We start from the raw sequence: 57,671 nt of genomic DNA on the forward strand, positions 1-57,671 counted from the left end.
CTCGAAGTTGACCTCGCCCGCGTACAGGACGGCGTTGCGGCCCTTGCCGATGTCGACGAAGGCGGCCTCCATGGACGGCAGGACGTTCTGCACCTTGCCCAGGTAGACGTTGCCGACGTAGCTGGTGGCCTGCTCCTTGTTGACGTAGTGCTCGACGAGCACGTTGTCCTCGAGGACGCCGATCTGGGTGCGCTCGCCGCTCTGGCGGACGACCATCACGCGCTCGACGGCCTCGCGGCGCGCCAGGAACTCCGCCTCGGTGATGATCGGCACCCTGCGGCGGCCCTGCTCGCGGCCCTCGCGACGACGCTGCTTCTTGGCCTCCAGACGGGTCGAGCCCTTGATGGACTGGACCTCGTCGCTCGGCTCCTCCTTCTTGCGGGGCTCACGGACCTTGACCACCGTACGGACGCCGTCCTCGTCGGCGGCCTCCGGCTCGCCGGCCGCGTCACCGCTGCGACGGCGACGGCGGCGACGACGACGGCTGCTGCTGGTCCCAGCGGCGGACGGCGTGCCGGCCTCGTCCTCCTCCTCGTCCTCCTCCGCTTCCTCAGCGGCGGCCCCGGCCTCCTCGGCCTCCTCCTCCGCGGACTCCTCCACGTCGGCGGCCTCACCACGGCGACGGCGACGGCCCCCGCGGCGGCGACGGCGCGACGGCCGGTCCTCGTACTCGTCGGCCTCCTCGCCCTGCACGGCCTCGGCCTGCTCGGGCTCGGCCTCCTCCTCGGCCGGGACGGCCTCGGCGGCGGGGGCCTCGACCGGCTCCGCGGGCTCGCCGCGGCGACGGCGGCGACGGCGACCGACGGGCTGCTCCGGGGCAGCGGCCTCGGGCGCTGCGGTCTCGGTGACCGCCTCGGCGTACTCCTCGTCCTCCTCCGGCTCCGGGGCGCTCGCGGCGGCGGCAGCGGCGGCCGCGGCGGTCTCCGGGGTCTGGAACATCGGCTCGGCGAAGACCGGGGCCTGGAAGGTGGGCACAGCCGGCCGCGCACGGCGGCCGCGCACGGGCGCCTCGGCCTCCCCGGCCGGTGCGGCGGCCCGCGGCTGCGGGGTGGTGAACTCGGGCGACACGGCACGCCGGCGCGTGCGGCCACGGCCGGCGGCCTTCTCCGCGGCGGCGACCCCCGCCTCGTCGGCGGCGATCTGCTCGACAGCGCTCTCGGGAAGGCTCTCGCCCGCCTCGACGGCCTGCTCGTCGGCCTCGGCCGCGGCCGGGGCACCGGCGGGCGCGGTGGCCTTACGAGTGGCGCGGCGCGTACGCGGGGCCGGCTCCTCCGTCTCGGCAGGGACCTCTTCGGCGGCCGTCGCCTTCGGGGCGCCCGCCGGGGCGGACGCACGACGGCGGCGGCGCGGCGCGGCCACCTCGGCGGCCTCGGGCTCAGCGGCCCCGGCCTCAGCAGCCTCCTCCGAGGGGACAACGGCAGCGGTGACGGCCTCGGCGGCTTCCGGGGCACCGGCCGGAGCGGTCGCCTTGCGCGTCGCACGGCGGCGGGTACGCGGGGCGGGGGCCTCCGCCTCGGTGTCGACGGCCGCGGCGGCGACCTCCGGAGCCTTCACCGGCTCCGTCTCCTCGACCTGCGGCGCACCGGCCGCAGCCGTCGCCTTGCGCACCGCACGCCGACGGGTACGCGGCGCGGGCGTCTCCTCCGACTCGGCGCTCTCGCCCACCACGGCGGAGACCGCCGCGACAGCGGGCACGACGGCCTGCGCGGCCTCCGCCTGCGTGGGCTGGTCGTCCTGCGCCTCGGCGGCCTTGGGTGCCCCGGCCGGGGCGGACGCCCGGCGCCGCGTACGGCGGGGGGCGGCCTCGGCGGTGACGACCGGCTCGGCGGCCTCCTCGGCCTCAAGGGTCTCGACGGCCTCCTCGGCCTCGGCCGGAACGGCCTCCGCCTGCGCCGGGGCGGCAGCAGGCGCGGTGGCCTTCCGGGTCGCGCGGCGGCGCGTCCGCGGCGCGGGCGCCTCCTCGGACTCGACGGCGGCCGGCTCCGGGACCTCGGCCGGCTCCACGGCGGCGGGCGAACCCGCCGGAGCGGTCGCCTTGCGCGTGGCGCGGCGGCGCGTCCGCGGCGCCGCCGCCTCTGCCGCCTCTGCGGCATCGGCGGTCGGGGCAGCGGCGGCCTCGGCTGCAACGGTCTCGGTGCTCTCCGCCGCAACGGCGGCTTCCGGCGCGGCGGCCTCGCTCTGCGCGGCGGTGTCCGCCGCGCTCGGCGGACCCGCGGGACGCGACGCGGCGCGGCGCCTGCGGCGCGGCGGCAGCGTGTCGCTGGGTGTGACGTGTTCCTGGTTGTTGTCTCCGGCAGCGCCGGATCCGATCGGCTCGAGCATGCGGGCGTTTCTCCCGTCGCGCTCCCGGGCGCCGCGCCTGGTCCGGTCCGGCCGCGGCCCGCGTGATGTCCGCGGTGCCGCCGTCCGGGGCGCGGGCGCCGCACGGGAGCTGATGTCTGGCTCGCCGGTTCCCTACGCGATGTACGCACGGCCTGGCGAAAGTCTCCTGTGTCAATGCGCGGCCCGGCTCAGGTGGCTCCCGAGTGTCCAGAGCCGCGCTACGACGACCGTCCTTACGCGGCGGGACCTTCCGGCGCCGTCGCAGAGGCTGTCCCGGCGGCCGTGGGTGGAGCGGCCGGGGCTGCCTCGCGGTCGGGCGCGAGCGGGTCGGTCACCGTGCCGGACTCCTCGTCGAAGAGCCCCTGCGCCAGCCTGGTCACCGCTGCGGGGACCGGCGGCGCCAGGTCGGCCACAGCTCGGAGACCGGACAGGACGTCGTCGGGTCGTACGGCAGGTGTCACGTGCCGAACAACCAGCCGCAGTATCGCACAGGGCCCCTCTCCCGGCCTATCAGGCTGGGGACGACCCGCCTGCAGGCCGGCGACGGCACCCCGCGCGTCGAAGGTCCGCATGCCGTTCTTCGTCTTCCGCTGGACCTCGACCGTCTCCGCGGCGAGGAACGCGGTCACGGCATTGTCTGCGGCCTCCGGCTCGACGCCGTCCAGCCGCAGCTCCCACACGGACGCGGTGAGCCGGTCGGCCAGACCCGAGGTGCGGGCCTCGACGGCGTCGGTGATGTCGAGTCCGTCCGGCAGCGACTCGTCGAGCAGCTCGCGCAGCTTGTCGGGGTCGCGGGGCTCGGTGAGGGCGATCTCCAGGTACTCGGCCTCGCTGCCCGTGCCGGTGGGTGCGGCATTGGCGTACGACACCTTCGGGTGCGGTGTGAAGCCCGCCGAGTACGCCATGGGCACCTCGGCGCGCCGCAGCGCACGCTCGAAGGCGCGCTGGAAGTCACGGTGGCTGGTGAACCGGAGGCGGCCGCGCTTGGTGTAGCGCAGTCGGATGCGCTGCACCGCAGGTGCGGGCGGCGGGCCTTCGGGCTGTCGCTTGCCCAGTGGTTCTTCTCCTCGGTGCGGAGCGGGCGCGGGTGGCGCGCCGCCCTCGGACGTGCGGGGGGTTCCCTGGGGGCCGGCCGGCTCACCCCCGCTCGCGCGAGGAGATCTCGGTCTCGGCCGCCACGCCGGGAACGGTCAGTGGTTGTTGCGTATCACCCAGGTTACGCGCCCGGCGCGCGGCGCCCGTCACGGGCGTCGCTGCCCGACGTGTACGCGGTCCCGCCGCCCAGGGCGCGCCATGCGTCGCGGCGCGCACGGCGCAGGGTCAGGCGCGCCGAGGCGAACGCGGCGCGCACGGTCCGTCCGGCCTCGACGGCGGCCCGCGCGGCCGGGCGCCAGACGGCGTCGCGCACGAAGTGCCCGACAGGAGTGCACACGGCGCGGTGGAACCAGCGCGACGGACGGACCACGAGGTGCCACCCGAGCCACTTCAGTCCCCGGCCGACGGCACGCGACACGTACCCGGCGAACTGCCACGCGAGCCGGAGGGAGGCGACGGTCTCCCTGCCGACCGGCGCGAGGACGTGGCGGTACACCCAGGCCGCCGGCGCCACCACCAGGTGGACAAGGAGCCAGACGAAGCCGCGCCCGACTGGGGTGAGCACGTGCCGGTGGAGCCACACGGCGGGCAGGACCAGCCCGTACCGGCAGATCCACACGACCGGGACGACGAGCCCGTACGCCACCACCGGCACGACCACGTACCGCCACAGCGCCACCCACGGCCACACGAACAGCGCCCTGCCCAGCCAGGCCATGACGGCCGCGATGCCGCGCCCGAGCGGGGCCAGCACGTTCCGGTGGAGCCACACGAGCGGTGCGACCAGCAGGTTGGCCACGATCCACACCACCGGCGCCACCAGCAGATTGGCCCACGCCCACGCGATGCCGCGGCCGAGCGGGGCCAGCGCGTGCCGGTACAGCCACACGGCCGGAACCACCAGCCCGTACGCCACCACCGGCACGACCACGTACCGCCACAGCGCCACCCACGGCCACACGAACAGCGCCTTGCCGACCGGGACCAGCACATGGCGCAGGACGGCGCGGCCGAGCCGGGCGAGCGCGCGGCCGGCCGGTCGCAGCAGGGCACGGTGCAGGGCCCGCCCGCAGACGACGAGGACGTCCCAGACCATGCGCACCGGGACGACCAGGAGCACGACGAGGATCCGCAGCGGAATCCGGATGACCTGCGCGAGGCAGCCGTCCCCGGCCTCGTACTCCGAGACCGTGCCGTACCGCTGCCGCTGCCGCTCAGCCGCCGCCGGCGGCTTGTCGTAGTCCATGCCGGACAGGACGCATCCCGGCCCCGTCCGGATCCGGCCCCCGGCCACTTCCCACCGGGAACGGACGAGGGCCCGGCCACAGGGTCTCCCCCGCGGCCGGGCCCTCCCCCGAGCCGGGGGAACGCAGCGCTACTTGACGACGGTCAGCGGCAGGAGCTTCTTGCCCGTGGGACCGATCTGGATGTGCGTGTCCATCTGCGGACACACACCGCAGTCGAAGCACGGCGTCCAGCGGCAGTCCTCGACCTCGGTCTCGTCGAGCGCGTCCTGCCAGTCCTCCCAGAGCCAGTCCTTGTCGAGACCGGAGTCCAGGTGGTCCCAGGGCAGGACCTCCTCGTACGTGCGCTCACGCGTCGTGTACCAGTCGACGTCGACGCCGAACTCCGGCAGCGTCTTCTCGGCGCAGGCCATCCAGCGGTCGTACGAGAAGTGCTCGCGCCAGCCGTCGAAGCGGCCGCCGTCCTCGTAGACGGCGCGGATGACGGCGCCGACGCGGCGGTCACCGCGGGAGAGCAGGCCCTCGACGATGCCCGGCTTGCCGTCGTGGTAGCGGAAGCCGATCGAGCGGCCGTACTTCTTGTCGCCGCGGATCTTGTCGCGCAGCTTCTCCAGCCGCGCGTCCGTCTCCTCGGCGGACAGCTGCGGCGCCCACTGGAAGGGGGTGTGCGGCTTGGGCACGAAGCCGCCGATCGACACCGTGCAGCGGATGTCGTTGGACTTCGAGACCTCGCGGCCCTTGGCGATGACGTTCGCCGCCATGTCGGCGATCTGGAGCACGTCGTCGTCGGTCTCGGTCGGCAGGCCGCACATGAAGTACAGCTTCACCTGACGCCAGCCGTTGCCGTACGCCGTGGCGACGGTGCGGATCAGGTCCTCCTCCGAGACCATCTTGTTGATGACCTTGCGCATGCGCTCGGAGCCGCCCTCGGGGGCGAAGGTGAGACCGGACCGGCGGCCGTTGCGCGTCAGCTCGTTGGCCAGGTCCACGTTGAACGCGTCGACACGGGTCGAGGGCAGGGACAGGCCGATCTTGTCGTCCTCGTACCGGTCGGCGAGGCCCTTGGCGATGTCGCCGATCTCGCTGTGGTCCGCGGAGGACAGGGAGAGCAGGCCGACCTCCTCGAAGCCCGTCGCCTTGAGGCCCTTGTCCACCATCTCGCCGATGCCGGTGATGCTTCGCTCCCGCACGGGGCGCGTGATCATGCCGGCCTGGCAGAAGCGGCAGCCGCGGGTGCAGCCGCGGAAGATCTCGACGGACATCCGCTCGTGGACGGTCTCGGCGAGCGGGACCAGCGGCTGCTTGGGGTAGGGCCACTCGTCGAGGTCCATGACGGTGTGCTTGGACACGCGCCACGGCACGCCCGACCTGTTCGGCACGACGCGGCCGATGCGGCCGTCGGGCAGGTACTCGACGTCGTAGAACGCGGGGATGTAGACGCTGCCCGTCTTCGCGAGGCGGAGCAGGACCTCCTCGCGGCCGCCGGGCCGGCCCTCCGCCTTCCAGGCGCGGATGATCTCGGTCATGTCGAGCACGGCCTGCTCGCCGTCGCCGACGATCGCCGCGTCGATGAAGTCCGCGATGGGCTCGGGGTTGAACGCGGCGTGTCCGCCGGCGAGCACGATCGGGTCGTCGACCGTGCGGTCCTTCGACTCCAGCGGGATGCCCGCGAGGTCGAGCGCCGTGAGCATGTTGGTGTAGCCGAGCTCGGTGGAGAAGCTGAGCCCGAAGACGTCGAACGCCTTGACGGGGCGGTGGCTGTCCACGGTGAACTGCGGGACCCGGTGCTCGCGCATGAGCTCCTCGAGGTCCGGCCACACGCTGTAGGTGCGCTCCGCGAGCACGCCCTCGCGCTCGTTCAGTACCTCGTAGAGGATCATGACGCCCTGGTTGGGGAGTCCGACCTCGTACGCGTCGGGGTACATGAGCGCCCAGCGGACGTCGCAGGCGTCCCAGTCCTTGACGGTGGAGTTGAGTTCTCCGCCGACGTACTGGATCGGCTTCTGGACATGCGGGAGAAGCGCTTCCAGGCGTGGGAAGACCGACTCGACAGGCATCGTGGTGTCTCTCGTGAGCGGACAGGGGGTGACCATCAAGCGTACCCCGACGCTCAGCCGGTCAGATCCGCCCGCAGTCCGGAGGCCGTCGCCCGCTCCCACACCTCGGGCAGCTCGGCCTCGCGCTCCGTGGCGCGGGCCGACTCCTGGCCGTACAGCAGGCCCCAGGTGAACGACGACTCACCCGCCGCGTTCGCCGCGACCGCCAGGTCGCGCAGCGCTGCGCGGGCGACGACGCTGTCCTGGTGGTCGCCGAGGACCTTCTGCACGGCCTTCATCCGCTTGGCGAACCGCCGCGCCGGACGGCCCAGGGCCCGCGTCGCCGCCTCGGCGGCGTACCGGGCGCGCTTGGCGGCCTTGCGGGCGTCGTGCAGGGCCACGTCCCTGCCCTGGCCGGCGGGGAGGGCGAGGGCGTGCTCGACGCGGCGGGACAGCCGGTCGTACTCCTTGAGCACCGCGTCCGGCAGCGCTGCGTCGGCCGCCTTGCCGGCGGCCTTCAGCAGCGGTGGGCTCGCGAGCAGGGCGTCGAGGGAGGAGAGGAGGGCCAGATAGCGCGCGCTGTCGAGAGCGGCGACCGCCGTGCCGCGGGCGTCGGCCTCCCCGGCGACCGACCATGCCTTCAGACGCGCGGCGACCGGTCCGAGCACCAGGGTGTCGGGCAGGGAGCCGACGCGGGAGCGGAGCCGCTCGGCGAGGACCTCCTGGTCGCGGGCGACGCCGAGTTCCCCGGCGAGCCACGTGAGCTCGTCGATCAGGGGCTGGGTGGCATCGCGGTCGAGGATCTTCCGGTACGTGCGCAGGGCGCTGCGCAGCCGCCGGGTGGAGACGCGCATCTGGTGCACGGCGTCGGGCACGTCCCGGCGGACCCCGGGGTCGTGGGTGACGAGCGCGTCCCTCTGTTCCCGCAGGTAGCGCAGGATGTGGTCGCCGGCGGTGCGCGGGGTGGGCCCATCGGGGCGGGGCGCCGGGGCAACGCCGGTGGCGGCGAGGGCCCTGGCGAGCTTGGACGGCGCCGTGGACCTGCGCAGTCCGGCTTTGCGGAGCTTCTTGTCGACGGCGTCGAGGAACGCGGGGTCGCCGCCGTCGGCGAGTTCGACCTCGATCTCGTCCCAGCGGACGACGCCGTCGCCGCCCGGCGGCCGTTCGGCGTGCACCTCGTCCCTGCTGAGCTCGGCGAGGAGGGCGCCGTCGGCGTCGAGCAGATGGCGCACGGCGCGGACGGAGCGCAGGCGGACGACCGGATCGAGGGCGGCCTCGCGCGTGTACGCGCGGACGAGCGCGGCGAGTTCGGCCGGAACGTCGTCGGACAGGGGCGCGCTGATCTCGTCGCGGATGCCGGGGGCGACGGGCAGTTTGAGGTGCCAGCCGGCGTCGGCTCCGCCGGTCCTGCGCCGCAGGGTGACGGAGGCGGCGGCGAGCCGCAGGTCACCGGTGTCGTAGTAGACGGCGTCGAGCTCGTCGACGCCTCGGTCCCGGACGCCGGCGACTCCGGCGACCTGTGCCAGATCCGGCAGCCGGGTGTCGGGGCTGGCGTCGTACTTCCGCTCGATCTCGCGCTTGGTGTCCGCCATGCCCCGAATCTAGTCGCCGGCGCCGGGTGGCGGGAGACCGCCGGCCGCCCGGCGCCCTGCTCGAGGGGCTACGCGCTTATCGGGCGCTGGACCCGGATCGACTGGAGCAGGCCCACCGCGATCCAGACCGCGAACATGGAGGTGCCTCCGTACGACACGAACGGCAGCGGCAGGCCGGCCACCGGCATGATGCCCATCGCCATGCCGATGTTCTCGAAGGACTGGAAGGCGAACCAGGCGATGATCCCGGCCGCGACGATCGTGCCGTACAGCTCGGTGGTCTCCCGCGCGATGCGGCAGGCACGCCACATCACGACGCCGAGCAGCGCGAGGATCAGGCCCGCGCCGAGGAAGCCCAGTTCCTCGCCGGCGACCGTGAAGATGAAGTCGGTCTGCTGCTCGGGCACGAACTGTCCCGTGGTCTGGTGGCCGTTGAAGAGCCCGGCTCCGTAGAGCCCGCCGGAACCGATGGCGATCCGCGCCTGGTTGGTGTTGTAGCCGACGCCGGCGGGGTCGAGTTCGGGGTTGGCGAAGGCGGCGAAGCGGTTGATCTGGTACTCGTCGAGCAGTCCCAGCGCGGCCACCAGGGCCGCGCCCGCGGCGCCCGCGCCGATGAGGCCGAGGATCCAGCGGTTGGAGGCGCCCGAGGCGAGCAGGACGCCGAGCACGATCACGACCATGACCATCACGGAGCCGAGGTCCGGCATCAGCATGGTGATCGCCATGGGCACGACCGCGAGGCCGAGGGACTTGGCGACCGTGCGGTGGTCGGGATGGACCTGGTCGCCCGCGTCCACACGGGCGGCGAGCATCATCGCCATCACGAGGATGATCGTGATCTTCACGAACTCGGACGGCTGGAGCGAGAGGCCGCCGATGACGAGCCAGGCGTGGGCGCCGTTGATCGTCGCACCGAGCGGGGTCAGCACCAGCAGCACGAGCAGCACGGACAGCCCGTAGAGCACGGGCACCGCGCCGCGCAGCATGCGGTGGCCCAGCCAGATCGTGCCCACCATCAGCGCGAATCCGATGCCGATGTTCAGGCTGTGCCGGACCAGGAAGTGGTACGGGTCGCCGTGGTTGAGCTCGGTGCGCCCGCGGGTCGCCGACCACACCAGCAGGGTGCCGATGACGGACAGGGCGATCGCCGAGAACATCAACGGCCAGTCGAGCCTGCGCGCGACGGAGTCCCGCGCGCTCAGCCGGGACCACAGACCACCGCGCTCGGGGCCGTAGCCGGAGACGGAGAAGCCGCCTGCGCCTGCCATCTGTCAGTCCCTCCGTGCGGGCGGGCCCGCGAGCGCTGGTTCGGGGTCCTTCGGCTTCGGAGGAACGTAGGGCCTGATCTCCGGGGCGTCGATCGAGCCGTCCGGGAAGATCTTGGGCAGGCCCTTCTGCGGCTCGGGAAGCAGGGCCCTCTTCAGGTCCTGGTTGCCCTCCTTGTCCAGGCCGTACATCGCGTCGTAGATGTTGCGCACCGCGGGGCCCGACGCGCCGGAGCCCGTACCGCCCTGGGAGATCGTCATGACGATCGTGTAGTCGTCGGTGTAGGTCGCGAACCACGAGGTGGTCTGCTTGCCGTAGACCTGGGCGGTGCCGGTCTTGGCCCGCATCGGGATCTTGTCCTGCGGCCAGCCGCCGAACCGCCAGGCGGCGGTGCCGCCGGGCTCGACGACGGAGCGCAGGCCCTTGTCGAGGTCGCTGATGGTCTCGGCGTCCACCGGCAGCCTGCCGTGGGGCTTGGGCCTGATCTCCTCGACCCTCTTGCCGTCGGGGCTGACGACGGCCTTGCCGATGGTGGGGTTGAAGAGGGTGCCGCCGTTGCTGATGGCGGCGTAGGCGGTGGCCAGCTGGATGGGCGTGATGAGGACGTCGCCCTGGCCGATGGCGAAGTTGATGCTGTCGAAGGCCTTCAGCTGGTTGCCTTCGAGGCAGCTCTCGTAGGCGATCTGCTGGACGTAGGTGCCGCCCTTCTTGCCCTGCTTGCACCAGGCGTCCTTGTTGGCTTCCCAGAAGCTCTTCTTCCACTGCCGGTCCGGGATGCGGCCGACGACCTCGTTCGGCAGGTCGATGCCGGTCTCGGCGCCGAACCCGAAGTCATGGGCGGTCCGGTAGAACCAGTCGTGGGCGTTCTTCTTGGGCTTGAGGCCGCCGTCGCGCTGCCACTCCTGGTGGCCGAGACGGTAGAAGACGGTGTTGCAGGAGAACTTGAGGGCGTCCCCGAGGGTGATGGGGCCGTGCCCCTTGGACTCGAAGTTGGCGAAGCTCCGGTTGCCCATGCTGTAGGAGCTGGTGCAGTTGTAACGGTCGTCGAACGGGTAGCCCGCCCGCACGGCCGCGCTCGCGGAGACCACCTTGAAGACGGAGCCGGCGGGTGACTGGCCCTGGATGGCCCGGTTGAGCAGAGGGTAGTTGGAGTTCTTGCCGGTGAGCTTGGCGTAGTCCTTGGCGGAGATGCCGCCGACCCAGGCGTTGGGGTCGTAGTCGGGCTGGGAGGCCATCGCGATGACGCGGCCGGTCTTGGACTCCATGACGACCACGGCGCCCGCGTCCGCCTCGTACCTGCGGCCGGTGACCTTGTCGGTCTCCTGCCGGACGGTCTTCATCGCCTGGTGCAGCTCGTGCTCGGCGACGGCCTGGACCCGGGCGTCGATGCTGGTGATCACGTTGGAGCCGGGTACGCCGGGGTCGGACTCCGTCTGGCCCATGACCCGGCCCAGCTTGTCGACTTCGTACGACGTGACGCCCGCCTTGCCGCGCAACTGCTTGTCGTAGGTGCGCTCCAGGCCCGAGCGGCCGACCTGGTCGGAGCGCAGGTGCGGCGAGTCGGTGTCCTTGGCCTTCTGGATCTCCTCGTCGGTGACCGGCGAGAGGTAGCCGAGCACCTGCGAGGTGCGGGCCTTGCCGGGTGCGGGGTACCGGCGTACGGCGGTGGGTTCGGCGGTGATGCCGGGGAAGTCCTCGGAACTCTCCCGGATCCGCAGCGCCTGCTGCGTGGTCGCCTCGTCGGTGACCGGGATCGGCTGGTACGGGGAGCCGTTCCAGCAGGGCTGGGGCGTCTTGGAGTCGCACAGCCTGACCTTGTCCATGACCTCCTTCGGCTTCATGCCGAGGACACCGGCGAGCCGGGTCAGGACGGCCTTCCCGTCGTCCTTCATCTTCATCAGCTCGGTGCGCGACGCGGAGACCACGAGGCGAGTCTCGTTGTCGGCGAGCGGAACGCCGCGGGCGTCGAGGATCGAGCCGCGTACGGCCGGTGAGACGACCCGCTGCACGTGGTTGCCGCTGGCCTCGTCGGCGTACTCGTCGCCGTTGCGGATCTGGAGGTACCAGAGCCGGCCGCCGAGGGTGAGCAGGAGGGAGAAGACGAGTACCTGGATGATGACGAGCCGGATCTGGACCCGGGGGGTCCGCCCGGTCTCCGGAATGTTGCTCACGCCGCTGCCCCCTCGCTCACAGTCGCTTCACGCCCTTGATGCGTCCGGCTCGTGCCGCACGCGTCCTCGCCGCCCTGATCCGCAGTCCGCTGCGCTGGGAGCCGATCCGCAGGCCGGTGCTCGACGTCAGCCAGCCGGAGGCGACATCGGTGCCGTTGCTGCTCTGGCTCTCGGCGAGCGGATCGTTGTCGCTGCGTCTGGCGAGCCACATGATCAGCGGCACGGTGAAGGGCGCGAGGATCAGGTCGTAGACGGCGGCGGTGAACAGCAGGCTGCCGAGGCCGACATGGCGGGCCGCGGTGTCGCCGACGAGGGCGCCGACTCCCGCGTACAGCAGGGTGGATCCGATCGCGGCGGCGACGACCACGACCATCGGGCCGGTGGCGGAGCGCAGCTGCTGCCCGTTGTCGGGCCGGATGAGGCCGGCGAGGTAGCCGATGACGCACAGGACGAGCGCGTAGCGGCCCGCCGCGTGGTCGGCCGGTGGCGCGATGTCGGCGAGGAGGCCGGCGCCGAAGCCGATGAAGGCGCCCGCGACATGGCCGTAGACCATGGCGAGCCCGAGGACGGTCAGCAGCATCAGGTCAGGGACCGCGCCGGGCAGCTGGAGGCGGGCGAGGACGGTGACCTGGATGACGAGGGCGACCACGACCAGGGTCGTGGAGAGCAGCATCCGGTTGAAGCGCATGGCGGATCAGCTCCTGTTACTCGTCGTCCGGGACGTCGGCGGCGTTGTCGCCCGGTGGATCCTGTCCGGTGTCCTGCGCCTGCGCGTCGTCCCGCGTCTGCTCGTCCGGGGCCTGGCCGTCCTGCGCCTCGCCGTCCTGCTCCTCGCCGTCGACGCCGGGAGAGGCACCGGGCGTGACGGTCACCGTGACGGTGGGCGTCGGCTTGGGCTTCGCGGGCCTCGGCGGCAGCACCATGTCGCGCGGGTCGCTGCTCGGCGCCTGGACGACGACGCCGACGATGTCGAGCCTGCTGAAGGCGGCGTACGGGCGGACGTAGATGTTGCGGGTGAGGTCGCCGCCCGACGGGTCGACGCGGATGACCTCACCGACCGGGACGCCCGGCACGAACGGCTTGTTGCCCTGCGAGCCGAAGGTGACCAGCCGGTCGCCCTTCTTCACCTTGGACTTGCCGTTGAGCAGCTGGACGAGGAGCGGACGGTCGCCCTGACCGGTCGCGAAGCCCAGCTCGCTGGTCTTCTCCATACGCGTACCGACGGTGAAGTCGGGGTCGTTGGCCAGCAGGACCGTGGAGGTGCTGGGGCCGACGGTGGTCACGCGGCCGACGAGGCCGTCGCTGTTGACGACGGTCATGTCGCGCCTGATGCCGTCCTGCGCGCCGATGTCGATCGTGACGGTCCAGGAGAAGCCCTGGGCCGCTCCTATGGCGATGACCTCGGCGCCCTTGATCCCGTACTGTCCGGCCGCGGCGGTCCTGATCAGACCGTCGAGCTCGCGCAGCCGGCTGCGGTTGCGGTCGTCGCTGCCGAGCCGCTGTTTGAGTTCGGCGTTCTCCCGCTCCAGCTCGCTGATCCGGTCGTGACGCTCGCCGGAGTCGCGTACGGCGCCGATGGCGTTGCCGATCGGGGCGACCGCCGCCGCGACACCGCTCTCGACCGGGCCGAAGACGGTGGCCGCGGCCTGCCGGGCTCCGTCGACCGGTGACTCCTCACCGCCGCGGATGTCCACCGTGATCAAGGCGAACGCGATGGCGATCAGCAGCACCAGGAGCAGCCGGCTCTCTCGTGTGTCCCTCACGTGCGGCGGCCGTGCCTTCCTCGTCGGAATGGTGTGTCGGTGGAGCAACGGTCCTTCGCCGGAGGCGGCGGCGGAAGGACCCCCTCGTGGGGGCCTCTTGGGCCCCCGAACGGCGGATGCGGCCCGGCCGCTGCCGGGTCCGCCTCCCGGGTCAACGACGCGGCTGCGCGTCCAGTACCTGCTGGAGCGCCTCGAACTCCTCGACGCACTTGCCGGATCCGAGCGCCACCGAGTCCAGCGGGTCCTCGGCGATGTGGATCGGCATGCCCGTCTCGTGGCGCAGCCGCTCGTCGAGGCCGCGCAGCAGTGCGCCACCGCCGGTGAGGACGATGCCGCGGTCCATGACGTCGCCGGACAGCTCCGGCGGGCACTTGTCGAGCGTCGTCTTGACGGCGTCGACGATCGCGTTGACCGGTTCCTCGATGGCCTTGCGGACCTCGGCGGCGGAGATGACGACGGTCTTGGGCAGACCGGAGACGAGGTCGCGGCCGCGGATCTCGGTGTGCTCGTCCTCGTCCATGTCGTACGCGGAGCCAATGGTGATCTTGATGCTCTCGGCCGTGCGCTCACCGAGCAGGAGCGAGTACTCCTTCTTGATGTGCTGGATGATCGCGTTGTCCAGCTCGTCGCCGGCGACGCGGATGGACTGGGCCGTGACGATTCCGCCGAGCGAGATCACGGCGACCTCGGTGGTGCCGCCACCGATGTCGACGACCATGTTGCCGGTGGCCTCGTGGACGGGGAGTCCGGAGCCGATGGCCGCGGCCATCGGCTCCTCGATGATGTGCACCTGGCGGGCGCCGGCCTGCGTCGACGCCTCGATGACCGCACGGCGCTCGACACCCGTGATACCGGAGGGGACACAGACGACGACACGCGGGCGGGCGAGGTACCGGCGCTTGTGGATCTTCAGGATGAAGTAGCGGAGCATCCGCTCGGTGATCTCGAAGTCGGCGATGACGCCGTCCTTCAGCGGCCGGACGGCCACGATGTTGCCCGGCGTCCGGCCGATCATCTTCTTCGCCTCGGCGCCGACCGCGAGAATGCCGCCCGTGTTGGTGTTGATCGCGACGACGGACGGCTCGTTGAGAACGATCCCCCGGCCTCTGACGTACACCAGCGTGTTGGCGGTCCCGAGGTCGACAGCCATGTCACGGCCGATGAACGACATGTTGTTCCCCATGAGGATTCGTCTGGCCTTCCCAAATCGAGCATTGATGGCTTTTCAGGACGGCGAGGTGGGTGCTGTGGCGTGAGGCTTACATCGTAGTGCCGGTCACACCGACACCGCGCGCTGGTCCACCTCTGTTTATCGTGACGATGTGTCGCAGCGATGCGTTCCCGCTGTGGCCCGGCCTATGCCAAGGGGCGACCGAATTCCTTCGGTCGCCCCAGGTCATGAGCGCTGTTCGACTGACGCCGCGTCAGGAAAGGCCGGGAAAGAAAATTTTCAGCTCCCGAATGGCGGACTCCTCGGAGTCCGAGGCGTGGATGAGATTCTCCCGGACGATGGTGCCGAAGTCGCCACGAATGGAGCCCGGAGCCGCCGCGATCGGGTCGGTCGGTCCCGCCAGCTGGCGTACACCCTCGATGACGCGCTCACCCTCGACGACGAGCGCGACGACCGGGCCGGAGGACATGAAGGCGACCAGCGGCTCGTAGAACGGCTTGCCCTTGTGCTCGCCGTAGTGCTGCTCCAGGGTGTCCTGGTCCAGCGTGCGCAGCTCCAGCGCGCTGATGGTCCAGCCCGCCTTGGCCTCGATGCGGCCGATGATCTCGCCGATCAGGCCGCGTCGTACGGCGTCGGGCTTGAGCAGGACGAGCGTGCGCTGACTCACGGTACGGGCTCCTTCAGGTGCGGATTCAGGGCCTGCCGCGTCCCAACCGGGCAGCAGGCACTGATGAGGCTACAGGGCGACAGCCGCCCGCGATTACGCAGCGTCAGGCCCTGCCGAGGCCTGCGCCTCCCACCGGGCCTTCGCCTCGTCGATCCTGCGGCCGTAGAACACCGACGCCCACCACAGGCCGGCGAACAGCGCGCCGAGGAAGAACATCGTCGGCACGACGAAACCGCTCGCGATCAGCGCGATCTGGAGCGCCCAGCCCAGCTGGATCCCACCGGGCCGGGTGATCATGCCGCACAGCAGCACCGAGAGCAGCATCGCGATCCCGCAGACCGTCCACACCGCGGCCATCGACGCGCCGTCCGACTTCATGGCGACGAGACCGGCGAAGCCGATCACGAAGAACTCACCGATGAGTGTGGATGCACAGAGCGTACGCATCGGGTGTCAGCCCCTCCCCAGGAGCAGCCGGGCCTCGCCGACCGTGATCACGGAACCGGTCACCAGCACGCCCGCGCCGGCGAACTCCGACTCCTCCTCCGCCAGGGTGATCGCCGCCTCCAGCGCGTCGTCCAGACGCGGCTCCACGACCACCCTCTCGTCGCCGAAGACCTCCACGGCGATCGCCGCGAGCGCGTCCGCGTCCATGGCACGGTGGCTGGAGTTCTGCGTGACGACGATCTCGGCGAAGATCGGCTCGAACGCCTCCAGCAGGCCCCGCACGTCCTTGTCGTCGCTCGTGCCGACCACGCCGATGAGGCGGGAGAAGCCGAACGACTCCGTGATGCCTGCGGCGGTCGCCTGCGCGCCCGCGGGATTGTGGGCGGCGTCCAGCACGACGGTGGGGCTGCGGCGCACGACCTCCAGACGGCCCGGGGAGGAGACCGAGGCGAACGCCTTGCGGATGGTGTCCATGTCCAGCGCACGCGCCTGCTCGGCGCCCACGCCGAAGAAGGCCTCGACCGCGGCGAGCGCGACCGCCGCGTTGTGCGCCTGGTGGGCTCCGTAGAGCGGGAGGAAGATCTGGTCGTACTCGCCGCCGAGTCCGCGCAGCGTCAGGAGCTGGCCGCCGACCGCGATCTCCCGGGAGACCACACCGAACTCCATGCCCTCCCGGGCGACCGTCGCGTCGGCCTCCACGGCCTTCTTCAGCATCACCTGGGCGGCGTCCACCGGCTGCTGCGCCAGGATGACCGTCGCGCCCTGCTTGATGATCCCGGCCTTCTCGCCGGCGATCTCGGCGGGCGTGGCGCCGAGCCGGTCGGTGTGGTCCAGGCTGATCGGCGTGACCACGGCGACCGAGCCGTCGATCACGTTCGTCGCGTCCCAGCTGCCGCCCATGCCGACCTCGACGACGGCGACGTCCACCGGCGCGTCGGCGAACGCCGCGTACGCCATGCCGGTGAGCACCTCGAAGAAGGAGAGCCGGTACTCCTGGCTCGCGTCGACCATCTCCACGTACGGCTTGATGTCGCGGTAGGTGTCGACGAAGCGCTCGGCGTCGATGGGGGCGCCGTCCAGGCTGATCCGCTCGGTGATCGACTGCACGTGGGGCGAGGTGTACCGCCCGGTGCGCAGCTCGAAGGCGCCGAGCAGCGCCTCGATCATGCGGGCCGTGGACGTCTTGCCGTTGGTCCCGGTGATGTGGATCGAGGGGTACGCCCGCTGGGGCTCGCCCAGCACGTCCATCAGGGCGGAGATCCGGGAGACCGAGGGCTCCAGCTTGGTCTCGCCCCAGCGCGTCGCCAGGTCGGCCTCGACCTCGCGCAGCGCCTTGTCCACCTCCGGGTCCGCGGGCCGGGCGGGCGCGGCGTCGCTCTGCGGCGCCCCGGCCTGCGCGCGCAGCGTGCGGCTGCCGGCCTCGATCACCGCCAGGTCGGGGTCACGGTCGGTCTCGGCATCGACGATCTCGTCGAACGGGTCGGGGTGCTCACTCACGGGTCCAGTCTACGGAGCGGAACCGACAGGTACGGGTGAGGCCCCGGTGGATCCCCGGGGCCTCACCCGTACCTGGACGTGCGCCGTCAGCCCTGCGGCAGGTTCTCCAGCTGGGTCGTGATGCGGGCGATGTCCTCGTCCGCCGTGGCCAGACGCCTACGGATCTTGTCGACCACGTTGTCCGGCGCCTTCGCCAGGAACGCCTCGTTGCCGAGCTTGGCCGTGGCCTGCGCCTTCTCCTTCTCGGCCGCCGCCAGGTCCTTCGTCAGACGCTTGCGCTCCGCCTCGACGTCGATCGTGCCCGACAGGTCCAGCGCGACCTTGGCGCCCGCGACCGGCAGCGACGCGGTGGCGTGGAAGCCCTCGCCCTCCGGCTGCAGACGCAGCAGCTGACGGATCGCCGCCTCGTGCGGCACGAGGGCCGTGCCGTCCAGGGTGAGCCTGGCCGGGACCTTCTGGCCGGGCTGCAGACCCTGGTCGCTGCGGAACCGGCGAACCTCGGTGACGACCCGCTGGACCAGCTCGATCTCCCGCTCGGCCGCCTCGTCACGGAAGCCGCTGTCGGCGGGCCAGTCGGCGACGACCAGGGACTCGCCGCCGGTCAGCGTCGTCCACAGGGTGTCGGTGACGAACGGGACGACCGGGTGCAGCAGGCGCAGCATCACGTCCAGGACCTCACCGAGGACCCGGCCGGACACCCTCGCCTGCTCGCCGCCCGCGAAGAACGTCGTCTTCGACAGCTCGACGTACCAGTCGAAGACCTCGTCCCAGGCGAAGTGGAAGAGGGACTCGGAGAGCTTCGCGAACTGGTAGTCCTCGTAGTACGCGTCGACCTCGGCGACCGTCTTGTTCAGCCGCGACAGGATCCACCGGTCGGTGGAGGACATCCGCTCGGGCGCGGGCAGCGGCCCCTCGACCGTCGCGCCGTTCATCAGCGCGAAGCGGGTCGCGTTCCAGATCTTGTTGGCGAAGTTGCGCGAGCCCTGGACCCAGTCCTCGCCGATCGGCACGTCGACGCCGGGGTTGGCACCGCGGGCGAGCGTGAAACGCAGCGCGTCGGAGCCGTACTTGTCCATCCAGTCCAGCGGGTTGACCGCGTTCCCGAAGGACTTGGACATCTTCTTGCCGAACTGGTCGCGGACCATGCCGTGCAGGGCGATGGTGTGGAACGGCGGGGTGCCGTCCATCGCGTAGATGCCGAACATCATCATCCGGGCGACCCAGAAGAAGAGGATGTCGTAGCCGGTGACCAGGACCGAGTTCGGATAGAACTTCGCGAGGCTCTCGGTCTGCTCGGGCCAGCCGAGCGTGGAGAACGGCCACAGGCCGGAGGAGAACCAGGTGTCCAGGACATCGGTCTCCTGGTGCCAGCCCTCGCCGCTCGGCGGCTCCTCGTCCGGGCCGACGCAGACGGTCTCGCCGTTCGGCCCGTACCAGACCGGGATGCGGTGGCCCCACCACAGCTGGCGCGAGATGCACCAGTCGTGGAGGTTGTCGACCCAGTCGAAGTACCGCTTCTCCATCTCCTGCGGATGGATCTTGACCTTGCCGTCGCGCACGGCGTCGCCGGCCGCCTTCGCCAGCGGGCCGACCTTGACCCACCACTGCATGGACAGGCGCGGCTCGATGGTGGTCTTGCACCGCGAGCAGTGGCCGACGGAGTGGACGTAGGGGCGCTTCTCGGCGACGATCCGCCCCTCGGCGCGCAGCGCGGCGACGATGGCGGAACGGGCCTCCAGGCGGTCCAGGCCCTGGAAGGGGCCGTGCGCGGTGATGACCGCGCGCTCGTCCATGACGGCGAGCGACGGCAGGTTGTGCCGCTGGCCGATCTCGAAGTCGTTCGGGTCATGGGCCGGCGTCACCTTGACGGCACCGGTGCCGAACTCCGGGTCGACATGCTCGTCGGCGACGACGGGGATCGAACGGTCCGTCAGCGGCAGCTTGATCTGCTTGCCGACCAGGTGCTTGTAGCGCTCGTCGTCTGGGTGGACGGCGACGGCGGTGTCACCGAGCATCGTCTCGGCGCGAGTTGTGGCGACGACGATGGTCTCGTCACCGTCTCCGTACTTCATGGAGACGAGTTCACCGTCGTCGTCCTGGTACTCGACCTCGATGTCCGAGATGGCCGTCAGACAGCGCGGGCACCAGTTGATGATGCGCTCGGCGCGGTAGATGAGCTCGTCGTCGTACAGCTTCTTGAAGATGGTCTGAACGGCCTGCGACAGCCCTTCGTCCATCGTGAACCGCTCGCGGGACCAGGCGACGCCGTCGCCCAGGCGGCGCATCTGCCCGGAGATCTGGCCTCCGGACTCGCTCTTCCACTGCCAGACGCGCTCGATGAAGGCCTCGCGACCGAGGTCGTGACGGGACTTGCCCTCCTTGGCGAGCTCACGCTCGACCACGTTCTGCGTGGCGATGCCGGCATGGTCCATACCGGGCTGCCACAGCGTCTCGTAGCCCTGCATCCGCTTGCGGCGGGTCACGGCGTCGATCAGCGTGTGCTCGAAAGCATGGCCGAGGTGCAGGCTGCCCGTGACGTTCGGCGGCGGGATGACGACGGTGAAGGGCTGCTTCTCGCTCTTCGCGTCCGCCTCGAAGTACCCGCGCTCTACCCAGCGCTCGTACAGCGCCCCCTCTACGTCGGCCGGCGCGTACTGGGTCGGCAGGTCGGGGGTGCTGGCTGGCTGATGCTGAGTGTTCTCGGTCACGGGGTCAGTTTAGGGGTGTCACGGCGCGGTCCTGAAACGCGATTGTTCCGTAACGGTGTGCCCCCCGCCGCCCCGGGGGGAGGCCGCTTGCGCCAGGATGTCGGGAACACATAAACATCACGAGGGGAACACCCGTAATGAGCTACAACCAGCCGGGTCCGTACGGCGGCCAGCCGCAGCAGCCGGGCCCGTACGGCCAGCCGGGCCCCTACGGCCAGCCGCAGGGGCAGCCGGGCCCCTACGGCCAGCAGCCGCAGGCCCCGCAACCCGGCTACGGGTATCCGCAGCAGGCCCCGCAGGGCGTGCCTCCGCAGCAGCAGCCCGGCCAGTGGGGTCAGCCGCAGCAGCCGGGCCCCTACGGCCAGCAGCCGCAGTACGGCCAGCAGCCTCCGTACGGCGCGGGCCCGGGCGCCTACCCGCCGCCCCCGCCGGCACAGGGCGGCGGCAAGAAGACGGGTCTGATCATCGGCGCGGTGGCCGTTGTGGCGGCGCTGGGTGTGGGCGCGTACTTCCTCTTCGGCGGCAGCGGCGGCAACGGCGCGGTCGCGGACGACACCAAGGGCTACAAGGTCGCGCCTGCCGCGTCGATCGACGACTACAAGAAGCAGGGTGCCGACAAGACGGCCCCGATGGACGACGAGCAGAAGAAGAAGGCCACCGCGATGGGGATCACCAACCCCAGCATGATCGCGGCCGAGTACAAGTCCGGTGACAGCAGCGACCCGCTCAAGGCCAAGAACATGAGCCTCAACGGCATGTGGGGCGAAGTCGCGGACCCGGAGAAGGCGATCGACACCGCCTTCGCCAACTACAAGGACGACGAGAGCAACGACCTGGGCCCCGACATGGAGATCGAGCCCGTCGGCGACCCGGTCGAGAAGGCTCCGTCGGGCTTCGAGGGCGCTCTGATGAAGTGCCAGGAGATCAAGTTCATCAACTCCAAGGGCGACGGCACCGCGAAGAACGGTCCGAAGGAGTTCATGATCCCGACCTGCATCTGGGCCGACTACAGCACCGTCGGTGTCGTCAACGCGATGGACCTGGCCGCGATCATGACGGGCAAGGGCTACTCGCTCGACGAGGTCGCCGAGCTCACCGCCAAGCACTACAAGGCGTCGCGCGCGAAGCTGTGACCACTGCCGATCCGAGCCCCGTCTGCCTCATCCGGCCGGCGGGGCGTCCCCCTTTCCTGGGCCGTGACCCCGCTGGGTCCAGCCGACTGCCACGTGTGCGCACATCGCGCCGATCCACCAGGCGATGACGGCTCGGACGTTCGCGGTTCCCCGCGGACGCGCCGCAGCACGAGGGGCCTCGGCACCAGCCGGTCGGCGGGCAAAAGGGCGCCCGGCCGGTTCCTCAACCGGCCGGGCGCCCTTCGCCGTTCACGCGCTGCGCGCGCCTACGCGCTCTTCTCGTGGCGGCCGTTGCCCTCGTCCTTCACGATCCTCGGCACCAGCGTCGGGTTCACGTTGTTGTGGACCACGTCCTCCGTGATCACCACGCGGGCCACGTCCTTGCGGGACGGGACCTCGTACATCACCGACATCAGGACCTCCTCCATGATGGCCCGCAGGCCACGCGCACCCGTGCCGCGCAGGATCGCCTGGTCGGCGATGGCCTCCAGGGCCGGGAGGTCGAAGTCCAGTTCCACGCCGTCGAGTTCGAACAGGCGCTGGTACTGCTTGACCAGCGCGTTGCGCGGCTCGACCAGGATCTTGAGCAGCGCCTCGCGGTCGAGGTTGTGGACCGAGGTGATGACGGGGAGGCGGCCGATGAACTCCGGGATCATGCCGAACTTGACCAGGTCCTCCGGCATGACCTCCTGGAACTGGTCGCTCGCCTCGATCTCCCGCTTCGAGCGGATCGTGGCACCGAAGCCGATGCCCTTCGCCCCCGCACGCGACTCGATGATCTTCTCGAGGCCGGCGAACGCGCCGCCCACGATGAAGAGCACGTTCGTCGTGTCGATCTGGATGAACTCCTGGTGCGGGTGCTTGCGGCCGCCCTGCGGGGGGACCGAGGCGGTGGTCCCCTCCAGGATCTTGAGGAGTGCCTGCTGTACACCCTCACCCGAGACGTCCCGGGTGATCGACGGGTTTTCGCTCTTACGGGCGACCTTGTCGATCTCGTCGATGTAAATGATCCCGGTCTCGGCCTTCTTGACGTCGTAGTCGGCCGCCTGGATCAGCTTGAGCAGGATGTTCTCGACGTCCTCACCGACATAGCCGGCCTCCGTCAGCGCGGTCGCGTCGGCGATCGCGAACGGCACGTTCAGCATGCGGGCCAGCGTCTGCGCGAGCAGAGTCTTGCCCGAACCCGTGGGCCCGAGCAGCAGGATGTTGGACTTGGCGAGTTCGATCGCGTCGTCCCGCCCCTGCGCGCCGCCGTTCTCGCCGGCCTGGACGCGCTTGTAGTGGTTGTACACCGCGACGGAGAGCGCCTTCTTGGCCGGCTCCTGGCCGACCACGTAGCTCTCCAGGAACTCGTAGATCTCGCGCGGCTTGGGAAGCTCCTCCCAGCGCACCTCGCTCGTCTCGGCGAGCTCCTCCTCGATGATCTCGTTGCAGAGGTCGATGCACTCGTCGCAGATGTACACCCCGGGGCCTGCGATGAGCTTCTTCACCTGCTTCTGGCTCTTTCCGCAGAACGAGCACTTGAGCAGGTCGCCGCCATCACCGATGCGTGCCACGAGGTGCTTCCCCTTCGCCTGGGAGCGGCTTGGTTCAGCCGGCTCCTGGTGCCTCATATCCGACGGTACCTTGCCTGGCCCCCCGTTCGGGCCCCCCTTGGCGCGGTTCACTTTGTCGTGTACCGCACCAAGGGTGCTGCCGGATCCGTCAGGCGGCCGCTGCGGCCGTGCTCTTACGGGTCGAGACGATCTGGTCGACGAGGCCGTACGCCAGCGCGTCCTCGGCGGTCAGGATCTTGTCGCGCTCGATGTCGTCGCGGACCTTCTCGATCGGCGTGGTGGAGTGCTTGGCGAGCATCTCCTCCAGCTGCTCGCGCATGCGCAGGATCTCGTTGGCCGCGATCTCCAGGTCGGACAGCTGCTCCCGGCCGGTCTGCGAGGACGGCTGGTGGATCAGCACGCGCGCGTGCGGCAGGGCCATCCGCTTGCCGGGGGTGCCGGCGGCCAGCAGCACGGCCGCGGCGGACGCCGCCTGGCCCATGCAGACCGTCTGGATGTCCGGCTTCACGAACTGCATCGTGTCGTAGATGGCGGTCAGCGCGGTGAAGGAGCCACCGGGGCTGTTGATGTAGATCGAGATGTCGCGGTCCGGGTCCATCGACTCGAGGCACAGCAGCTGCGCCATCACGTCGTTGGCGGAGGCGTCGTCGATCTGCACCCCGAGGAAGATCACGCGCTCCTCGAAGAGCTTCGCGTACGGGTCGTACTCGCGCACGCCCTGCGAGGTGCGCTCGACGAAGCGCGGGACGACATAGCGGTTGTCCGGCTGGGGGCCGGTGTAGAGGCCGCTCGCGGAGAAGTTGCTCATGTGGGTGTTCACCATCCTGGTGGCGTTCTGCGGGCTCGGGTGGGGGCTCTGCGGCTCAGGCGCCGGTGCCGCCGCCGCCCGGGACGCCCGATGCGGCGGAGATGATCTCGTCGATGAGGCCGTAGTCCTTGGCCTCCTCCGCGGTGAACCAGCGGTCCCGGTCACCGTCACGGATGATCGTCTCGACGGTCTGACCGGAGTGCTGGGCGGTGATCTCCGCCATGCGCTTCTTGGTGCGGAGCAGGTACTCGGCCTGGATCTTGATGTCCGAGGCGGTACCGCCGAGACCGGCCGAACCCTGGTGCATGAGGATGTCGGTGTTCGGCAGGGCGAAGCGCTTGCCCGGGGCGCCGCCCGTCAGCAGGAACTGGCCCATGGACGCCGCCATGCCCATGCCGATCGTCACGACGTCGTTCGGGATGTACTGCATGGTGTCGTAGACCGCCATGCCGGCCGTCACCGAGCCACCGGGGCTGTTGATGTAGAGGTAGATGTCCTTGTCGGGGTCGGCGGCCAGGAGCAGCATCTGCGCCGTGATCTTGTTGGCGATGTCGTCGTCGACCTGCTGGCCGAGGAAGATGATGCGCTCGCCGAGCAGCCGGCTGTAGACCTGGTCGCCGAGGCCACCACCGATGGACGGCTCACCGGCGGCGTAAGGCATCAGATTCGTCACGTGTCCACCTGCTCGTCTCTGACGGCTTCGGCCGTCTCAGCGTCTTGGTACTGGGGCGGGGACTCCCCTGCCCTCGTATTCATGGACCCTAACGCGCAGGTCGGACATAGCCATCCCGGTTCCCGAACTGTTCGCTCGGAGCGCAAGGTAGTTGGGCCCCGGCGGTGCCCGGCGTCCCGGCCGTCCACGCCGACGGGCCCCGGACGCCCTGCGGCGTCCGGGGCCCGTCCATGAGTGGGCGCGAGGCTCAGGCCTCGGACTTCTCGTCGCCCTCGGCGTCACCCTCGACGACGGCCTCGACCGTCTCGGCGGCGGCCTCGGTCTCGTCCTCGTCCTCCAGGTCGACGACCTCACCGTTGGTGTCGGTGACCGTGGCGGCCTCGACGACGACGGCCAGCGCCTTGCCGCGGGCGACCTCGCCGACGAGCATCGGCACCTGGCCGCCCTCGACGACGGCCTGGGCGAACTGGTCGGGGCTCATGCCGGAGGAGGCGGCGCGCCGCATGAGGTGCTCGGTGAGCTCCTCCTGGTTGACGTTCAGCTTCTCCTTGTTGACCAGCTCGTCGAGGACGAACTGGGTCTTGATGCCCTTGACCGCCTGCTCCTTGGTCTCGGCGTCGAACTCCTCGGCGGTCTTGCCCTGGATCTCCAGGTACTTGTCGAGGGTCAGACCCATCTGACCGAGCTGGTGGTGCTCGAGGTTGTGCTTACGGGTGTTGATCTCGTCCTCGAGCAGCTTCTCGGGGACCGGGACCTCGACCAGCTCGAGCAGCTTCTCCAGGACGCGCTCCTGGGCCTGCGTGGCCTGGTCGTACTGCTTCATGTTCTCGAGGCGCTTGCGGCTGTCCGCCTTCAGCTCCTCGAGGGTGTCGAACTCACTCGCCATCTGCGCGAAGTCGTCGTCGAGCTCGGGGAGCTCACGGGCGGCGACGGCGGTGACCTTGACGGTGACCTCGGCGTCCTTGCCCTCGGCGGAGCCGCCCTTCAGCTGCGAGGTGAAGGTGGCCTCGCCGCCGGCCTCCAGGCCGGTGACGGCCTCGTCGATGCCGTCGAGGAGCTCGCCGGAACCGATGGTGTACGACACGCCGTTCGCGACACCGTCGGGCAGGACCTCGCCGTCGACCTTGGCCTCCAGGTCGATCGTGACGACGTCGCCCTCGGCGGCGGCGCGCTCGACCGGGTTGGTGGAGGCGAAGCGCTCGCGCAGCTGCTCGACGGACTTCTCGACGTCCTCGTCGGTGACCTCGACGGCGTCGACGGTGACCTCGATGCCGGAGTAGTCCGGGATCTCGATGGTCGGGCGGACGTCCACCTCGGCGGTGAAGTTCAGCGTCTCGCCGTCCTTCAGCTCCGTGATGTCGACCTCGGGCTGGCCGAGCGGGTTGATCTCGGCCTCGTTGACCGCCTCGGTGTAGAACTTCGGGAGGGCGTCGTTGACGGCCTCCTCCAGCACCGCACCACGGCCGAACCGCTGGTCGATGACCCTGGCCGGGATCTTGCCCTTGCGGAAGCCCTTGACCGTGACCTGCTGGTTGATCTTCTTGTACGCCGCGTCGAGGCTGGCCTTGAGCTCCTCGAAGGGCACCTCGACAGTGAGCCGAACCCGGGTCGGGTTCAGGGTCTCCACGGCGCTCTTCACGGTTCGGTCTCCTTGGTGGCTGACTTCTTGGGGTTCGCTGACGCTGCGATTCAGCGGTTCAGCGCATCGGGCCCGGTACATCAGACACACGGGCACGCAGCTTGCATAGTAACGGCAAGCAGGAGGAGCCTCACAACGTGATCTTGCTGGTCGGGGTGGCCGGATTCGAACCGACGACCTTCCGCTCCCAAAGCGGACGCGCTACCAAGCTGCGCCACACCCCGTCGGTGCGAACCGTAGGGTACATGCCCCGGGGCCGGTGGGCCGGTCCGTTTCGGGGGCGTCTTCGGCGGTGCGCGGAATGGGTGTGCGCCCGGCGGCGGGGACCCGCTACGATGCTCTTCGTGCCGCACGGTCGTGACCTGCGGCGCGGTCCGTGCGGGCGTAGCTCAATGGTAGAGCCCTAGTCTTCCAAACTAGCTACGCGGGTTCGATTCCCGTCGCCCGCTCTGCAGCACTTCGGGCCCTGCCCGGTGGATTCCCACCGGGCAGGGCCCGAAGTCGTTTCCGCGCCTGTCGGCGCGTGCGCGGAAGGGTCAGAAGCTGATCTGATTGATCGTCTCCGCTATCGAGTTCATGAATCTGTTGATCGACGGGGCCATGCCCGTCGACGCGAGGAAGAACCCGAACAGCGCCGCCACGATGGCCGGCCCCGGCTTGATGGAGCCGCTGCGGATCAGCACCACGAGGACGATCGCCAACAGCAGCACAACAGACAGTGAAATGGCCACAACTGATCACACCCTCGGTCGGTCCGCCTTGCCGGCCCGGGGACGTGCGGCCCAGCACACCCCCGCCCGCACCATCGTGCCACCAAGCTGCTTGCCCCTGCTGCGGGGTGACGAATCGTCGCCGTCAAGATCACGCCAAGCCGAACCGCCCCGGCCCGGTCCGGCAGGGCGGCGCGGCGGGTCCCGTAGCCCGGCGGAGTGAAATAGGAGAAGGAATACGACGTGATCGTTTCCATGCCCCCACATGTTGGTCACACCAAATTCGAAGGCCTCCGCAGACGTAATTCACATCACCTTCCCAGTGCCGCGATATGCCCTGTTTAAGGGGGATTAATTGGGGCATAGAGGGCGGTTGGTGGCGGTTTCAGATTCGAATGGTCCGCGTCACCGGGTGTTTTACGAAATCGAATGCGCGCGGCTAAGGTGCCTTGAATGTTCCACGCTGCGCACGGATATCAGAGGGCTCCGCTCCCCGAGGCTCCGGAGTCAGGACCCACCCCTGCCACGCGGGCGGCGACCGCTGCCGCCCCCGTGACGACCGGCCGGAAGTCCGCCCCCGGACCGGCCCCGGAGCCCAAGAAGTCCGCCGGTCGCGACGCGTACTTCGACAACGCGAAGTACCTGGCGATCGTGCTGGTGGCCGTGGCGCACGCCTGGGAGCCGGTGATGGACGGCAGCCGGGCCGCCCGGGCGCTGTACATGATCATCTACACGTTCCACATGCCGGCGTTCATCATCATCTCCGGCTACTTCTCGCGCAGCTACCAGGGCAAGCCCCACCAGCTGCGGAGGCTGCTGACCGGGATCGCGCTGCCGTACGTCGTCTTCGAGGTGGCGTACTCCCTGTTCGCCCGGTACGCGGACGACGACCCGGGGCAACCGGTCAGCCTGCTCGACCCCTTCTACCTGACCTGGTTCCTGGCCGCGCTGTTGGTCTGGCGGCTGACCACGCCGCTGTGGCGGATCGTGCGCCGGCCGCTGCCGATCGCGCTGGGGATCGCCACGCTCGCGGCACTCACCCCGAACATCGGGGCGGACCTCAACCTCCAGCGCGTGCTGCAGTTCCTGCCCTTCTTCGTGCTCGGCCTGTGCCTGCGCCCGGAGCACTTCCAGCTGGTCCGGCGGCGCGAGGTGCGCCTGCTGACGCTGCCGCTGCTCGCGGGCACGGCGCTGTTCGCGTACTGGGCCGCGCCGCGGCTGAGGCTCAACTGGTTCTACCGGTCCAGCAGCGTGCAGGAGCTCGGCGCGCCGTGGTGGTCGGGAGTCGTGGTCTTCCTCGGCCTGCTCGTGTGCGCGCTGGTCCTGTCGGCCGCCTTCCTCGCCTGGGTGCCCGGCCGCAACAGCTGGATGACGGCGCTGGGCGCCGGGACCATCTGCGGCTATCTGCTGCACGGCTTCCTGGTCAAGGGCGGCGACTACTTCGGCGTGTTCGAGGAGAACCCCTGGCTCGCCAGCCCGCTCGGCCTGGTCTTCGTCTCGCTCTTCGCGGCGGGTGCCGTCACGCTGCTGTGCACGCCGCCGGTCCGGCGTGCCCTGCGGCCCGTCACCGAGCCCGACATGCCATGGGCGTTCCGCGGGGACGCCACCGAGCTCGGCGCGCGCCGCTGACGTGATCTAGGCGCCGGCGTCGTCGAGGCCCAGCAGGCGCCGCGTCCTCGCGTACTTCTCGGTCAGCTTGTCGCGCGTCTCCTCGTCCAGCAGGGCGAGGCGCCCGGGGTCGGAGTTGTGCGCCAGGTCGGCCTCCTTGATCAGAAGCGCGCCGGGCGTGTCGAGGATGCGCCGGGTGTAGGACTCCAGGTCCTCGCCCTCGCCCTTGGTGAGGGCGAGGACCATGTCCTTCACGGGCTGTGGCAGCGCCGCGCCCTCCAGCCACTCGCGGCTCAGGACGTCGTCCTCGACCGCGTCGTGCAGCCAGCCCGCGGCGACCTGCTCGTCGCTCCCGCCCCGGGCGCGTACGCCCTCCGCCACGGCGGCGATGTGCTCGGTGTACGGGATCCCGGCCTTGTCGGTCTGACCGGCGTGGGCCTCGCGGGCGAGGGCCTCGATCTCGGCCAGGCTCAGGTTCTGCTGCGGCATGGCTCGACTCTACGGCTCCCGGGACCCTCGCACCCGGGTATGCGTACCTCTCGCCGCCTCTGACGCTCGCGACGACGGCGCGGCGCCCGCGGGTCCGGTGCTCATGGCCGGCGGCACAGCAGGAGCAGCGCCCGGTCGTCGTTGACGTCCTTGGCGACCGCCTCGATCAGGTGCCAGGCCGCGCCCTCGAAACCGGGGACGACATAGCGGTCGGCCTCGCCGGTCAGGCGGTCGATGCCCTCGCTGATGTCGCGTCCCGACGCCTCCACCAGGCCGTCGGTGAACAGCATCAGGACGTCGCCGGGGCGCAGGGTGCCCTTGACCGGGTCGAACTGCGCCCCGTCGTAGACCCCGAGGAGCGGGCCCTCGGCGGCCTTCTCCTCCCAGCGGCCGGTGCCCGCGTTCAGCTGGAGCGCGGGCAGGTGGCCCGCGGACAGCAGCTCGTAGTCGCCGGAGTCCAGGTCGAGGACCAGATGGATCGAGGTGGCGAAGCCCTCGTCCCAGTCCTGGCGCAGCAGGTAGCCGTTGGCCGCGGGCAGGAAGCCGTGCGGCGGCAGCGAGCCGAGCAGTCCGCCGAACGCACCGGACAGCAGCAGCGCCCTGGACGCGGCGTCCATGCCCTTGCCGGAGACGTCGGTCAGGACGACCTCCAGCGTGCGGCCGCCGTTCGTGCGGGCCGCGACCACGAAGTCGCCGGAGAACGACTGGCCCCCGGCCGGGCGCAGGGCCATCTCGCGGTGCCAGCCCTGCGGCAGCCGCGGCAGGGCGCTCTGGACCCGGATGCGTTCGCGCAGGTCGAAGAGCATCGTGCCGCCGCGCCGCCACGGCACGCCGACCCGGGCCCGGAACTGCGCGATGAGCAGCCCGAAGGAGCCGCACGCCGCCACGACCAGGACGGTGCCGGGGGTGACCCTCGCCGGACCCTCGGTGTACGGCCCGAGCGCTATGGACTCCACTATCAGCGCGGCCGCCGCCACCGCGTACAGGCCCAGCAGGCTGGCGGGTCGCAGCACGAGGCCGCCGGCGACGATCGGCAGCACCAGGGCGACCGGCGAGAACCACACCGGGGAGACGATCGTGCCCCAGGTGATGGCCGGGATCGTCAGCAGCAGGCCGGCGAGCGCGAGCCGGTCGGAGCCGCCGCCGCGGAAGTAGTCGACGGCGGACCGGCGCATGGCGGTACGGACCCGGTACACGGCTTTCCGCTGCCGGGCCGTGAACGAGTCTGCTGCTGCGCCGCGGGCCATTGCGCAGGACCCTATCCATCCGCCCGCCGGGCGTGCAGGGGGACCCCGCGACATTGCGTTCGAAATCGGGTCGCGACGGGCCGCTCGCGGCTGGTAGGCATGGCATATGACGACTCAACTGCGGGTGTTGCAGCGGTCCGAGTGGGACCAGTGGTACGGGAAGCTGGAGCGTGCCTTCGGCGGTGTCCCCGACTCCCGGCAGGAGCGCAAGCTGTTCGAGTCGCTGACCGAGACCGAGCGGTCGCTCGCCGCCTGGGACGGCGACGAGTGCGTCGGCACGGCGGGCGCGTTCACGTTCCAGGTCTCGGTCCCGGGCGGCGCGATGGTGCCCGCGGCGGGCGTGACGATGGTGAGCGTCGCGGCGACGCACCGGCGGCGCGGCATCCTCAGCTCGATGATGCGCCGTCAACTGGACGACGTCCGGGCCCTGGGCGAGCCGCTCGCCGTCCTCACCGCCTCCGAGCCCGCCATCTACGGACGCTTCGGGTACGGCACGGCGACCCACCAGATGTCCGTGGAGGTCGACTCCTCCCGGGTGCGGATCGCCGTGCCGCCGGGCGCGGAGGACGTACGCCTGCGCTTCGTGACGGTCGAGGAGGGCGCGGAGTCCTGCGAACGCGTCTATGTGCGCACCATCGGTTCACGGCCGGGCATGCTCGCCCGCACCCCGGGCTGGGAGGGCCTGGCGCTGCTCGATCCGCCCGGCGAGCGCGAGGGGGCGTCGGCGATGCAGTGCGTCCTCGCCGAGCGGGACGGCGAGGTCGTGGGGTACGTCCGCTTCCACAACAAGCCGCAGTGGTCCCCGGCGGGACCGGAGGGCGCGGTCTGCGTGCGCCACATCGACGCGCTGGACCCGGCGGCGTACGCGGCGCTGTGGCGGTTCCTGTGCGAGATCGACCTGACCTCGACCGTGCAGGCCCGCAACCGGCCGGTGGACGACCCGCTGCTGCACCTGGTCTCGGACATCCGGCGGTGCAACGTGCGGCTGCGGGACTCGCTGCACGTGCGGCTGGTGGACGTGGGCGCGGCGCTGGAGGCGCGCACGTACGCGGCGCCGGTCGATGTGGTGCTCGACGTCGAGGACGCCTTCTGCCCGTGGAACAGCGGCCGTTGGCGGCTGTCGGGCGACGCGAAGGGCGCGTCCTGCGAGCGGACCGAGGATGCCGCTGAACTGACGGTGTCGGTACGCGATTTGGGCGCGGCGTACCTGGGCGGCGTGTCGCTGTCGTCGCTCGCGGGAGCGGGGCGGGTGCGGGAGCTGCGGGAAGGGGCGCTGGCACAGACGTCGTCGGCGTTCGGCTCCGACGTCGCGCCGTGGCTGCCGCACGGGTTCTAGCGGACGCGAGCGCGGGCAGCGGGGGCCCGCCAAGGGCTCCCGCACCTCACACGCCTGCGGGACCGGGCTGGCAGGCCGGGCACCAGAAGAGGTTGCGGGCGGCGAGACCGGCGGTGCGGATCTCGCCGCCACAGATGTGGCACGGCAGGTTCGCCCGGCGGTACACGTAGACCTCGCCGCCGTGGTCGTCGACGCGCGGCGGGCGGCCCATCGCCTCGGGGGTGTGCTCGGGACGGACCGTGTCGATGCGGTTGTTGCGCACGCCCTCACGCATCAGGGCCACCAGGTCGTCCCAGATCGCGTCCCACTCGCGCCGGGTGAGGTCCTTGCCCGCGCGGTACGGGTCGATGCCGTGGCGGAACAGGACCTCGGCGCGGTAGACGTTCCCGACACCCGCGACGATCTTCTGGTCCATGAGCAGGGCGGCGATCGTCGTCCGCGAGCGGGATATCCGGGCCCAGGCCCTGCCGGGCCCGTCGTCCGGGCGCAGCGGATCGGGTCCGAGGCGGTCGTGGATCGCCTGCTTCTCCGCGTCGGTGAGCAGCGCGCAGGCCGTCGGGCCGCGCAGGTCGACGTACGAGTCCGGGTTCGCGAGGCGCAGCCGCACCGTGTCGGTGGGCGGCGGCCCGGGGGCGTCACCGAAGTTCACCTTGCCGAACAGGCCGAGGTGGATGTGGACCCAGCCGAGCGGACCGAAACCGAGGAAGAGGTGCTTGCCGTGGGCCTCGGTGGTCTCGAGGACCTGGCCGTCCACCAGGGCGGCCGAGTCGGAGAACTTGCCCTGGGGACTGGTGGCGCGCACGGACCGGCCGCCGAACCTTTCGAAGTGGTCGGCGGCCAGTCGGTGGATGGTGTGCCCTTCGGGCATCAGGCGGTCGGCTCCTGCGGGTGGTGCGCCGGGATCGGGGGGAGCTCGCCGGTGGTCTCGTACGCGGAGAGCATGTCGATGCGGCGCGTGTGACGCTCCTCACCCGAGTACGGGGTGCTGAGGAAGATCTCGACGAACTTCGTCGACTCCTCCAGGGAGTGCATGCGGCCGCCGATGGCGACGACGTTGGCGTTGTTGTGCTCGCGGCCGAGCGCGGCGGTCTGCTCGCTCCAGGCGAGGGCCGCACGGACGCCCCTGACCTTGTTGGCGGCGATCTGCTCGCCGTTGCCGGAGCCGCCGATCACGATGCCGAGGCTGCCCTCGTCCGCCGCCGTCCTCTCGGCGGCACGCAGGCAGAACGGCGGGTAGTCGTCCTGGGCGTCGTAGATGTGGGGCCCGCAGTCCACGGGCTCGTGGCCGTGGGCCTTGAGCCACTCGACGAGGTGGTTCTTGAGTTCGAAGCCGGCATGGTCGGAGCCGAGGTACACGCGCATGGTCCGAGTGTGGCATGCGGGGCGGGCGCCCACCGGCCCGGGGCCCGGCTCGGGTTTCGCTCACGTGACGAAGGCAACGAATCGGAGTCGGCCCTTCCGTACCGCGGGGTACTGAGTTTCAATTCCCAGGTTCGTAACCCGAGCGGCACCAAGACATAAGGATTCGTCCATGACGTCGCAGACGACCCTCACAAAGGAAGGCGGCCAGTCCCTCACCCCGGGGCAGCAGCCTTCCTCCGACGGTCTCAAGGCCGGTCTCAAGAACCGCCACCTGTCCATGATCGCCATCGGTGGCGTCATCGGAGCCGGCCTGTTCGTCGGCTCCGGTTCCGGTATCGCGGCCGCGGGGCCCGCCATCCTCGTGTCGTACGCGCTCGTCGGCCTGCTGGTCGTCTTCGTGATGCGGATGCTGGGCGAGATGGCCGCCGCCAGCCCGAACTCCGGATCCTTCTCGGCGTACGCCGACCGCGCGTTCGGCCGCTGGGCCGGATTCTCCATCGGCTGGCTGTACTGGTTCTTCTGGGTCGTGGTCCTCGCCGTGGAGGCCACGGCGGGCGCCGTGATCCTGGAGGGCTGGATACCGGCCGTTCCCCAGTGGGCCTGGGCGCTGATCGTGATGGTCGTGCTGACCGCCACCAACCTCGTCTCCGTGGGCTCCTACGGCGAGTTCGAGTTCTGGTTCGCCGGCATCAAGGTCGTCGCCATCGGCGCCTTCGTCGTCATCGGCCTGCTGGCCGTCTTCGGCCTGCTGCCGGGCTCCGACAACCCCGGCGCGGGGTTCGCGCACCTGACCGATGCCGGCGGCTTCCTGCCCAACGGCGCGGGCGCCATCCTCACGGGCGTGCTGATGGTGGTCTTCTCCTTCATGGGCAGCGAGATCGTCACCCTGGCCGCCGGCGAGTCGGAGGACCCCCGGCGCGCGGTCACCAAGGCCACCAACAGCGTGATCTGGCGCATCGCGGTCTTCTACCTGGGCTCGATCTTCGTCGTCCTGACGCTGCTGCCGTGGAACGACAAGTCGATCACGGAGAAGGGCTCGTACGTCGCCGCGCTGGACTCGATCGGCATCCCGGCCGCGGGCCAGATCATGAACGTCATCGTCCTGACGGCCGTGCTGTCCTGTCTCAACTCGGGCCTCTACACCGCCTCCCGCATGGCCTTCTCGCTGGGCGAGCGCGGTGACGCGCCGAAGTCCTTCGCCAAGGTCAACGCGAAGGGTGTGCCGACCGCCGCGATCCTCGGTTCCGTCGTCTTCGGATTCGTCGCCGTCTTCTTCAACTACATGTGGAAGGACACGGTCTTCCTCTTCCTGCTCAACTCCTCCGGCGCCGTGGCCCTGTTCGTCTGGCTGGTCATCTGCTTCACGCAGCTGCGCATGCGCGGGATCCTGCTGCGCGAGGCGCCCGAGAAGGTGACGGTGAGGATGTGGCTCTTCCCGTACCTGACCTGGGCGACCGCCGCGATGATCGTGTTCGTGCTGGGCTACATGCTCTACGACGACGCCAACCGTGAGGTCGCGCTCCTGTCGGTGCTCGTCGCCGCGGTCGTCGTGTCCATCGGTGTGGCGCTCGACGTCGTGCGCAAGCGCAAGGCAGCCGCCGCCGTCTCCGGCTGACACGCCGAACGCCGCAGCCCCGGTCCGCTTCCGAGCGGGCCGGGGCTGCGGCGTTCGTACGGGCGGTCTCAGCCCCGGCGGCCGATCAGCTTCCAGGCGGTGGGCAGCGCGCCCATCGCCAGCGCCGCCTTCAGCGCGTCGCCGATGAGGAACGGGACCAGGCCCGCCGCGACCGCCTCGCCGAGGGACATGCCGGTGGCCAGCGCCAGGTACGGGACGCCGACCGCGTAGATGATCGCGGAGCCGGCGGCCATCGCGCCCGCCGTGCGCAGCACGGTCCGGTCGGCGCCGCGGCGCGCGAGGCCGCCCACGACGGTGGCGGCCAGCAGCATGCCGAGGATGTAGCCGAAGGACGGCATCGCGTAGCCGGAGGCGCCCTGCGCGAACCACGGCATGCCGGCCACGCCGGCCACCGCGTAGAGGCCGAGGGAGAGGAAGCCGCGCCGGGCTCCGAGTGCCGTGCCGACGAGCAGGGCGGCGAAGGTCTGGCCGGAGACCGGGACCGGGGAGCCGGGGACCGGGACGGAGATCTGGGCCGCGAGGCCGGTGAGCGCGGCGCCGCCGGCGACGAGGGCGATGTCGCGGACACGGGACGCCGGCAGCAGGTCGGCCAGTACGGCTCCGGGTCGGACAGGGGCGACGGCAGTGCTCATCGGGGCTCCACGGGGGTGAGGGCAGCGGGGGACACGGTGACGGTAGCCCAGGGCAATCGCCGTATCACCAGCAGCCGCCCACAAAGCGGCGGTTGACCCATTGGTGGAGTGTGGACAAAGAGTCCGCGCCATGCATCCCATCGCGTGATGCTCGTCACTGAGGTCCGGGGCACGTGGCCCGTTTTGCGTCCCGGGCCGGTGCTCGGGGAGACTGTAGGTTCCCCATAACTCGCACAGAGTGAGACGAGAGCACTGCCCGCCATGCACGACGTGTCGCCCACGACCCTGGCCACCGAGGCCGAACCTCTCGAACACGGGCTCAAGCAGCGTCATCTGACGATGCTGGGGCTGGGCGGGGTGATCGGCGCGGGGCTCTTCGTGGGCTCGGGCGCGGGTGTCGCCGTCGCCGGACCCGGCATCGTCGTGTCGTATCTGATCGCGGGTGCGCTCGCGACGCTGGTGATGCGGATGCTCGGCGAGATGTCCTCCGCGATGCCGGCCTCCGGCTCCTTCTCGGTGCACGCGGAGCGGGCGCTCGGCCGCTGGGCCGGCTTCAGCGTGGGCTGGCTGTACTGGTTCCTGCTCGTGGTGGTGCTGGCCGCCGAGGCGACGGCCGCCGCCTCCATCGCGCACGGCTGGCTGCCCGCCGTGCCCCAGTGGGGGTGGGTGCTCGTCTTCATGCTGGTGTTCACCGCCGCCAACCTCGCGGCGGTGAGGAACTTCGGCGAGTTCGAGTTCTGGTTCGCCGCCCTCAAGGTCGGCGCGCTCGTGCTGTTCCTGCTGCTCGGCACGCTCGCGATCTTCGGTCTGCTCCCGGACACCGAGCCGGTCGGCCTGACCCATCTCACCGGCGACGGCGGCTTCCTTCCGAACGGCTGGTCCGGCGTCGTCTCGGGCGTGCTGGCCGTCGTGTTCGCCTTCGGCGGTCTGGAGGTCGTCACCATCGCGGCAGCGGAGACGGACGACCCCGCCCGCGCGGTGGGGCGCGCCGTGCGCAGCGCCGTGGCGCGCATCCTCTTCTTCTACGTCGGCTCGATGGCCGTCATCGTGACCGTGCTGCCGTGGACCGCGCAGCAGGCGGAGCTCAGCCCGTACGTCACGGTGCTGGACTCGATCGGCGTGCCGAGCGCCGGGCGGATCATGGAGATCGTCGTCTTCGTCGCGCTGCTGTCCGCCCTCAACGCCAATCTGTACGGCGCCTCCCGCATGGTCTTCTCGCTCGCCGAGCGGGGCGAGGCGCCCAGGGGGCTGCTGAGGGTCACGGGCTCCGGAGTGCCGCGCCGGGCCGTGCTGGCGTCGGTCGCCTTCGGCTTCGCGTCCGTGCTGCTCAACCTCAAGTGGCCCGATTCCGTGTTCCTCTACATGCTCAACGCGGTCGGCGCTGTGCTGCTGTTCGTCTGGGGCCTGATCGCCGTCTCCCAACTGCGGCTGCGCCGCCGCATCGAGGCGGAGGCGCCGGAGAGGCTGACCCTGCGGATGTGGGCGTTCCCCTGGCTCACCTGGGCCGCGCTGGCAGCCATGGCCGCGGTCCTCGTGCTGATGCTGAACGACGACGCGGCCCGTCCCCAGGTGCTGTGGTCGGCCGGGGCGACCGCCGCCGTGCTGCTGGTGGCCGCCGTCCGCGAGGTGCGTTCGCGGCGGGGATGACCACCGGACACGCTGTGCTCAGCTGTGGACCTTCCGTGAACATCGTGACCGTATAGCGGACAAGCGTTCCCCGTGAGGGGACGCGCGCCCAGACTGTCGGCTGCTCACCCGTCTCTGCACACGAACAGGGCCGCCACATGTCCCGGACCTCCGCGCCCGCGCCCGTCGACCAGCAGGCCGACGTCTTGCTCACGCACGGACTCAAACAACGCCACCTGTCGATGATCGCCCTCGGCGGCGTCATCGGAGCCGGGCTGTTCGTCGGCTCGGGTGCCGGCATCGCCGCGGCCGGCCCGTCCATCGTCATCGCCTACGCGCTCTCCGGCCTGCTCGTCATGCTGGTGATGCGCATGCTCGGCGAGATGTCGGCGGCCAACCCCGCCTCCGGCTCCTTCTCCGTGCACGCCGAGCGCGCCATCGGCCCCTGGGCCGGCTTCACCGCGGGCTGGGCGTTCTGGTTCCTGCTGTGCGTGGCGGTGGGCCTGGAGGCGATCGGCGCCGCCAAGATCATGACGGGCTGGCTGCCGGACTCCCCCGAGTGGGCCTGGGTCGCCCTGTTCATGCTGGTGTTCTGCGGCACCAACCTGGCCGCCGTGAAGAACTTCGGCGAGTTCGAGTTCTGGTTCGCCGCGCTCAAGGTCGGCGCGATCGTCCTCTTCCTCGGCATCGGCGTGCTCGCCATCGTCGGTGTCCTGCCCGGTACCGAGACTCCCGGCACGGGCAACCTCACCGGTGACGGCGGCTTCATGCCGAACGGCTCCGAGGGGCTCGTCGTCGGTCTGCTCGCCTCCGTCTTCGCCTACGGCGGCCTGGAGACGGTGACCATCGCCGCCGCCGAGTCCGAGCACCCCGTGCAGGGTGTCGCCAAGGCCGTGCGCACGGCGATGTGGCGCATCGCGGTCTTCTACATCGGCTCGATGGCGGTCATCGTCACGCTCGTGCCGTGGAACGACCCGAAGGTCGTCGAGGTCGGCCCGTACGTCGCGACCCTGAACCACCTGGGCATCCCCGCGGCCGGGCAGATCATGAACGTGGTCGTGCTGGTCGCGCTGCTGTCGGCGATGAACGCGAACATCTACGGCGCCTCCCGCATGGCCTGCTCGCTGGTGGCGCGCGGCGAGGGACCGAAGGCGCTCGGCCGGCTCTCCGGCGGCGTGCCGCGGCTCGCGGTGCTCGTCTCCTCGGTCTTCGGATTCCTCTGCGTGCTGCTGAGCTACTGGCGTCCGGACGACGTGTTCATGTGGCTGCTGAACACCATCGGCGCGATCATCCTCGTCGTGTGGATCTTCATCGCCGTCTCCCAGCTGATCCTGCGCCGCCGCACCGAGCGCGAGGCGCCCGAGAAGCTGGTCGTGAAGATGTGGCTCTTCCCGGCCCTGACATGGGTCGCGCTGCTGGGCATGGCGGCGGTCTTCGTGCTGATGCTGCGCGAGGAGGAGACCCGGCTCCAGCTGCTCGGCACCGGCATCCTGACCCTGGTGCTCTCCGCGGCCGGCTTCACGCTCCAGAAGGTGCGCGCGTCGCGTGCCCGGGCGGGCGAGTCCGGGACCGCCGGGGTCAGCACGGCAGATTGAGACTGATGAGCGCGGCGCGCTCGGCGTCCGGCGCGAGGCGCAGTTCGCTGACCGCCGCGTTCCGCAGCTGCGGGAAGACCCTGCGGTAGTCGGCGAGCGGGATGCCGAGCAGCTCGCAGAGCACCAGCCGCAGCAGGGTGTTGTGGGCGACCACCAGCACCCGCTCCCCCTCGTGCTCGCCGGCGATCCGGCGCAGTGCTCCGGACCCCCGGGCCGCCGCGGCCCGGGGGTCCTCCGCGTCCGGGAACGGATGGGCCACCGGATCGGCGCGGAAGGCGTCCGCTCCGGCCGGGTCCGCGGCCGCGAACTCGGCGAGCGTGCGGCCCTCGACCACCCCGAAGTCGCATTCCCGCAGCGCGTGTTCTCGGGCCGTCCGGGGCGGGCAAGACGACCACCCTCGAGACGATCGCGGGCCTGGAGGAGCCCACCGCGGGCACGGTCGGCTCAACGGCGAGGACATGACGGGCGTGGAGCCGTACGACCGGGGCGTCGCCATGTGTTTCGAGTCGTACGCCCTCTATCCACACCGCTCGGCATATGACAATCTCGCCTCCCCGCTCCGCTCGCCGCGCCACCGCCTCCCCGCACACCAGGCGCGCGAGCGGATCGGGGAGATCGCCGGCCTGCTCGGCATCGGCGCGCTGCTCGACCGGCCCGTGGGCGAACTGTCCAACGGGCAGCGCCAGCGGATGGCGCTCGGGCGGGTGCTGGTGCGGCCGGCTCGCGGGCGTTCCTGCTCGACGAGCCGCTGTCCCACCTGGACGCCAAGCTGCGCCAGGCGATGCGCGCCGAGCTCAAGGCCATCGGCGCGGTCCACGGCACGACCACGCTGTACGTCACGCACGACTCGGTGGAGGCGCTCGCCCTGGGTGACCGGATCGGGGTGATCCGGGACGGGCGGATCGTGCAGACGGGCACCCGCGAGGAGCTCTGGCACCGGCCCCACGACACGTTCGTGGCACGGTCGTTCGGGCGGCCGCGGATCAACCTGCTGCCGGGCACCGCGGGCGATGACGGCACCTTCCGGCTGCTGGAGGGCGACTGCGAGAGGGCTCCCCGGGTGGACGCCGCGCCCGGCACCCCGGTGCAGCCCGGCTGGCAGCGGCACGGGCCCGTGCCCGCCGGACCTGACCGGCCATCAGGCGGCCACCCCGCCGCCGCTCCGCCGCAGCCTCGTGTGACCAGCGTGTGCACAGCGTCCCCCACTCGCGCCCGAGACGCCGACTGGATCGGTCCGGACAAGTCGTCCGTCGTCGCGCCGTCGACGCTGCTCGCGGACGCGCACGCGGCCGGGCTGCGCGTCGGCGCGTACACGTTCCGCGCGGAGAACCAGTTCCTGCCCGCGGAGCTGCGGCGGGGGACGGACCCGAACGGCTTCGGCGACGCGTTCGCCGAGTACGCCCTGCACTACGGGCTCGGCGTCGACGCCGTCGTCACCGATTTCCCCGACCTCGCGGTCGCCGCGCGCGAGGAGTTCACCGCCGGTCCCGGAACCAGGCACTGATCACGGTCCGACCCCCTTGCTGCCGCAGTTGCGCAAGGTGTGCAATAAGGAGGGGGAGGGCGTGGCGACGCGCTCCGAGCAGGCCACGGGGCGCACCCCGCTGTTCGCGCCCGACCCGGTGGTGGGACGTCCTGCCGTGATCGTCTTCTCAGCGTCACCGGGCAGGCGGAAGAGGACGGCCCCCGCGAGGACATGACTCGCGGGGGCCGTTGTCCGGTGTCCGGTCTCAGTCGAAGATCGGCCCCTGTGTGCGGGTGCGCTTGATCTCGTAGAAGCCCGGGATCGAGGCCACCAGCAGCGTGCCGTCCCACAGCTTCGCCGCCTCCTCGCCCCTGGGGGCGGGGGTGACGACCGGGCCGAAGAAGGCGATCTGCTCGCCGTCGGCGCCCGGGACCGCGATGACCGGCGTGCCGACCTCCTGGCCGACCTTGCTGATCCCCTCCTCGTGGGAGGCGCGCAGCTCGGCGTCGTACGTGTCCTTGTCGGCGTACTCGGCGAGCGAGACGGGCAGGCCGACGTCCTCCAGCGCCTCGCGGATCGCCGTGGGGGTCGGCCCTTCCCCCTTGTTGTGGAAGCGGGTGCCGAGCGCGGTGTACAGCTTGCCGAGCACGTCCTCGCCGTGCTCCTGCGCGGCGGCGACGACGACCCGCACCGGGCCCCATGCCTTGGTGGCGAGCATCTCCCGGTACTCCTCCGGGAGCTCGTCCAGCTTGTTCTCGTTCAGCACGGCGAGGCTCATCACGTGCCAGCGGACCTGGACGTCGCGGACCTTCTCGACCTCCAGCATCCAGCGGGAGGTCATCCAGGCCCAGGGGCACAGGGGATCGAACCAGAAGTCGACTGGCGTCTTGCCGTTGTCGGACATGTCACTCCTCGTGAACGGGCGGCGCCCTGCCTGCCTCGCAGGGGCAACGCCACCCGCGTGCGAGGGATTCCCCCGTACCGGCTGCCAGGAGCACATGGGAGGATCGCTCCTGTTCGAACGAGACACGAAGGAGTGCCCGTGCCCGGTGAGAATCTGTCCCGCGACGAGGCCCGCACCCGGGCCGAGCTGCTGTCCGTCGACGGGTACGAAGTCGCCCTCGACGTACAGTCGGCGGTCGGGGACGCCGAGGAGGGGGCCGGGCCGCGCACGTTCCGCTCGGTGACCACCATCCGCTTCCGCGCCGCCGAGCCGGGTGCGCCGACCTTCGTGGACCTGATCGCCCCGTCCGTGACGAGCATCACTCTCAACGGCCGGGAGCTCGACCCCGCCGCCGCCTTCGACGGCTCCCGGATCGCGCTCGACTCCGTGGCGGCCGAGAACGTGCTCGTCGTGGACGCCCGGTGCGCCTACAGCCGCACCGGCGAGGGCCTGCACCGCTTCGTCGACCCGGAGGACGGGGAGGTCTACCTCTACACGCAGTACGAGCCGGCCGACGCGCGCCGTGTGTTCGCGAACTTCGAACAGCCCGACCTCAAGGCGCCGTTCCGTTTCGAGGTGACCGCGCCCGAGGGCTGGACCGTGTGGAGCAACGAGGAGGGCGCCCGCGCCGAGGACGGGGTGTGGCACTTCGCCGAGACGCGGCCGATCTCCACGTACATCACGGCGGTCGTCGCCGGCCCGTACCACTACGAGACGGACGTGTACGAGCGGGAGCCGGCTGGGGGCACCTCCCGGGCCGAAGGCTCCGGGGGAGGGACGGCGCTGCGGATCCCGCTGGGCGCCATGTGCCGCAAGAGTCTGGCCAGGCACTTCGACGCGGACGACATCTTTCTCGTCACCAAGCAGGGCCTGGACTTCTTCCACGACCACTTCGACTACCCGTACCCGTTCGGGAAGTACGACCAGGCGTTCGTGCCCGAGTACAACCTGGGCGCCATGGAGAACCCGGGCTGTGTGACCTTCCGCGAGGAGTTCGTCTTCCGCGGCAAGGTGACGCAGGCGTCGTACGAGCGCCGGGCGAACGTGATCCTGCACGAGATGGCGCACATGTGGTTCGGCGACCTGGTCACCATGCGGTGGTGGGACGACCTGTGGCTCAAGGAGTCGTTCGCCGACTTCATGGGCTCGTTCTCCATGGTGGAGGCGACCCGCTTCACCAACGGCTGGGTCACCTTCGCCAACAACCGCAAGGCGTGGGCCTACCGCGCGGACCAGCTGCCCTCCACGCACCCGATCACGGCCGACATCCGTGACCTGGAGGACGCCAAGCTCAACTTCGACGGCATCACGTACGCCAAGGGCGCCTCGGTGCTCAAGCAGCTGGTGGCCTACGTGGGGCGGGAGGCGTTCCTGGAGGGCGCACGGCGCTACTTCAAGCGCCACGCCTACGGGAACACCCGCCTCGACGACCTCCTGTCCGTGCTGGAGGAGACCTCCGGGCGGGACATGAAGGAGTGGTCGCGCTTCTGGCTGGAGACGTCCGGGGTCAACTCCCTGACGCCGGAGGTCGTGTACGGCGAGGACGGCCGGATCGCCGAGCTCGTGATCGCCCAGGACGGCGACACGCTCCGTCCCCACCGGGTCGTGGTCGGCCTGTACCGGATCGAGGACGGGAAGCTCGTGCGGTACGCGAGCGCCGGGGCGGACGTCGTCGGGGCGCGCACGGTGGTGGCCGAGCTGGCGGGCACCGAGCGGGCGGAGGTCGTCCTCGTCAACGACGAGGACCTGACGTACTGCAAGGTCCGCTTCGACGAGGACTCACTGGCGACGCTGCGGGCGCACCTGGGCGACATCGAGGACCCCCTGGCCCGGGCGCTGGCCTGGTCGGCCCTGTGGAACATGACGCGTGACGCGCTGATGCCGGCGCGGGACTTCGTGGACCTGGTGCTGCGGTTCGCCGGGCGCGAGTCGGACATCGGCGTCCTGCAGATGCTGCACGCGTGGGCCCGAGCGGCGCTGGCGCACTACGCGGCTCCCGCGTGGCGCGAGGAGGGCTCCCGGCTGCTGGCCGATGGCGCGCTGGGTGAGCTGCGGCGCGCTGAGCCGGGCACGGAGCACCAGCTGACGTGGGCGCGGTTCTTCGCGTCGGTGGCAGCGCGGGACGAGGACTTCCGGCTGCTGTCCGGTCTGCTGGACGGTACGGAGAAGATCGACGGCCTGGACGTGGACCAGGAGCTGCGCTGGGCGTTCCTGGAGCCGCTGGCCGCGCACGGCCGGGCGGACGAGTCCGTGATCGCCGCGGAGCTGGCGCGCGACGACACGGCGTCGGGCAAGCGGCACGAGGTGCGCTGCCTGGCGGCGCGGCCGTCCGCCGCGGTGAAGGCGCAGGCGTGGGCCGCGGTGGTGGAGTCGGACCAGCTGTCCAACGCGCTGGTGGAGGCGACGATCGCGGGCTTCGTCCAGCCCTCGCAGCGGGACCTGGTGGCGCCGTACCTCTCCAAGTACTTCGAGGCGATCGAGCGGATCTGGTCCGAGCGGTCGATCCAGATCGGGATGGACGTGGTGCGGGGCCTGTACCCGTCGCTCCAGGACTCGCCGCACACGCTGGCGGCGACGGACGAGTGGCTCGCCGCGCACGAGTCGGCGGCGCCGGCGCTGCGCCGACTGGTGCTCGAGGCCCGCGACGACCTGGCGAGGGCGCTGCGCGCGCAGGAGCGGGACGGGGCGTAGGGAGGGCGCCCCCCGGGGCTCCGCCCCGGACCCCGTACCCCGCTGCGCGCCGGGTCCTCGCATCCCCCTGCGGACTGGCGGCGGGGGGCCCGACCCATCCCGTACCGGGGCTTCGCCCCGGAGCCCCTACCGCGCTGCGCGCGGTCCCTCCGCCTCCCCCCACGGCCTGGCGGCCGGGGGTGGGGCCCCGCCGGCGAAGCAGGGAGGCCCCCAGCGCGGCTCCTTGGGAGCCCCGCCGGCGATCGCGGCGCTGAAGGTCCCCCCTACGCCCGCAGGACGTAGGGGCGGGCCCAGGGCAGCGCCCCCGGTTACGGGAAGGGGCACCGCCCCGGGCCGACAGGCCGCAGGAGGAGGGCGGTGCGGGGAACGAGCCCGCGCAGCGGTCGCCACCGGCCGCCCCATCGGCGCTCGAACGCGCGTACTTTAGTGTCGCCTTGTCCCGAAATATCGACGGGCGTGTAACAGCGGTTAGGGGCCCGCTCGCCTCCGGGCATCCCCTCCGCATGGAACAGTGCGACACTCCCCTCCCCCTCCCCCTCCACCCCCGCCGCATCCCGGAACTCGTCGTGTCGGGTGCCGAGTTGCGCGCCCACGGTGTCACTCCGGCGCGGGCCGCGCAGCAGTGCAGGACCGGTGGGCCCTGGCAGGTGCTGCTGCCCGGGGTGTACCTCCTGCGGTCCGGGCCGGTGACCGGCGAGGAGCGGCTGCGCGCCGCGCTCCTGTACGCCGGGCAGCCCGTGGTCCCCGTCCAGCGGAACGACTCGGCGCCGTACGGCCAGGCGATGGTCACCGGGCTCGCCGCGCTCGCGCTGCACGGGTTCTCCGGCGTTCCTCCGCTGAGCACGCTCGACGTGATCGACGTGCTCGTGCCCCGTACGCGGCGTCTGCGGTCCACCGGGTGCGTCCGGCTGGTGCGCGGGCAGGTGCTGCCCATCGCCGAGGAGGCCGGGGGCGTGCCGGCCGCCCCGGTGGCGCGCGCCCTCGCCGACGCCGTCGCCGGGCTGACCGACGACCCTCAGCGGGTCCGGCTGCTGCTGACGGAGGCCGTCCGCCGCGGCTGTGAACCGGCCGCCGTGGTCAGGGAGTTGAACGAGGCCCGGCTGCTCAACCAGCCCCATGTCATCGACGCCGTCGACTCTCTGCTCGCCGAGGGCCGGGCGCTGGCCGAGGGCAGGCTCTACGCCATGGTGCGCGCGAACGGCCTGCCCGAGCCGCTGTGGAACGTGGATCTGCGGCTGCCCGGCGGCCCCCACCTCGGCTGGATCGACGCGTACTGGCCCGACCAGGCCGTCGCCGTCGAGCTGGACACGCGGGCGCCCCGGCACGACGAGGACGCCCTGTGGTCGGAGTACGCCCACAAGCGGGAGATCCTCGAACGCCTGGGCATCACGGTCGTCCACCTCACCCCCCGCAAGCTGCGGGACGCGCCCGAGCAGCAGGCGGTCGTGGTGCGTACGGCCCTGATGGCGGCGGCGGACCGGGAGCCCGCGGCCTACGTGGCGGTGCTGCCGCGCTGACGGACGTGACCGAGCGCCGGCCGGGAGCGCCACAGTTCGAGTCCGATGTCGACCAGGGTGACCCGGTCGAGTCCCGGCACCGCGTCCAGGGCGTGCCATGCGGCCAGATCGGTCGACCCCTGCGTCTCGGGCCGCAGGTCACCACCCGTGACCCGGCCCTCGTAGACGATCCTCAGGCCCTGGAAGTCGGCGAACATGCCGAGTTTGCGCGGGTAGCGGCGGCGTATCGAGTCGATGCCGAGCAGAGCGGTCATCTCCGCCGCGTAGCCGGTCTCCTCCTCGACCTCGCGGACGACGGTGTCCAGGGGGTCCTCACCGTGGTCCATCCCGCCGCCCGGCAACGTCCACTTCCTGGTGCCGTCGCCCGCCACCCAGCGGGCGAGCAGGATCTGTTCATCCCGTATGCACACGGCGTACGCCGCGACCCTCAGCTCCCTGTTCATCCGGTGAGGTTACCGGCGGGTCGTCGGGGACGGGCGGGTTCGCCGGGGAGAACTCGGGCCCGGACCAGCGCAGTGGTGAGGCCGCCTCGGCGTGCACGACGCCGGACACCGTGAAGCGGACGGTACGGCCGCCGTCCGGCGTGTGCTCGGTACGGGCCGTCCCGGTGAACTGAAGCGTGGTCCCGGTGCTCCAGTCGAGCAGCAGCAGTCCGGCCCGCGGGTCGCGCTCCAGGTTGCCGAGGGTCAGGAACATCGCGTTGCCGGGGTAGTCCTCCCAGCTCAGCTCGGTCGGTGAGGCGACCCGGAGGAAGCCCGGGTTCCCGCCGCGATGGCTCGCGTCGGAGCCGTCGGGTGTGCCCGTGGCGACGAAGAAGGTGTCGGCGGCCCGGACGAAGGCCGCCTGGTCGGGGTCGAGGCGTTCGCCGCGCCGCACTGCGCCGGCCGGGGGTGTGTCCGCGGCGGTCTCGTACAACTCCCTCTTCTGGAGGTACTTGGGGCAGTTGGCGAACACCCGCTCGGTCTCGACGAGCAGCCCGCGGGCGGACGGGCGGACCGTGCCGCCCATCCGCATCCGCCGGCGTGTGCGCGGGTCGAGGACGATCGCGCCGGCCGCCACGGGAGGGCCGGCCAGTGTCGCGGCGAGCGGGTCGTGGCCGGGCACGCTTCCGGCGACCGTGACGTGGTGCGCTCCCGTGGCCCGCAGGAATCCGGGCGGTCCGGTGAGCAGCGAGGCCCACATCCGGCCGGCCTCGTCCGCCGCGCCGAGCACGAGCATGGGCTGCAGGCCGAGGAAGGCCGCGGCGACCGGCTTGATGCCGGAGCCGATCGAGCGGCCGGCGTGCGCGGCCTGCTCCCGCACGCCGACGCGGCGCTGCACGGCGAGGGAGCCGTGGTGGTAGGGGCCCGGTGCGGGGTCCATGGGTGTCAGCTCCTGGAGGGCGGGCGCGGACGGCCTAGAAGAAGCCGCAGGTGGGCGCTGCGGCGCTGGGTGCGGGTGCCCCCTCGGCGCCCGAGGGCGCGTAGATCTCCAGGCGGATGCCGTCGGGGTCGTGGAAGAAGATGCCGCCGGACGCCGCGCCTTCCCGGTGGGCGACGACGCCGTCATGGGCGAAGCCGACGCCGAGGTCCTTCAGGCGCACCTCGGCCGCACGGACCTCGTCGATGGACGCGGCCTCGAAGGCGAGGTGGTGCAGCCCCGCACGGGTGGCCTCGAAGCCGGATTCGGCCTGCTGCCACAGGGTGAGGACGAGGGTGCCGTCGCGGCCGAGGAAGGCGAAGCGCCGGCCGTCCTCCTTGCCCTCGCCGATGACCTCGAAGCCGAGGGTGTCGGCGTAGAAGGGGAGCGACCGGCCGAGGTCGGTCACGTTGAGGCCGATGTGGCCGCCGGCGAGCGCGCTGCTGGACGTCATGGAAGACCTCTCTGCGTCATGCGGTTCCGCCTCGATGGCTAACCGCTCACATGCAACTTAACGGTTAGCCCCGAGAGGCGCAACCGGTCACGTACCCTTGAGCGGTTAGACGCAACGGAGCGAAGGAATCCATATGACCGCCGCCGACCCGCGCCCCCTTCTCGGTGAGCCGGTCTCGCTCGACCTCCTCAACACCCGCTGGATGCACGACGGGGAGCTCCAGGACCTGCTCCGGGACACCGACGGCCTGGAGATCTGGCTGAGGACGAACGGCCTCGCGGACCGGTTCGCCGCCGACGCGGCCACACGGGTGAACACCCTCGTCGCTCGGGACGCGCTGGCCGCGCTGGTCGACCGCACGGACGCGAAGGCCGCCGCGCGCGTCGACGCCGTCCTCGCGCACGGCCGCATCCGCGCCACGCTGACGGACGAAGGCCCCGGCGAGGAGGCGGAGTTCACCGATCCGGCATGGGGACCTGCCTGGATCGCGGCCCGCGGCCACCTCGACCTGCTGCGCACCGCACCCGACCGGATCCGCGCCTGCGCGCACGACGCCTGCGTCCTGCACTTCTTCGACACGTCGCGCAACGGCACCCGCCGCTGGTGCTCCATGGCCCTGTGCGGCAACCGTGCGAAGGCGTCGCGCCATTACGCGCGGACCCGCGAGGGGTGAACAGCGGGGGACATCACCCGATTTGACCGACCTGGCACATCCGGCGCCCTGGCGGGTCTCCGCCACGTCGTGTTCACGCCTCGATCAAGTCTCCACAAAACCCTGTTCTTTACGAAAGGCTGAGCGGTCATCCGGTGCCGAATTCCGGACCCTCTCTTTCACGAACAGGGATGCAGATGACCCCCCAGCCCCAGAGCTCCAGCACAGAGCGCTCCGCACCCGGGCACAGACGTGCGGCCCGGGTGGCGGCGGCCGCCTCACTCGTGGCCGCACTGGCCGCGGCGGGCGTCGCCCCGGCCGTCGCCTCGGCGCCCGTTGACGACCCGTCTGCCGGCAAGGGCCTCAGGACCGCGGCGTCCGCCGCCGACAAGCTCGGCACGGCCGACGCCGAACTGCTCGCCGAGGCCGAGGCCGACGGCCGCAAGACCGTGACCGTCATGGTCGCCACCGCCCCCGGGGCGACCGAGCAGGTCGCCGGCCGGCTCGACGCGGTCGAGGGCGCGACGGTCGGCAGGACGTTCGACAAGCTCGGCTACGTCCGCGCGACGCTGCCCACCGCCGAGGCCGAAGACGCCCTTCGGGCGGTGGCCGAGCTCTCGAGCGTCCACGGCATCGACCTCAAGCACGAGATCGAGCTGGACGACCCGACGCCGGCCGCCGACCGCGCCAAGGGCGCGGCCACCGCGGCCGAGGGCACCTACCCGGCTCCCGGCAAGGACACGCCCGCCAAGAACCCGTACAACCCGTCCTTCGAGACGGGCGCCGTCGAGTTCGTCGAGGACAATCCCGAGGCCGACGGCCGAGGGGTCACCATCGGCATCCTGGACTCGGGCGTGGACCTCGGGCACCCCGCGCTGCAGAAGACCACCACCGGCGAGCGCAAGATCGTCGACTGGGTCACGGCGACCGACCCGGTGTCCGACGGCGACGGCACCTGGCTGCGGATGAACAACGCCGTCAGCGGCCCGACGTTCACCGCGGGCGGCCGCACCTGGTCCGCCCCGGCCGGGTCCTACGGCTTCCAGGTCTTCGCCGAGTCCGCCACCCTCGGCGGCGACATGGCCGGCGACCTCAACCGCGACGGCGACACCACGGACAAGTGGGGTGTGCTGTACGACGCGGGCACCCGCACCGCCCGGGTGGACCTGAACAACAACGGCGACTTCGCCGACGACACCGTCATGAAGCCGTACAAGAACGGCTTCCAGGTCGGCTGGTTCGGCACCGACAACCCGGCGACCGACGTCGCCGAGCGCATCCCGTTCGTGATCGAGGTCCGCAAGGACGTCGTCTACAACGCCGCGGGCGCCAAGGCCGACTACGTCAGCATCGGTGTGATCGAGGGCTCGCACGGCACCCACGTCGCCGGCATCACCGCCGCCAACGGCCTCTTCGGCGGCGAGATGAACGGCGCCGCGCCCGGCGCCAAGCTCGTCTCCTCGCGCGCGTGCACCTGGTCCGGCGGCTGCACGAACGTGGCCCTGACCGAGGGCATGGCCGACCTGGTCATCAACCGCGGCGTGGACATCGTCAACATGTCCATAGGGGGCCTGCCGGCGCTCAACGACGGCAACAACGCCCGCGCGGAGCTCTACACCCGCCTGATCGACACCTACGGCGTCCAGCTGGTCGTCTCGGCCGGCAACAGCGGCCCCGGCGTCAACACCATCGGCGACCCGTCCCTGGCCGACAAGGTCATCAGCGTCGGCGCCACCATCTCCCGCGAGACCTGGGCCGCGAACTACGGCTCGGTCGTGGAGAAGAAGTACGCGATGCTGCCCTTCTCCTCCCGCGGTCCGCGCGAGGACGGCGGTTTCACGCCGACCCTGAGCGCGCCCGGCGCCGCCATCAACACCACGCAGACCTGGTCGCCCGGCGGCCCGGTCGCCGAGGCGGGCTACCGGCTCCCGCCGGGCTACTCGATGCTCCAGGGCACCTCGATGGCCTCCCCGCAGGCCGCGGGAGCGGCCGCGCTGCTGATCTCGGCGGCCAAGCAGAACGACGTCGAGCTGACCCCGGCGAAGCTGCGCACGGCGCTCGTCAGCACGGCCGACCACATCCGCGGCACGCAGGCGCACGAGGAAGGCGCCGGCCTGATCAACATCGTGGACGCCTGGGACGCCATCGAGGACGGCGCGACCGCCCACGAGTACAGCGTCAAGGCCCCGGTCGACACCGCGATCGACCAGTTCCTGAAGACCCCGGGCTTCGGCACCGGCCTGTACGACCGCGAGGGCGGCCTGAAGGCCGGCGCGAAGAGGACGTACGACGTCGTCGTCACCCGCACCACGGGCCCGGACCGTCCGGTGCGGCACGAGCTGCACTTCGAGAACAACGACGGCACGTTCCGGATCGTCGGTGACGACGAGGTGGTGCTCCCGCTGAACCAGCCGGTCACCGTCAAGGTCGCCGCGGCGCCCCGGTCCGCCGGAGTGCACAGCGCGATCCTGGAGGTCGACGACCCGCGCACCGAGGGCATCGACAAGCAGGTGCTCACCACGGTGGTCGCCTCGCACGAGCTGGCGCAGCCCTCCTACACGCTGTCCGCGTCCGGCTCAGTGCAGCGCAACAGCCACAAGTCCTACTTCGTCACCGTCCCGAAGGGCGCCAAGAGCCTGGAGATCGCGCTCGGCGGTCTCGCGGCGGGCAGCCAGACCCGGTTCGTCTCGATCCACCCGTACGGTGTGCCGTCGGACCCGACGTCGACGGTGAACTGCTACCCGAACTACACCAACCCGGCGAACACCTGCCGCCCCGACCTGCGGTCCTACGCGAACCCGCAGCCGGGCGTCTGGGAGGTGGAGGTCGAGTCGCGCCGTACGTCGCCGCTGCTCGACAACCCCTACCGGCTGAACGTCGCCGTGCTCGGCACCTCCTTCGACCCGGCCGTCCAGACCCTGGAAGAGGCGAAGATCGGCACCCCGGCCGCGGTGCGGTGGAACGTGACCAACGGCTTCGCCGCCATCGACGGCAAGCTGGCCGGCGGCTCGCTCGGCTCCTCGAAGGTCGCCAAGCCGACGATCGCCCACCACGAGACGCAGACGACCACGGTGGTCATCGGCGAGGGCGTCGAGCGCTTCGACGTCGCCATCGGCAACGTCTCCGACAAGGCCGCCGACCTCGACCTCACGGTCAAGAAGGACGGCGTGACGGTCGGCTCGTCCGCGGACGGGGACTCGGAGGAGGCGGTCAGCCTGGTGAAGCCGGCGGCCGGTACGTACACCATCGAGGTCGACGGCTACTCGGTCCCGGCCAAGACCACGACGTACGACTACCGCGACGTCTACTTCGCGCCCTCGCTCGGCGAGGTCAAGGTCGGCGCGGACCCCGTGAAGCTCGCCAACGGCGCGACCGCGCAGGTCACCGCCGAGGTCCTGGTGAACAGCGCGGCTCCCGAGGGACGGCAGTTCTTCGGCGAGGTGCGGCTGCTGAACGCGCGCGGCACGGCCGCGGGCACGGGCAGCGTCGTGATCGGGAAGGTCACGCCATAACGGTGTGATACGTGCGGAGGGCGGGCGTCCGAGGGGCGCCCGCCCTTCCGCGTGTGTGGCGTGCGTCCCGTTCCTCGGACAATCGATTGGACAAGGCGGCCGTGGACATACGCATCATGGAGCGGCACCCCATGCCGCAAGATGGTGCACAAACGTACGGAGGAGTCCCCGTGAAGGTCGGAATCGTCGGAGCCACCGGGCAGGTCGGCACGGTCATGCGCAAGATCCTTGCCGAGCGGAAGTTCCCGGTCGACGAGCTCAGGCTCTTCGCCTCCGCCCGTTCGGCGGGCTCCACCATCGCGTGGGAGGGGCGCGAGATCACGGTCGAGGACGCCGCCACGGCGGACTACACCGGACTCGACATCGTCCTGTTCTCGGCCGGCGGCGCGACCTCCAAGGCGCTCGCCGAGAAGGTCGCCTCGCAGGGCGCGGTCGTGATCGACAACTCCTCGGCCTGGCGCCGCGACCCCGAGGTGCCGCTCGTGGTCTCCGAGGTGAACCCGCACGCGATCAAGGACCGCCCCAAGGGGATCATCGCCAACCCGAACTGCACCACGATGGCCGCGATGCCGGTCCTCAAGCCGCTGCACCAGGAGGCCGGCCTCCTCTCGATGGTCGCGACCACCTACCAGGCCGTCTCCGGGTCCGGTCTCGCGGGCGTCGCGGAGCTGGACGACCAGGTCAAGGCGGTCGCCGACCGTGCCACCGAGCTGACGCACGACGGCGAGGCCGTCGTCTTCCCCGAGCCGGGCGTCTACAAGCGCACCATCGCCTTCAACGTCCTCCCGCTCGCCGGAAACCTCGTGGACGACGGCTCCCACGAGACCGACGAGGAGCAGAAGCTCCGCAACGAGTCCCGCAAGATCCTGGAGATCCCGGAGCTCAAGGTCTCGGGCACCTGTGTGCGCGTGCCGGTCTTCTCCGGCCACTCGCTGCAGGTCAACGTGCGCTTCGAGCGTCCGATCGGCGTGGAGCGCGCGTACGAGCTGCTGAAGGACGCGCCGGGCGTGGAGCTCTCCGAGATCCCGACCCCGCTCCAGGCGGCCGGCAAGGACGCCTCGTACGTGGGCCGCATCCGCGTGGACGAGACGGTGGACAACGGCCTGGCGCTGTTCGTGTCCAACGACAACCTGCGCAAGGGCGCGGCGCTGAACGCGGTGCAGATCGCGGAGCTGGTCGCTGACGAGCTGCGCGGCTGAGGACCCTGATCGAAGCCGAGGGGGCGATCACCGAGAGGTGATCGCCCCCTTGTGCATGCCCTGGCAGGCCGCCGCCGTGGCGTCCCTCGCCGGCCCTGGGCACGCGCGGATCCAAAGATCGCCCCGGGCGGCCGGCACGCCTCGCGGCCGTGCGGTGACCGGGGCCGATTCTCCCGGGCGGAGCCCCGTCGGCGCGTGGAAGGATGGCCGCAAACATCGCAGACCGAGGAGATGACCGGGTGCCTGGCACAAACCTGACCCGTGAAGAGGCGCAGCAGCGGGCGCGCCTGCTCACCGTTGACTCGTACGAGATCGATCTCGATCTCTCCGGAGCGCAGGACGGCGGGACCTACCGGTCCGAGACCACCGTGCGCTTCGCGTCCGCCGAGGACGGTGCGCAGACGTTCATCGACCTGGTCGCCCCAGCCGTGCACGAGGTCGTGCTGAACGGGAAGTCGCTCGACGTCGCCGCGGTCTTCCGGGACTCGCGGATCACGCTGAAGCACCTGCGGGCGGGCGACAACGAGCTGAGGGTCGTCGCCGACTGCTCCTACACCAACACGGGCGAGGGCCTGCACCGCTTCGTCGACCCCGTCGACGAGCAGGCCTACCTCTACACCCAGTTCGAGGTGCCGGACGCGCGCCGCGTCTTCGCGAGCTTCGAGCAGCCCGACCTCAAGGCGACCTTCCGGTTCACCGTGAAGGCGCCCGAGGGCTGGACGGTGATCTCCAACTCGCCGACGCCGGAGCCGCAGGACAACATCTGGCGCTTCGAGCCGACGCCGCGCATCTCGACGTACATCACGGCCCTGATCGCCGGCCCGTACCACAGCGTGCACAGCTCGTACGAGAAGGACGGGCAGTCCGTCCCGCTCGGCATCTACTGCCGCCCCTCGCTGGCCGAGTTCCTGGACGCGGACGCGATCTTCGAGGTCACGCGGCAGGGCTTCGACTGGTTCCAGGAGAAGTTCGACTACGCCTACCCGTTCGCGAAGTACGACCAGCTCTTCGTGCCGGAGTTCAACGCGGGCGCGATGGAGAACGCGGGCGCGGTGACCATCCGCGACCAGTACGTGTTCCGTTCCAAGGTGACGGACGCCGCGTACGAGGTGCGGGCGGAGACGATCCTGCACGAGCTCGCCCACATGTGGTTCGGCGACCTCGTCACCATGGAGTGGTGGAACGACCTCTGGCTGAACGAGTCGTTCGCCACCTACACCTCGATCGCGTGCCAGGCGTACGCCCCGGGCTCGAAGTGGCCGCACTCGTGGACCACGTTCGCCAACTCGATGAAGACCTGGGCGTACCGGCAGGACCAGCTGCCGTCGACGCATCCGATCATGGCCGAGATCCGCGACCTCGACGACGTTCTCGTGAACTTCGACGGCATCACGTACGCCAAGGGCGCGTCGGTTCTCAAGCAGCTCGTGGCCTACGTCGGCATGGACGAGTTCTTCCGCGGCGTGCAGGCGTACTTCAAGACGCACGCCTTCGGCAACACGCGCCTTTCGGACCTGCTGGACGCCTTGGAGGAGACCAGCGGCCGTGACCTGAGGACCTGGTCGAAGGCGTGGCTGGAGACGGCCGGCATCAACATCCTGCGTCCGGAGATCACCACCGACGACGACGGCACGGTCACCGCGTTCGCGGTGCGGCAGGAGGCCCCGGCGCTTCCCACGGGAGCCAAGGGGGAGCCGGTCCTGCGGCCGCACCGGATCGCGATCGGCCTCTACGACCTGGACGGGTCCGGCAAGCTGGTGCGCACCGACCGCGTCGAGCTGGACGTCGAGGACGGACTGACCGAGGTGCCGGAGCTGGTGGGCAGGACCCGCCCCGCCGTCGTCCTGCTCAACGACGACGACCTGTCGTACGCGAAGGTCCGCCTCGACGAGGAGTCCCTGCGGAACGTCACCCGGCACCTGGGCGACTTCACCGAGTCCCTGCCGCGCGCGCTGTGCTGGGCCTCGGCCTGGGACATGACCCGCGACGGCGAGCTCGCCACCCGCGACTACCTGGCGCTGGTCCTGTCCGGGATCGGCAAGGAGTCCGACATCGGTGTGGTCCAGTCGCTGCACCGCCAGGTCAAGCTGGCCATCGACCTGTACGCGGCGCCGCAGTGGCGCGAGACCGGCCTGACCCAGTGGACGGACGCGACGCTGGCGCACCTGCGGTCGGCGGCACCGGGCAGCGACCACCAGCTGGCCTGGGCGCGGGCGTTCGCCGCGACCGCGCGCACGCCGCAGCAGCTGGACCTGCTCCAGGCGCTGCTCGACGGCACCGAGACGATCGAGGGCCTGGTCGTCGACACGGAGCTGCGCTGGGCGTTCGTGGAGCGGCTGGCGGCGACGGGCGTCTTCGACGAGGACGAGATCGCCGGCGAGTACGAGCGGGACAGGACCGCGGCCGGTGAGCGGCACGCGGCCACCGCGCGAGCCGCGCGTCCTACGCCGGAGGCCAAGGCGCAGGCGTGGGCTTCGGTCGTCGAGTCCGCCGCGTCCGACGCGAAGACGGCGCTGCCGAACGCCGTGCAGGAGGCCGTGATCGGCGGTTTCGTCCAGACCGACCAGCGCGAATTGCTCGCTCCCTACACCGAGAAGTACTTCGCGGCGGTCAAGGGCGTGTGGGAGACCCGCAGCCACGAGATGGCGCAGCAGGTCGCCGTCGGTCTCTACCCCTCGCTCCAGGTCTCGCAGGAGACCCTGGACGCCACCGACTCCTGGCTGAAGGAGGCCGAGCCCAACGCGGCGCTGCGCAGGCTCGTCTCGGAGTCGCGTGCGGGCGTCGAGCGTGCGCTGAAGGCGCAGGCGGTGGACGCGGCAGCGGAGTGACACAGGAGGAATAAGAACCTCCGCAAGTGGCGGCGCGCCGGGGCCCGTTGGGCCCGGCGCGCCTCTTTGTTTTTCGGCCGTCGACAACGCGCCAGAGCAGAACCCCTGAGTCAACGACCTTGCTCCGACCGGGATATGCTCCCGCCCGTCGTTTCATGTGATCTTTCCCGTTCGATTCTGAGGATGCTGATGGTTCGACAGGGAACGTCGACCGGAAGTCCGCGGCCGAGGGCGAGCCTCGTCTGGCAGCTGCCCGTCGCCGTGACCGCCGTGGCCGCGATCGCGGCCGCGTTCCTGGTCTCCGCGTCGGCTCGCACCCCCGTACTGATCGTCTCCGCCGTGGCCGTCGCCATGGTCGCCGTCGCCTGCGCCGTGGTGGCGCGCCGGAACAGGCTGGTGGCCGAGCTGCGCGAGCGGGTCGCGGCTCAGGACGCGCTGCTCGCCCGTCGCGCGGCCGAGACCGGCCGCCTCGCGGGCGAGCTGCTGCCGCAGGTGGTCGAGGCCCTGCGCAAGGGCGGCTTCCCCGAGGACGTGCTCGCCGCCGTCGACGCACCGGCCGAGCACCACGCGGTGCTCCGCTCCGTCGTCGACGCGGTCAGCGCCGAGGAGGACCTGCGCGAGTCCGCGCAGCGCGCCTTCGTGAACATCGCCCGTCGCGTTCAGGCCATCGTCCACCAGCAGGCCCAGGAACTACGGGAGATGGAGGACCGGCACGGCGGCAGCCCCGAGGTCTTCGGCGACCTGCTGCGCATCGACCACGGCACCGCGCTGATCGGCCGGCTCGCCGACTCCATCGCCGTCCTCGGCGGTGCCCGCCCGGGCCGCCAGTGGAGCAAGGCCGTCCCGCTCTACAGCGTGATGCGCGGCGCCATGTCCCGGATCATCGACTACCAGCGAGTGGAACTGCACTCGGTCTCCGAGGTCGCCGTCGTCGGCACCGCCGTCGAACCGCTGATCCACGCCCTGTCCGAGCTGCTGGACAACGCCACCCGCTACTCGCCGCCGCAGACCAAGGTCCATCTGACCGCGGTGGACGTGCAGTCGGGCATCGCGGTCGAGATCGAGGACGGCGGCGTCAGCATGAGCGAGGAGGCGCGCAGGCGCGCCGAGCGGATGCTGCGCCAGGCTCAGCAGGGCATCGATGTCAACGACCTGGGGGAGACCCCGCGCCTGGGCCTCGCCGTGGTCGGCCGGCTCTCTCAGGCGTACGGCTTCCAGGTGTCGCTGCGCTCCTCCGCGTACGGCGGTGTGCGCGCCGTCCTCGTCGTCCCCCAGGCCCTGATCACCACGTCCGCTTCGGCGACCGGTCTGGCGCACGGCATCGGCGCCGCCTCCGGCCCCCGCCCCACCGGCTCCGACACCCACGAGCGGCTGCCGCGGCCGGTCACCGGCCCCACGGCCCCGCTGCCCGCGGAGGACGCACCGCAGGTGACCGAGCGGACCGCGAACGGCCTCCCCCAGCGGCGCCGCAAGAACCGGGTGACCGCTCCCGCCGTCCCCGCTGCCGGGGCGACGGCCCCGGCGGCTCCCGCGAACCAGCCGGACGACGCGGCGGACGCCGCACCGGCGGTGCAGCCCGGCATGTGGCTGACCGCCTTCCAGAGCGGCCTGTCCGGCGAGACCCCCCCGACGAACAACGGAAACGAGCAGCCATGATTCAGCGGCAGTCCCACCAGAGCAACATGGACTGGATGCTCAAGGACCTGGCAGAGGGCGTACCGCAGACCCGAAACGTCGTCGTGCTGTCCGCCGACGGACTGCGCATGGCGCAGTACGGCGCGGACACGGACACGGCCGACCGTCTGGCCGCCGCCTGCGCCGGACTGCAGAGCCTCGCGGCCGCGGTCGCCTCCGAACTCCCGCACGGCGACGGCCGGATGAGGCTCGTCGTCATCGAGATGAACGGCGGGTTCTTCTACCTGATGGCGGCCGGCGCGGGCGCCTACCTCGCGGTGCTCGCCGACGAGGGCGTGGACGCGGGGCTGATGGGCCAGCGCATGCGGGACCTCGTGCTGCGGATCGGAGAGCACCTGAGCACGCCGCCGCGGCACGAGGGGCACACCGCGTGAGCGAAGCGGACGAGGACTGGGAGCCGAGCAGTCCGGAGCGGCTGTACGTCATCACGGGCGGCCGCAGCGGATCCTTCGCGCCCACCGCCTTGGACCTGGTCACACTGATCGTGGCCAGGTCGGGCCCCAAACCCGGAATGCAGCCGGAGCACGCGGCCATCATCCGCATCTGCCAGGCGCCGCTCTCGGTGGCCGAGATATCCGCCTACCTGGGCCTGCCGGTGAGTGTGATCACCGTGCTGCTCAGCGATCTGTTGGCCGAGGACAAGGTGCTGGCACGCGCACCCGTCCGGGCCGCCCACCTCCCCGACCGCGCTTTGATTGAGGCAGTGATCGATGGACTTCAGAAGCTCTGAGCAGGCTCTCGGCCCGCGGAGCGAGGACGTGCTGCCGACGACCGCCACGGCCGCCGTCAAGGTGGTCATCGTGGGCGGCTTCGGTGTCGGCAAGACGACCCTGGTCGGTTCGGTCAGCGAGATCAGGCCGCTGACGACCGAGGAGACGATGACGCAGGCCGGGGTCGGCGTGGACGACACCCAGGGCGTGGAACGCAAGACGTCGACCACGGTCGCGATGGACTTCGGCCGCATCAGCATCAACGAGGAACTGGTGCTGTACCTGTTCGGCACCCCCGGTCAGGAGCGTTTCTGGTTCCTGTGGCGCGGGCTGTTCGAGGGCGCGCTCGGCGCGGTGGTGCTGGTCGACACCCGACGGCTGGAGGTCAGCTTCGACGTCATCGGGCGGCTGGAGGAGCGCGGCGTCCCGTTCGTGGTCGCGGTCAACTCCTTCCCGGACGCCCCGGGCTACCCAGTGGAGGAGCTGCGCGCCGCGCTGGACCTGCCCGAATCGGTGCCGATCGTGCTGTGCGACGCGCGGCAGCGCGCGTCCAGCCGGGACGTCCTGATGGCCCTGAT

The 57,671-nt window shown here is 71.1% G+C and carries 44 protein-coding genes, 2 tRNA genes and 3 pseudogenes (2 of these 49 only partly in view); 19 read left to right on the forward strand and 30 right to left on the reverse strand.

Annotated features, from left to right (window positions below):
• The 14 genes from AB0K02_RS02405 to AB0K02_RS02470 all read right to left on the reverse strand — a co-directional run.
• On the reverse strand, positions 1–2,322 hold the 5' portion of the coding sequence (locus tag AB0K02_RS02405; RefSeq protein WP_365990453.1) for an Rne/Rng family ribonuclease. The gene continues 1,917 nt to the left of window position 1, outside the view; only the first 2,322 of its 4,239 coding nucleotides appear in the window; its start codon is at positions 2,320–2,322; its stop codon lies off the left edge, out of view.
• Between the two features lie 233 nt (positions 2,323–2,555).
• Positions 2,556–3,335: a TIGR03936 family radical SAM-associated protein gene (locus tag AB0K02_RS02410; RefSeq protein WP_365990454.1), complete on the reverse strand. Its 780-nt coding sequence runs from the start codon at positions 3,333–3,335 to the stop codon at positions 2,556–2,558.
• Positions 3,336–3,538: 203 nt separating this feature from the next.
• Positions 3,539–4,663 (reverse strand): hypothetical protein, encoded by a 1,125-nt coding sequence (locus AB0K02_RS02415; protein ID WP_365990455.1) that lies wholly within the window; start codon positions 4,661–4,663, stop codon positions 3,539–3,541.
• Between the two features lie 129 nt (positions 4,664–4,792).
• A complete protein-coding gene (locus tag AB0K02_RS02420; RefSeq protein ID WP_365990456.1) occupies positions 4,793–6,718 on the reverse strand; it encodes a TIGR03960 family B12-binding radical SAM protein in 1,926 nt (641 codons plus the stop codon).
• A gap of 53 nt (positions 6,719–6,771) precedes the next feature.
• Entirely contained in the window at positions 6,772–8,289 is a 1,518-nt protein-coding gene (locus AB0K02_RS02425; protein WP_365990457.1) for a CYTH and CHAD domain-containing protein, read from the reverse strand.
• Positions 8,290–8,357: 68 nt separating this feature from the next.
• Positions 8,358–9,557, reverse strand: coding sequence for a rod shape-determining protein RodA (rodA, locus tag AB0K02_RS02430; RefSeq protein ID WP_365990458.1), 1,200 nt, complete (start codon positions 9,555–9,557; stop codon positions 8,358–8,360).
• Between the two features lie 3 nt (positions 9,558–9,560).
• Positions 9,561–11,726: a penicillin-binding protein 2 gene (gene mrdA / locus AB0K02_RS02435; protein WP_365990459.1), complete on the reverse strand. Its 2,166-nt coding sequence runs from the start codon at positions 11,724–11,726 to the stop codon at positions 9,561–9,563.
• A 16-nt stretch (positions 11,727–11,742) separates the two neighbouring features.
• Positions 11,743–12,414 (reverse strand): rod shape-determining protein MreD, encoded by a 672-nt coding sequence (gene mreD, locus AB0K02_RS02440; protein WP_365990460.1) that lies wholly within the window; start codon positions 12,412–12,414, stop codon positions 11,743–11,745.
• Between the two features lie 16 nt (positions 12,415–12,430).
• Positions 12,431–13,489: a rod shape-determining protein MreC gene (mreC, locus tag AB0K02_RS02445; RefSeq protein ID WP_365990461.1), complete on the reverse strand. Its 1,059-nt coding sequence runs from the start codon at positions 13,487–13,489 to the stop codon at positions 12,431–12,433.
• Positions 13,490–13,640: 151 nt separating this feature from the next.
• Positions 13,641–14,660 carry a rod shape-determining protein gene (locus AB0K02_RS02450; RefSeq protein ID WP_365990736.1) on the reverse strand — a complete coding sequence of 340 codons (1,020 nt, stop codon included), beginning with the start codon at positions 14,658–14,660 and terminating at the stop codon, positions 13,641–13,643.
• Positions 14,661–14,913: 253 nt separating this feature from the next.
• Positions 14,914–15,327 carry a nucleoside-diphosphate kinase gene (gene ndk / locus AB0K02_RS02455; protein ID WP_177150819.1) on the reverse strand — a complete coding sequence of 138 codons (414 nt, stop codon included), beginning with the start codon at positions 15,325–15,327 and terminating at the stop codon, positions 14,914–14,916.
• Between the two features lie 93 nt (positions 15,328–15,420).
• On the reverse strand, positions 15,421–15,774 hold the full coding sequence (locus AB0K02_RS02460; protein ID WP_365990462.1) for a DUF4233 domain-containing protein: 354 nt from the start codon (positions 15,772–15,774) through the stop codon (positions 15,421–15,423).
• Between the two features lie 6 nt (positions 15,775–15,780).
• Positions 15,781–17,271 carry a folylpolyglutamate synthase/dihydrofolate synthase family protein gene (locus tag AB0K02_RS02465; RefSeq protein ID WP_365990463.1) on the reverse strand — a complete coding sequence of 497 codons (1,491 nt, stop codon included), beginning with the start codon at positions 17,269–17,271 and terminating at the stop codon, positions 15,781–15,783.
• A gap of 86 nt (positions 17,272–17,357) precedes the next feature.
• Positions 17,358–19,979, reverse strand: a complete 2,622-nt coding sequence (locus AB0K02_RS02470; protein ID WP_365990464.1) for a valine--tRNA ligase — start codon at positions 19,977–19,979, stop codon at positions 17,358–17,360.
• 137 nt (positions 19,980–20,116) lie between these two features.
• On the opposite strand from AB0K02_RS02470, the gene AB0K02_RS02475 reads away from it, so the two are divergent.
• A complete protein-coding gene (locus AB0K02_RS02475) occupies positions 20,117–21,112 on the forward strand; it encodes a hypothetical protein (RefSeq protein ID WP_365990465.1) in 996 nt (331 codons plus the stop codon).
• A gap of 266 nt (positions 21,113–21,378) precedes the next feature.
• On the opposite strand, the gene clpX is transcribed toward AB0K02_RS02475, so the two are convergent.
• The 5 genes from clpX to AB0K02_RS02500 all read right to left on the reverse strand — a co-directional run bounded on the left by clpX (position 21,379) and on the right by AB0K02_RS02500 (position 26,012).
• Positions 21,379–22,668: an ATP-dependent Clp protease ATP-binding subunit ClpX gene (gene clpX / locus AB0K02_RS02480; RefSeq protein WP_177150824.1), complete on the reverse strand. Its 1,290-nt coding sequence runs from the start codon at positions 22,666–22,668 to the stop codon at positions 21,379–21,381.
• Between the two features lie 148 nt (positions 22,669–22,816).
• On the reverse strand, positions 22,817–23,491 hold the full coding sequence (locus tag AB0K02_RS02485) for an ATP-dependent Clp protease proteolytic subunit (RefSeq protein ID WP_177150825.1): 675 nt from the start codon (positions 23,489–23,491) through the stop codon (positions 22,817–22,819).
• Between the two features lie 40 nt (positions 23,492–23,531).
• Positions 23,532–24,137 carry an ATP-dependent Clp protease proteolytic subunit gene (locus AB0K02_RS02490; RefSeq protein WP_365990737.1) on the reverse strand — a complete coding sequence of 202 codons (606 nt, stop codon included), beginning with the start codon at positions 24,135–24,137 and terminating at the stop codon, positions 23,532–23,534.
• 259 nt (positions 24,138–24,396) lie between these two features.
• Complete coding sequence (tig, locus tag AB0K02_RS02495) at positions 24,397–25,788, reverse strand: trigger factor (protein ID WP_365990466.1); 1,392 nt, start codon at positions 25,786–25,788, stop codon at positions 24,397–24,399.
• Positions 25,789–25,935: 147 nt separating this feature from the next.
• Positions 25,936–26,012: transfer RNA gene (locus AB0K02_RS02500), tRNA-Pro, on the reverse strand.
• A 154-nt stretch (positions 26,013–26,166) separates the two neighbouring features.
• Between AB0K02_RS02500 and AB0K02_RS02505 the strand changes: the two genes are divergently transcribed.
• A tRNA-Gly gene (locus AB0K02_RS02505) sits at positions 26,167–26,237 on the forward strand.
• Positions 26,238–26,324: 87 nt separating this feature from the next.
• On the opposite strand, the gene AB0K02_RS02510 is transcribed toward AB0K02_RS02505, so the two are convergent.
• Positions 26,325–26,519 (reverse strand): hypothetical protein, encoded by a 195-nt coding sequence (locus AB0K02_RS02510; protein WP_177150833.1) that lies wholly within the window; start codon positions 26,517–26,519, stop codon positions 26,325–26,327.
• Between the two features lie 432 nt (positions 26,520–26,951).
• Between AB0K02_RS02510 and AB0K02_RS02515 the strand changes: the two genes are divergently transcribed.
• A complete protein-coding gene (locus AB0K02_RS02515) occupies positions 26,952–28,127 on the forward strand; it encodes an acyltransferase family protein (protein WP_365990467.1) in 1,176 nt (391 codons plus the stop codon).
• A gap of 6 nt (positions 28,128–28,133) precedes the next feature.
• Here the strand turns inward: AB0K02_RS02515 and AB0K02_RS02520 are convergent, their stop codons facing one another.
• Positions 28,134–28,595 carry an HD domain-containing protein gene (locus AB0K02_RS02520; protein WP_365990468.1) on the reverse strand — a complete coding sequence of 154 codons (462 nt, stop codon included), beginning with the start codon at positions 28,593–28,595 and terminating at the stop codon, positions 28,134–28,136.
• Positions 28,596–28,696: 101 nt separating this feature from the next.
• Entirely contained in the window at positions 28,697–29,842 is a 1,146-nt protein-coding gene (locus tag AB0K02_RS02525; protein WP_365990469.1) for a PP2C family protein-serine/threonine phosphatase, read from the reverse strand.
• Positions 29,843–29,948: 106 nt separating this feature from the next.
• On the opposite strand from AB0K02_RS02525, the gene AB0K02_RS02530 reads away from it, so the two are divergent.
• Complete coding sequence (locus AB0K02_RS02530; protein ID WP_365990470.1) at positions 29,949–31,178, forward strand: GNAT family N-acetyltransferase; 1,230 nt, start codon at positions 29,949–29,951, stop codon at positions 31,176–31,178.
• Between the two features lie 46 nt (positions 31,179–31,224).
• Here AB0K02_RS02530 and AB0K02_RS02535 read toward each other — a convergent pair whose 3' ends face one another.
• Both AB0K02_RS02535 and AB0K02_RS02540 read right to left on the reverse strand, forming a co-directional pair.
• On the reverse strand, positions 31,225–32,046 hold the full coding sequence (locus AB0K02_RS02535; protein WP_365990471.1) for a DNA-formamidopyrimidine glycosylase family protein: 822 nt from the start codon (positions 32,044–32,046) through the stop codon (positions 31,225–31,227).
• Positions 32,046–32,540 carry a ribose-5-phosphate isomerase gene (locus AB0K02_RS02540; protein WP_365990473.1) on the reverse strand — a complete coding sequence of 165 codons (495 nt, stop codon included), beginning with the start codon at positions 32,538–32,540 and terminating at the stop codon, positions 32,046–32,048. The genes AB0K02_RS02535 and AB0K02_RS02540 overlap by 1 nt, the downstream gene beginning before the upstream one ends.
• A 169-nt stretch (positions 32,541–32,709) precedes the next feature.
• Between AB0K02_RS02540 and AB0K02_RS02545 the strand changes: the two genes are divergently transcribed.
• Entirely contained in the window at positions 32,710–34,155 is a 1,446-nt protein-coding gene (locus tag AB0K02_RS02545; protein ID WP_365990474.1) for an amino acid permease, read from the forward strand.
• 68 nt (positions 34,156–34,223) lie between these two features.
• Here AB0K02_RS02545 and AB0K02_RS02550 read toward each other — a convergent pair whose 3' ends face one another.
• Entirely contained in the window at positions 34,224–34,808 is a 585-nt protein-coding gene (locus AB0K02_RS02550) for a biotin transporter BioY (RefSeq protein WP_365990475.1), read from the reverse strand.
• 261 nt (positions 34,809–35,069) lie between these two features.
• Here AB0K02_RS02550 and AB0K02_RS02555 point away from each other — a divergent pair, with 261 nt between their 5' ends.
• The gene (locus AB0K02_RS02555; protein ID WP_365990476.1) at positions 35,070–36,455 is read left to right on the forward strand and encodes an amino acid permease; all 1,386 of its coding nucleotides are present in this window, start codon (positions 35,070–35,072) and stop codon (positions 36,453–36,455) included.
• A gap of 137 nt (positions 36,456–36,592) precedes the next feature.
• Entirely contained in the window at positions 36,593–38,029 is a 1,437-nt protein-coding gene (locus tag AB0K02_RS02560) for an amino acid permease (RefSeq protein WP_365990477.1), read from the forward strand.
• On the opposite strand, the pseudogene AB0K02_RS02565 reads toward AB0K02_RS02560, so the two are convergent.
• Positions 38,013–38,396 (reverse strand): annotated as a pseudogene (locus AB0K02_RS02565) (histidine phosphatase family protein); the annotation flags it as partial. The gene AB0K02_RS02560 and the pseudogene AB0K02_RS02565 sit on opposite strands and share 17 nt — an antisense overlap.
• Before the next feature lie 47 nt (positions 38,397–38,443).
• Between AB0K02_RS02565 and AB0K02_RS02570 the strand changes: the two are divergent.
• Together AB0K02_RS02570 and AB0K02_RS02575 are read left to right on the forward strand one after the other, a co-directional pair.
• Positions 38,444–38,916, forward strand: a pseudogene (locus AB0K02_RS02570) (ATP-binding cassette domain-containing protein).
• Positions 38,917–39,248: 332 nt separating this feature from the next.
• Positions 39,249–39,533 (forward strand): annotated as a pseudogene (locus AB0K02_RS02575) (glycerophosphodiester phosphodiesterase); the annotation flags it as partial.
• Between the two features lie 226 nt (positions 39,534–39,759).
• Here the strand turns inward: AB0K02_RS02575 and AB0K02_RS02580 are convergent.
• The gene (locus AB0K02_RS02580; protein ID WP_365990478.1) at positions 39,760–40,398 is read right to left on the reverse strand and encodes a DsbA family protein; all 639 of its coding nucleotides are present in this window, start codon (positions 40,396–40,398) and stop codon (positions 39,760–39,762) included.
• A 138-nt stretch (positions 40,399–40,536) separates the two neighbouring features.
• Here AB0K02_RS02580 and pepN (AB0K02_RS02585) point away from each other — a divergent pair, with 138 nt between their 5' ends.
• Both pepN (AB0K02_RS02585) and AB0K02_RS02590 read left to right on the forward strand, forming a co-directional pair.
• Positions 40,537–43,128: an aminopeptidase N gene (gene pepN / locus AB0K02_RS02585; RefSeq protein WP_365990479.1), complete on the forward strand. Its 2,592-nt coding sequence runs from the start codon at positions 40,537–40,539 to the stop codon at positions 43,126–43,128.
• A 503-nt stretch (positions 43,129–43,631) separates the two neighbouring features.
• A complete protein-coding gene (locus AB0K02_RS02590; protein ID WP_365990480.1) occupies positions 43,632–44,645 on the forward strand; it encodes a hypothetical protein in 1,014 nt (337 codons plus the stop codon).
• Here the strand turns inward: AB0K02_RS02590 and AB0K02_RS02595 are convergent.
• Genes AB0K02_RS02595 through AB0K02_RS02605 form a run of 3 tightly spaced genes read right to left on the reverse strand, consistent with a single transcriptional unit; the run spans position 44,621 to position 46,497 of the window.
• The gene (locus AB0K02_RS02595) at positions 44,621–45,088 is read right to left on the reverse strand and encodes an NUDIX hydrolase (protein ID WP_365990481.1); all 468 of its coding nucleotides are present in this window, start codon (positions 45,086–45,088) and stop codon (positions 44,621–44,623) included. The genes AB0K02_RS02590 and AB0K02_RS02595 overlap by 25 nt on opposite strands.
• Positions 45,039–46,007 carry a pyridoxamine 5'-phosphate oxidase family protein gene (locus tag AB0K02_RS02600; protein WP_365990482.1) on the reverse strand — a complete coding sequence of 323 codons (969 nt, stop codon included), beginning with the start codon at positions 46,005–46,007 and terminating at the stop codon, positions 45,039–45,041. The genes AB0K02_RS02595 and AB0K02_RS02600 overlap by 50 nt, the downstream gene beginning before the upstream one ends.
• A gap of 34 nt (positions 46,008–46,041) precedes the next feature.
• Entirely contained in the window at positions 46,042–46,497 is a 456-nt protein-coding gene (locus AB0K02_RS02605) for a VOC family protein (RefSeq protein WP_365990483.1), read from the reverse strand.
• Positions 46,498–46,630: 133 nt separating this feature from the next.
• Between AB0K02_RS02605 and AB0K02_RS02610 the strand changes: the two genes are divergently transcribed.
• The 8 genes from AB0K02_RS02610 to AB0K02_RS02645 all read left to right on the forward strand — a co-directional run.
• A complete protein-coding gene (locus AB0K02_RS02610) occupies positions 46,631–47,170 on the forward strand; it encodes a CGNR zinc finger domain-containing protein (protein ID WP_365990484.1) in 540 nt (179 codons plus the stop codon).
• A gap of 170 nt (positions 47,171–47,340) precedes the next feature.
• A complete protein-coding gene (locus tag AB0K02_RS02615; RefSeq protein ID WP_365990485.1) occupies positions 47,341–50,661 on the forward strand; it encodes a S8 family serine peptidase in 3,321 nt (1,106 codons plus the stop codon).
• A gap of 170 nt (positions 50,662–50,831) precedes the next feature.
• Positions 50,832–51,860 (forward strand): aspartate-semialdehyde dehydrogenase, encoded by a 1,029-nt coding sequence (locus AB0K02_RS02620; protein ID WP_365990486.1) that lies wholly within the window; start codon positions 50,832–50,834, stop codon positions 51,858–51,860.
• Between the two features lie 239 nt (positions 51,861–52,099).
• On the forward strand, positions 52,100–54,688 hold the full coding sequence (pepN, locus tag AB0K02_RS02625) for an aminopeptidase N (RefSeq protein WP_365990487.1): 2,589 nt from the start codon (positions 52,100–52,102) through the stop codon (positions 54,686–54,688).
• Positions 54,689–54,877: 189 nt separating this feature from the next.
• Positions 54,878–56,344 (forward strand): ATP-binding protein, encoded by a 1,467-nt coding sequence (locus tag AB0K02_RS02630; protein ID WP_365990488.1) that lies wholly within the window; start codon positions 54,878–54,880, stop codon positions 56,342–56,344.
• Positions 56,341–56,757, forward strand: coding sequence for a roadblock/LC7 domain-containing protein (locus AB0K02_RS02635; RefSeq protein ID WP_365990489.1), 417 nt, complete (start codon positions 56,341–56,343; stop codon positions 56,755–56,757). The genes AB0K02_RS02630 and AB0K02_RS02635 overlap by 4 nt, the downstream gene beginning before the upstream one ends.
• Positions 56,754–57,113 carry a DUF742 domain-containing protein gene (locus AB0K02_RS02640; RefSeq protein ID WP_177150866.1) on the forward strand — a complete coding sequence of 120 codons (360 nt, stop codon included), beginning with the start codon at positions 56,754–56,756 and terminating at the stop codon, positions 57,111–57,113. The genes AB0K02_RS02635 and AB0K02_RS02640 overlap by 4 nt, the downstream gene beginning before the upstream one ends.
• Positions 57,094–57,671: the 5' portion of an ATP/GTP-binding protein gene (locus AB0K02_RS02645; protein WP_365990490.1), read on the forward strand. The gene runs 43 nt beyond the window's last position; 578 of the gene's 621 nt are visible here — the first part of the coding sequence; its start codon is at positions 57,094–57,096; the stop codon falls past the right edge of the window. Before AB0K02_RS02640 ends, AB0K02_RS02645 begins: the two co-directional genes overlap by 20 nt.

This window comes from Streptomyces sp. NPDC049597 (assembly GCF_040675505.1).
GTDB lineage: Bacteria > Actinomycetota > Actinomycetes > Streptomycetales > Streptomycetaceae > Streptomyces.

Excerpts from the sequence above, each read along its gene's own strand:
- AB0K02_RS02420 (WP_365990456.1), bottom strand. The coding sequence starts at position 6,718 with ATGCCTGTCGAGTCGGTCTTCCCACGCCTGGAAGCGCTTCTCCCGCAT.
- AB0K02_RS02610 (WP_365990484.1), top strand. The coding sequence starts at position 46,631 with ATGACCGCCGCCGACCCGCGCCCCCTTCTCGGTGAGCCGGTCTCGCTC.
- AB0K02_RS02535 (WP_365990471.1), bottom strand. The coding sequence starts at position 32,046 with ATGCCCGAAGGGCACACCATCCACCGACTGGCCGCCGACCACTTCGAA.
- AB0K02_RS02550 (WP_365990475.1), bottom strand. The coding sequence starts at position 34,808 with ATGAGCACTGCCGTCGCCCCTGTCCGACCCGGAGCCGTACTGGCCGAC.
- AB0K02_RS02485 (WP_177150825.1), bottom strand. The coding sequence starts at position 23,491 with ATGGTGAACACCCACATGAGCAACTTCTCCGCGAGCGGCCTCTACACC.
- AB0K02_RS02545 (WP_365990474.1), top strand. The coding sequence starts at position 32,710 with ATGACGTCGCAGACGACCCTCACAAAGGAAGGCGGCCAGTCCCTCACC.
- AB0K02_RS02515 (WP_365990467.1), top strand. The coding sequence starts at position 26,952 with ATGTTCCACGCTGCGCACGGATATCAGAGGGCTCCGCTCCCCGAGGCT.
- AB0K02_RS02415 (WP_365990455.1), bottom strand. The coding sequence starts at position 4,663 with ATGGACTACGACAAGCCGCCGGCGGCGGCTGAGCGGCAGCGGCAGCGG.
- AB0K02_RS02460 (WP_365990462.1), bottom strand. The coding sequence starts at position 15,774 with ATGCGTACGCTCTGTGCATCCACACTCATCGGTGAGTTCTTCGTGATC.
- AB0K02_RS02590 (WP_365990480.1), top strand. The coding sequence starts at position 43,632 with ATGGAACAGTGCGACACTCCCCTCCCCCTCCCCCTCCACCCCCGCCGC.
- AB0K02_RS02450 (WP_365990736.1), bottom strand. The coding sequence starts at position 14,660 with ATGTCGTTCATCGGCCGTGACATGGCTGTCGACCTCGGGACCGCCAAC.
- AB0K02_RS02615 (WP_365990485.1), top strand. The coding sequence starts at position 47,341 with ATGCAGATGACCCCCCAGCCCCAGAGCTCCAGCACAGAGCGCTCCGCA.
- mreD (WP_365990460.1), bottom strand. The coding sequence starts at position 12,414 with ATGCGCTTCAACCGGATGCTGCTCTCCACGACCCTGGTCGTGGTCGCC.
- AB0K02_RS02595 (WP_365990481.1), bottom strand. The coding sequence starts at position 45,088 with ATGAACAGGGAGCTGAGGGTCGCGGCGTACGCCGTGTGCATACGGGAT.
- AB0K02_RS02580 (WP_365990478.1), bottom strand. The coding sequence starts at position 40,398 with ATGTCCGACAACGGCAAGACGCCAGTCGACTTCTGGTTCGATCCCCTG.
- AB0K02_RS02600 (WP_365990482.1), bottom strand. The coding sequence starts at position 46,007 with ATGGACCCCGCACCGGGCCCCTACCACCACGGCTCCCTCGCCGTGCAG.
- AB0K02_RS02560 (WP_365990477.1), top strand. The coding sequence starts at position 36,593 with ATGTCCCGGACCTCCGCGCCCGCGCCCGTCGACCAGCAGGCCGACGTC.
- AB0K02_RS02540 (WP_365990473.1), bottom strand. The coding sequence starts at position 32,540 with ATGCGCGTGTACCTCGGCTCCGACCATGCCGGCTTCGAACTCAAGAAC.
- AB0K02_RS02425 (WP_365990457.1), bottom strand. The coding sequence starts at position 8,289 with ATGGCGGACACCAAGCGCGAGATCGAGCGGAAGTACGACGCCAGCCCC.
- AB0K02_RS02635 (WP_365990489.1), top strand. The coding sequence starts at position 56,341 with ATGATTCAGCGGCAGTCCCACCAGAGCAACATGGACTGGATGCTCAAG.
- AB0K02_RS02525 (WP_365990469.1), bottom strand. The coding sequence starts at position 29,842 with ATGGCCCGCGGCGCAGCAGCAGACTCGTTCACGGCCCGGCAGCGGAAA.
- AB0K02_RS02475 (WP_365990465.1), top strand. The coding sequence starts at position 20,117 with ATGAGCTACAACCAGCCGGGTCCGTACGGCGGCCAGCCGCAGCAGCCG.
- rodA (WP_365990458.1), bottom strand. The coding sequence starts at position 9,557 with ATGGCAGGCGCAGGCGGCTTCTCCGTCTCCGGCTACGGCCCCGAGCGC.
- AB0K02_RS02630 (WP_365990488.1), top strand. The coding sequence starts at position 54,878 with ATGGTTCGACAGGGAACGTCGACCGGAAGTCCGCGGCCGAGGGCGAGC.
- AB0K02_RS02490 (WP_365990737.1), bottom strand. The coding sequence starts at position 24,137 with ATGCCTTACGCCGCCGGTGAGCCGTCCATCGGTGGTGGCCTCGGCGAC.
- AB0K02_RS02520 (WP_365990468.1), bottom strand. The coding sequence starts at position 28,595 with ATGCCGCAGCAGAACCTGAGCCTGGCCGAGATCGAGGCCCTCGCCCGC.
- AB0K02_RS02605 (WP_365990483.1), bottom strand. The coding sequence starts at position 46,497 with ATGACGTCCAGCAGCGCGCTCGCCGGCGGCCACATCGGCCTCAACGTG.
- AB0K02_RS02530 (WP_365990470.1), top strand. The coding sequence starts at position 29,949 with ATGACGACTCAACTGCGGGTGTTGCAGCGGTCCGAGTGGGACCAGTGG.
- AB0K02_RS02555 (WP_365990476.1), top strand. The coding sequence starts at position 35,070 with ATGCACGACGTGTCGCCCACGACCCTGGCCACCGAGGCCGAACCTCTC.